Genomic DNA, 48,753 nt, shown 5'->3' with positions numbered 1-48,753 from the left:
AGGCTTTCTTATATTCCCGGAATTGTCAAACTCTGGGAGTCCTCCGGCATAGCCGGAGGTTTACCTAAGGGAAATTATTTGACGGAAGCGCAGGCAAACCTCACTTTACGGGCTGCTGACAGATCGAAAAAATGACTTTTTCCAAAATCAATCGGGGATTCTTCGGGGTGGACTTCATCTGCAGGTCTGCGTCGGAAAGTGTTTCCATGGCAGCCTGAAGTTCGCGCAGACTAAACCCGTGGGCCCTCTGGGCCATTTGAAAAACAGGATAGGGATTCTGCGGATTTTTAACGATGCCGAGATCGGTTTTGGTCTTATCTTTCTTTTTAGACGGTTTAGCGGCTTCATCCGGTTCGGCAGCCGCCGTCATTCTGTCCCACTCGTCCAGCCGGTCTAAGTTATCTTTGTCGTAAAGCTGCATGGCGGGCATGACCGCGTCCCGGAAACGCTGATAGTTCGTTTTCGGCCCTTGCCAGCTTTTGCCGTGGGGGCTTTCCATGAAGTCCCGGATTACCAGGAGTTTTCGGACTTGATTGGATATGGCGGCCAGTATCTGCAGCGGATGAAAATTATCCGACAGCAGCGAGTCGAGAAAAAAAATCGCATCCAATATGTTTCGTTCAGCCACGGAATTCGTCAATTCATAAAGGGGATCTTTCTTGGTGCGATCAAGAATTTGTTTAACATCGTCGCTGCTGATTTCAGTCCGGTCGCCCACGAAGCTGATGAGTTTTTCAAGATTGCTGGTAAACGTCCGCAGATCAAAACCGGTCATTTCAACCAGACAATCGAAGGCTTCTTTTTGGATGGTTTTGCCGGCGCGGGTCAAAAATACCCGCAGCTGATCGTTGAGGACCTCTCTCTGGGCTGTTTTATCAGCGCGGCGGTCTCCCTTGGGGACGGAACAATTGACCACGGTCCCGACTTTAAGAATAGACTTATAGAGGGTGCGCCGCTTGTCAACCATATCGGTGGTAACAACCAGATGGTTTCCCCGGGGAAGCCCTTTTTCAATGGCGCGCTGCAATAAATCGGCATTATCCAGTGCCGGGGGAATCATCAACCGGGTCTCCATACAATTATCTATTATTTTTTCCAGCCAGGCATCGTCTCCGAAAATGCCGGCATCATATTTCAATCGCACTTTACGATTCGCCTTGTCGGCCAAATCCTCATACGTCAAGTTCAATTTACCCATCAGGCTGAGGATATACTTTGAAGCCTTCTTGATATCGTTGCTGTCATAAGCGGTTCTGGCTTTTTCGAAAAAGGCGGCAATGTCAAGACTGGAATAGAATATTTTAGCGTCTTTGAGGGCGACAACCCTGGGGCCTGACAAAAGCGAATATGTGTTTATGCGTTCAATAATGTCGTGGATATTCTCATTGTTGTCGTCCATCGCCTCGTAGTTCAGTCGCTTTTCAGATGAGGTAAAAATCCTATCTAAAAATTCTTCCAAGGCGGTTTTATAGAGAAACTCCTCACCCCAAAAAAGATACACGGGCGCCGGTTCTTTTTTTTCAAGCGTGTTCAGATGCTGCGTTAAATTTTTATAATCAATCTCGGGCATGATACTGAAAGCTGTCGGCAGGATGGGTTAATCCGGTATTTTATTAAAAATAAGATGGTAAACAAAAATGGCCATGCCCACTGAAATCGCGCTGTCGGCCACATTAAAGGCGGGCCAGTGATGTTTTCCCAGATAAAAATCTAAAAAATCAACGACCTTTTCAAAGCGGATCCGGTCAATCAGGTTGCCGACCGCCCCGCCGATGATAAGTGCAAAAGCGCTGGCCAGCAGTGAATGCGTATGGGGGATTTTCCGGTACAGGATAAAAATAAAGCAAATGGCCATGGAGGAAGCGCCCAGAAAAAAAACATGGCGCAGGATTGAAGGCTGGCCTGCCAGGAATCCGAATGCGCCACCCGGATTAAAAATAAACGTGATATCAAAAAAACCGGGAATGACGGGAATTGAATGGTGAAGCGACATACTGTTTAATATGACCGCTTTGCTGAGCTGATCGACTAGGACGACCAGACCGGCAATCGTCACCAGCCTGTTATATTTTCTGCTCCTAAAGGGAATTTTCCAATCCATGGAATCTTAAGTTTATCTGTTGCGCTGTTAAGCTGATGACGATTAAAAGTTACAATTGGGCAATCACGGACTGGCACCTATCGCAAATGGCAGGGCTCTCGGCATTGCCCCCGACCGTTGTGTCATGGACCCAGCAGCGCTCACATTTTTTACCCGTTGCCGGTGCAACCAGCACGGTCAACCCCGCCAGGTTGCTGCTGCGGAAGGTGCCGCCGAAATCCTTTTGTTTTTCCAGGCCGGCCTCGGAAACAATAAAAATGGATCGCAAATCATCCCTGTAGGGTTGCAGCAGACGCAACAACTTATCATCGACATAGAGGGTTACGGATGCATCCAGCGAATGACCGATCCGTTTGGCGGCTCTGGCTTCCTCAAGGGATTTGGTGACTTCCGCGCGGATTTCAAGGATCATCTCCCACTTTTCAGCCAGTTCCTTATGGGTAAATTCCGCATTGACACTGGGAAGTCCGGCCAGATGAACGCTTTCCTCTTTTAGTTTTACGGCCGGCATGTATTGCCAGACTTCCTCGGCGGTAAAGGGCAGCACCGGCGCCATCAACCGGACCATTGCATCCAGAATCAGATGGATTACTGTTTGGGCGCTTTTCCTGGCTGTTGAGTTCGGCACCGACGTATAAAGCCGATCCTTGAGGACATCCAGATAAAAAGCGGAGAGGTCAACACTGCAGTAATTGTGGAGGGCATGGTAAATAACATGAAAATCGAATGTTTCATATGCTTTCAGGTTTTTTGCAACTAATTCCTGCAGTTTATGAAGTACGAATCTGTCGATGTCGGGCATCAGGTCATATTTTACCGGATCCGAGTCCGGGTTGAAATCTTCAAGGTTGCCCAGCAGGAAACGGCAGGTATTTCTGATCCTGCGATAAGCGTCGCTGAGTTGGCTTAAAATTTTATCTGAAATACGGATATCGTCACGGTAATCCGATGCAGACACCCACAGCCGGAGAATTTCAGCGCCATATTTATCAATAACCGCTTTGGGCGCCACCACGTTTCCCAGGGATTTGGACATTTTTTTCCCGTCTGCATCCACCACAAACCCATGGGTCAACACCGACCGGTAAGGCGCCTTGTCCCGGGTGCCCACAGCGGTTAACAGCGAGCTGTGAAACCATCCCCGGTGCTGGTCGCTTCCTTCCAGATAGAGATCGGCCGGCCAGTTTAAATACGGTCGCTGCTCAAGAACGGCGGCGTGGCTGACACCGGAGTCAAACCAGACATCCAGGATATCGTTTTCTTTTATAAAAACGCAGCCGCCGCAGTCCTTGCAGACTGCATCCTTTGGCAAAAATGCGTCCGCATCTTTTTCGAACCAGATATCGGCGCCGTGGGCTTTAAACAGGTCGTAGATGCTGTCGGCGATCTCCGGTGTCATATAGAGCGATTCACACGCTTTACAATAAAACACCGTAATGGGAACGCCCCAGGCCCGCTGGCGGGAAACACACCAGTCCGGCCGGTTTTCGATCATCCCGTAAATCCGCTCGCGGCCCCATTGGGGGATCCAGCGGACCGTGTCGATGGCTTCCAGCGATTTCTGACGCAGCCCCGTCTTGTCCATGGATATGAACCATTGGGGCGTCGCACGAAAAATCACCGGTTCCTTGCAGCGCCAGCAATGCGGATAGGAGTGGGAAATGGTCGTTTCGGCAATCAGCACGTCCCGTTCTTTTAACTTCGCGTTAATGGGTTTGTTGGCATCAAAGACAAATTGACCCGTAAAAAACTCAACTGCGTCGGTAAAGCAGCCCTTATTATCAACCGGTGAATACACATCCAAGCCGTACTGCATGCCGACCTCGTAATCCTCGCGTCCGTGCCCGGGAGCCGTATGGACGCAGCCGGTGCCGGCTTCCAGGGTGACATGCGTTCCCAGGACGATCAATGAATCCCGGTCATAGAGCGGATGGCGGCATTTTTTACGTTCAAGATCCGCTGCCGGTATGGTTCCCAAAACGCTGTATTTCTGGATCCCGAATGACTGCATACAGCTTTCCACCAGATCCCGGGCCAGTATCAACACATCGCCGCTGTCAATGGCGACGGCCGCATATTCCAAGTCCGGGTGCAGGGCAACCCCCATATTGGCCGGGAGCGTCCAGGGCGTAGTCGTCCATATCACCAGGGATACCTTTTTGCCGGCTAAAAATGGATGTTGATCACCCATATCATCCAGCAGGGGAAATTTTACGAAAATAGAAAGAGAAGACTCATCCTGATATTCGATTTCAGCCTCCGCCAGTGCTGTCTGGCAGCTGCAGCACCAGTGGATCGGCTTTTTGCTTCGGAAAAGACTCCCATACAAGGCAAAATTGCAGCATTCCCGCGCGATGGTGGCCTCATATTCATAACTCATTGTTAAATAGGGATTTTCCCATTCCCCCATGACACCGAGTCGTTTAAATTCACTGCGTTGAATATCGATAAATTTCTCGGCATACGTGCGGCAGAGACCGCGAATCTGTGCCAATGAAAGGTCTTTTTTGCGTTCACCGATCTCCTTGTCGACATTATGCTCGATGGGCAGCCCATGGCAGTCCCATCCGGGCACATATACCGCATCATAACCGGACATCTGGCGGGTCCGGACAACAAAATCTTTTAGTATCTTGTTCAAGGCCGTTCCGATATGGATATTGCCGTTGGCATAGGGAGGGCCGTCATGCAGAATATATTTTTTGCGTCCCCCGGAAGCGGCTCTGATTTTCTGATAGAGCTTGTCTTGTTCCCAAGTAAGGATTTGATCCGGTTCCCGCTTGGCCAGATTGGCCTTCATTGGAAACGCCGTTACCGGAAGGTTCAGCGTTTTCTTATAGTCCATTAAATCTCCTCCGACTTTCCTGAATATAATTAAAGTTTTATTTTTTAATATGTAAACACGGAAGTGTCAAGAGAATCATGTATTTCAGAATTTGGGGTTGATACACATGAAAAAATCCATTATGTAACAAAAAGAGTCATCATCGTCCGATCACTCCTTGCCTGAGCGCGGATCTGCAAAACCGAAAAAAGATTGGGGTTCCTAATGATAGATAAGATAGTTGAATTAATCATCGAACAGTCCAAACATACGGATGGCCAGAATGTTGCCGCACGGATACACACGGTTTTAATGGAAGTTCGCCAGGCGGTCGCCAAGGTGATTGCCGAAGAGCAAAAAAAAGAAAGAGAACAAAACAAGCCTGTTCCAAATACATGCGATTAAACCGACGCCCTGTTCCCAAAAATCGACAGATCGTTGTGAAACTTTACGTTAAGCCCTCCAATATGAAAGGAGAAAGGTGATAAAATGAAAAACATCCTGTTGGTAGGGGTATTATTTATCACTCTGACTATTTTCTGTCCGGGCTCAGCTTTTTCGGCAGAAACCAATTCCGAAACATCACCGCAATCGGCTCCCAAAGCGTTCCAATTGTCCCTATGGCATCCTACCCAAATATTCAAATCAGAGACTTCCATAAAGGGGTTTCGTTTTAACTTGCTGTACGGTATGAACCGGAATGTTACCGGTCTGGACATCGGTTTGAGTAACAAGGTTACGGAAAACCTGAAGGGATTGCAGTTCGGTTTTCTCAATTCCGTGGACGGCAATCAGTCCGGATGGCAGGATGGAATCATCAACAATGTAAAAGGCCGGTCCGTCGGATTGCAGACCGGCGTGTACAATGCTGCAGACGAACTCAAGGGGGTGCAGATCGGTTTGCTGAATGCCGTTGATAAAAACGCCAAAGGGTTTCAATTCGGCCTTATCAACCACGCCGGTAGAATTTCCGGCGTTCAAATCGGCCTGCTGTATAATTCAGCCGACTCCTTATATGGCGCACAGATCGGGTTGCTGAATTTTATCTGGACCAGGGAACCCGTCCGATTTTTACCCATTATTAATTTGGGATTCTAATATTAATTGGGTTTTGGTCTTTGGGTTTTTAAATCTATGGCCGCAAAATCAGACCTATTTGTCGTCAACGGTCAAAAGTTTCCCGGCCGCATGAGGATTAAAACACCCGCACAGACACACTTTGCCGATTTCCCGGGAGGCTGTTTCCAGTTCCACTTTACACGCCTTAACTTTTTTACGCATCTCCTTGATCAGGTTTTCTGAAACCCGCATATGACCGCATAAGGACAGTATCCCCTCTGTGGCGTCATCTAAATGGGCATCACCGATCGTTCCCAGGTCAATTTGAAAGGAATCAATCCGGAGCCCCATTTCAGCAGCCATCCCCCGGATACGATCCAAAGGGCCTGTGAGGCTTACCGAAAGGCCCGTGTTCATATCCCAGGCGATTTCAACCGCCTTTTGTGCACTTTCCGAATCTTTGAAAACGATGTGCAGATTGGATCCGTCATTGATATTTTTTTTGATCATGCTTCGTTCGGTTCGAAGCAGCGTGCCGTCCGCCGGGTTTCCGAAATTAACAGGCCCCAGCGGTTCGATCCGTTCCAGGAATTTGAGCAGCTTCTCTCCTGCGCCGGCCTGGTTAATCCCTTTGCTGCTGCGCATCATCAATACATAATCGCTCTCCTTTTCAGGAACTCTCCGGTGGACAGCATGGGTCATGACAGCCTCCTTCCCAATCCAAGGTTCACTTTGGCAACAGGTTCCATTGTCACCCCTCCTGCTTTCAACACATCCTGGGTGCGATCGATGGTTTCAGCCAGTCCGGCGACATTGATGGATACCCAGAGATGTTGTTCCGTGACGACTCGGGTGGCATCCCTTACGATATCCGGCACTTGCTCCGGGTCGAGTTCCACCTCAAAATGACACGTCAGAATGCGTTGGTCTAATAGATGCCCCATGGAGCGATCTCCATCTATGTTCAGGGTCCGGCTGCTGATGTCGAGATTCCATCCCAGCCGTTGCATCTCCGCCCCCATTTGCTGAACAGCCCTGAAAGTAAGCCCGCCCCCGGGCCGGTTGAGTTCCAGGCGCATAACCACCTTGTTTTTCGGAATTTTAGCGGTCACGTCGTTGGTTTTGACATCATAGGGGCTGTCTTTAACCACATCCTTGCGATCCAGATGTTTTGACAGCAGCCTGCCGAAGGACCGTTTATATTTTGCCGTCTCATCCTGGTCCTCTCTAAACGCATCTACCGGGCAGATATCCGGATCGATACAGACGCCGCATTCCACGCACAACTCCCGATCAACGGCGGCCTGGGCTTCTTCCGTCATATGAATGGCGCCCTGGGGACAATACGGAAGACACGCTTCGCAACCCGTACAGGTGTCGTTAACTTTCACAGCAGATGTTCTCCATTCAGTTCTGATTTAGCGGTTGTCAAAAAAACGTTCCGTTATCCCAACGGTTTATTCTACAACCGCTTATACCACAATTCATTGTTTCGAAACTTTATTATGGAAGGCGGTATAAATTAATTCCCCGTTTATCATATTTTCCAATATTTTCAACTGAATAATGATTGCCCCAAGCATTTTAAATACGAATCCCAGGATGAAACTTCGAATTTTGTATCTCTATGAAAATATCCAACAAATGTCCGGGGATGAGATGGTGTATGAATCTTTGGGGGAATTTCAGCGGTGTAAACCCTGGCGATTTTAGCCTGCTGCGGCAACGGATCCGGGAAACTCAGAATGCAAATAATCTTTGTAAAACTTCAATAACATCTGATTGGGTATTCGGATCGATGGTACCCAGCCTTTTGATGAGTCGCGATTTATCTATTGTTCGTATCTGGTCCAGTACTATTTGGCCTTTTTTCCTTTTAAATGTGCATGGGATCCTGGTGGGATAATCATTTCCGGCGGTGTTCATCGGTGCGATGATTACTGTACGGATATGACGGTTCATTTCGTCAGGCGAAATAATTAAACAGGGTCTGATCTTTTTGATTTCGGAACCAATGGTAGGATCGAGATTTATCAGATAAACATCAAAGCGATTGACTACCACTGCCATTCTTCCTCATCCCAGGAATGCGATATATTTTCAACAGCGGCACAAAGTGCATCATCACCTTTATCAACCATGGTTTTGAATGCACGATCCCAATCCTCCCGGGGATTAGGGACAGAGCGAATAATGATCCTGTTTTTTTCCACTTCGAGCTCGACATCGTCCATAATTCCGGTCTGCTCTAGAAGTGGTTTCGGAATACGTATTCCCTGGGAATTTCCGATTTTAACAACACGTGCCCTCATTGGCTGTCTCCTTGTTGTAATTTGTGGGTACATTGTAATTACATCCATCTAAAAAGTCAAGGACACAGATCGTGATGCAACCCTATTACCGCACCAAACCCGCCAACCGCTTCTTTCCCCCATCAGTCAATCCCAGGCTGTCGATTTCCCTCGTCAACTGATCGCCGGAGCCATGCCTGCCCGCATAGCCGTTGAGGCGGGTAACGGCAGTGGAGTCCACAAAATCCCGGGGAAGCGGATATATGCGCGTCATCTCATTAAGCAGGTCCTGATGACGCTTCAGGGTGTACTTCTGGTGGTAATCTTCGGCCATGGTAAAGGAGCGAAGCGGTATAATTTCGGTTTTGACGGTTCGACCGGTTTTCTCTTCAAGGGCGGCCTTAGAAGCCAATGCCTGCACGTGCTGTTCTTTATTATGGTAAAAGACCGCATTCAGGTACTGCCGCGACCATGAACCTCGATTCGGCCTATGGCTTTCCCAGAAAATGTCCAGGAGCCGGGCATACGTAACGCGCCGGGGATCATAGTCAAGTTGTTTAATTTTTAAAGTCGTCCCACCTATCCACTCAAATGGATCTGGCATTTCATTGTCCATACCCTGTCGATAGCATATTAAAATCAGGAAAATAAGGATTGGTTCTTGGTGGAAAAAGTTGTTAAAATGGACCATGATTGATATATTGTTGATCGGCTTGGTAATTTGTTGATATACTGCGATGAATCGGTTGGTTTAAAGAATCACCCCGAAATGTGGCACAGGCAAAAAAGCGATTATCTATTAGACCCTAAAAGAGAATAATAACTTAATCTGAACTGACCTTTTATGGCGCTTTGATGATATGATTATGAACAACGACAGGCTTTATGATCTAACAGATACCAACTCTCCAGTTGAATCCATAGCTGAGATAAAAAATATCCTGCTCCTGATCGCCCCTCCCCCGGACCCGTTGCCAATCGAAAAGATATACGCGGATATTCTCCGTCTCTTCAACGGAAAACTTCCAGGATACCGGGCCAGCAATACAAAATATCATAACCTGGAGCATACCTGTTCAACCGCTCTTGCTACTGCAAGACTCATTCATGGTTTGCACGTCCAGGGACAGGTTTTTTCCCCAAGGATTGTTCAGCTTTGTCTGATCGGGGCGCTTTTTCATGATACGGGCCTGATCCAGACCGAGGAAGAAGTGAAGGGTACCGGGGCTCAGTTTACCATCGGACACGAGGATCGCTCAATTGCCGTCATGGAAAAATATCTCACCCAAAACGGCTATTCGCAGGTGGGCATCCGCGACTGCAGCCATATTATCAAAAGTACTGAACTCTTATTTCCCATAGAAGATATACCTTTCGAATCTGAAGAGGTCAGGACCATGGGCAAGGTTCTTGGAACCGCCGACTTGGTTGCCCAGATGGCAGACAAGAATTACCAGGAAAAATTGCCGCTGCTTTTCCTTGAGTTCCAGGAGGCCGGGACGGAAGGGTTTGAGTCCCCCCTGGAGCTTTTCAGGAAAACAGAGGAGTTCTATCGCTTGGTAGCACGTAAACGGATGGCCGGTGAACTGGGAGGGGTTTCTTCCGCAGCTCTCTATCATTTTAGGGAAAGATGGAAAATAGACAGCAATCTATATGAAGAATCAATCAAGTACAACATAAGACAGATGAAGGAAACAGTCATGGAGTCTCTTCTGCAGCTCCACATCATTTCAGGGGGAGATGGAAAATAGACAAGGATCTTTATGCGTAATAAAACGTGGGGGAGAGGATGCTTTAGTCCCAGGTCCAAGTTTTATATCCCGCACCCAATCAATTACTGGAAAACATATGCTGTACAGGTTGGATCCCGAAAGTTGCAGGGTGATAGGTTTCGATAATTTCCCTTACGTAGTTGCCTGTTTCGGTGTCGCGTTCGTCCAGGTTAATTATTTCCCTTTTTTTATAACTGCCTTCCCCCTCTTTTTCCAAGGTACAGACTAATGGCCTTTTGGAAAAATTCCTGCTGGGAGAACTGACAACCAAGGCCAGGTCGTCAGTGTCAAGCCTTAACAGGGTGCCGACCGGGTATACTCCAAGAATATTGATGAAAACCTTGATGAGGATGGGATCAAAGTCTTTGCCGGCATGATCCAGCATGTAGCCCAGGGCGCGGTCCGGACTTAGCAGAGATTTCCTGTAGGCCCGCGATGATGTTAAAGTATCATATTTATCTGCAATGGAAATAATCTTTCCAAAAAGGGTTAACGGTTTTTTCCAGTCGGCCCGGGGATAGCCGGACAGGTCATATTTCAGATGGTGCTCAAAAAGCGGCACCAGGATTCTGGCTTTGCTGTCGGGGGAGGCCTTGAGTTTTAACAACAGTCTGGCGCTGTTCAATGAATGCTCCTCAATCAATTTTAACTCACTGTCATCCAGCTTATCCTTTTTGTACAGAACTTCGTTGGGAATCTCAAGTTTTCCAAGGTCATGAAAAAGGGCACAAATGCCAAGACTTGCCAGAGTGCGACGTGAGAGGTTGATACGCCTGCCAAGGCACATGGATAGCATGGCAACATTCACCGAATGTGTGAAGGTGTAGTCGTCAAATACCCGGAGTGTGCTGATGGCAGCATAAACTTCGTCATCCTCGATAAGATTTGTCACCATGTCTTGGACGACCCGGACAGTTTTCCCTATACCGACCACACGCTTCTTGTCTTTAATCTTCTGGGCGACTTCATCGAGAGAGGCCTTGGCGTAAGTGTAGTCTTTTCTGGCCCTTTCCCACCGTTCCGCCTTGTCTTTGTAAGAGGTTTCCTGGTCAGCCTGTGGTTTTTCCGATTTCTTGACCAGTTCAACCCATTCTATATTTAGTTCAGCGAGGCGGTCTATGAGCCAGGTGAGAGGTTCCGGCTTTTGCCTGGACTGTTCCAGCAGGCGTAGGAAAGCCAGAATCTCCTCCGCAGAGACCTGCTTGACAGCTTCGAGGAAACGCACGCCTTCCAGTCCGCGGGTATCGAAATATCGTATAATGTTATCAAAAAGACTCTTTGTGTTTCTGCTGTAGGGGAGCTTTTCATCATCAATAAACAGCTGGTCATTGGAGATTTTGAGCGTCAATGATTCATTCTCCATGCAGTTGGATATGGATTCGGAGAATTTCTCAGTTCCTTGTATAACCAGCGTATGGTTATCACTGTGAATTCTTGCATTCTGGGTCAGGCTGTAGAAGTTTATCAGGAATTCTTCAAACTGGGAATGGGATCTGTATTTTGCAGCGTCAGTCATTGGTGTTTTCCATAGAGGGAACACTTATGGTCTTTGTTCTATCAAAAGCTTTCCTGATCACCTTGAATCTGCTTTCTGAAGCTGTCTGGAGAACATTCTTTGTTTCCGGAGTATCGAGCAATTTCAGGGCAATGGCTGCTCCCTCACGGAAAACAGGTTTCCCTGAACCCATAAAACTGTTCCATCTCCGGCTCAGGAGTATTCTGCTCAGGAACGGGACAGCCGTGTTTGAACCGCAGCGGCCAAGCGCCTTATAACAGGCAAGGATGTGAGCGGGATCCTTTTGAGCGAGATTTTCTCGCAAGTAGTTCAGCAGCAAGTTTTCCAGCACACTGGTTTTATGTTTTGCAAAAGCTGCCAGGATACAGGCGCGTATCTCTTTGCTGGGATCATCAATGAGTGAAAACAATTTTTGTGCGTATTTGGGGTCCCTTTCAACCAGCTCATTGATCGCTTTCCTGCGCACCTTGATAGAGGTGTGTCTACACATGTTGAAAAGAATTTCATTGACCCGGTCTCCCTGCAGGCAATTCAGTATGGCCAGAAGCTTGTCCCCCATCTCCGGGCCACGCTGTTCCGCTATTTTTTCAAGAGGCCCAATGTCACGCCGACTCAGGCGCACTATCACTCTCGAAAGCAACTGTTGTATCTTGAGCGAACTTCTCTGCATGATGACCGGCACCAGAAAAGGGATAACCTCCGGGGAAAAATAAAGAAGTGCCTGTTCAAGAGCCTCTAACTGTTTAAGTTTAATCTTTTGCAGATGCAGGAGCTTTTTGCCGATGATTTTAAAAATTTCAGGCCTGGACAAATCATGAAAAAAACGGCCGATGAGGGGGCTCTTCCAATCCTGTTCAGTTGATGTTTCCGGGGGGAGAAGCTGGTACAGCGACTGGAATAATTTGACCAGCAGATCAAACTTTTCCAGCTCAATGGTCTCAACAGCCACTTCCGAGATGAACCCCAGAACCGCGGTAAATTTTTCCTGTTCGGTCTGGTTTCTAAGAATGATCAGCAATAATTCAAAGAGGTCATCTGTAAAATTCCAGCTTTCTTCTTCCTTAACCATTTGCTGAAGTATTTTGTAATCGGTATTGGACAGCTCCAGTTGGACAGCACTGATCGATGGGTCGGCAATACTTTTGGCATAAGTTACCTCGCCGTCCGATTCTGCCGGTTGCTGGGACTGGTCCGTTTTATTTTGATCAGCGATTTCTTCCGGCTGAGGCGCGGGGGGGGGGAGCTGGGAAAAATTCATTAACAGCAAGTCCTGCCAGAAAATATCCACCGCCTTGAAATCTATATATTCAAGTTCTTCATCCATCAGAGCAGTGACGATATCTCCCTCGGTTTCCTCTGCGAACAATTTGTATTTATTAGCTATTTTAAATAAGGAGGCGATTCCCTCGAGGGAGAGGCCCTCTTGAAACTCAATCCATTTGATTCCGTCACGATAAAGCAGGGTGAGGATGTCTTCAGAGGGGGCCTCCTGTGAAACTTTATAGATGATTTCAGACTTGCAAAGAAGACGGTCTTTTTCAACAGTCAGCCGCAGATCTCCATGGCTTGTGAAAAAATGGTTGAATGCAGCAACAAGGTTTTCAAGGGATTTTATAGTGGATTCATGATCCTCAGGATACAGGCCGTAATTCTTCCACGCCAAAATAAAAATGTTGATTACCTGCCTGGCATCCTGCAATTCCTTGCCCGAAAGGGATTTTGGTGCTGGAATTTCGTGCTGTTCTTTTGTATTCACTTTTTCCACTAAGCCAAGAGAACTATTGAATGCTTCAGGGTTACATTTCTTAAGAATAAAATATTGCTGTTGACAAGGGGATTATAGAATGTCCCTCTTTACATTGGTTTGGGCCAAGTTTATATCCCATTGTTAATGCGGTTTAAATACCGAAGGACCTGTTTAGATTCTTGACAAAATTCTACAGCAAATCCATTCGCATCACTCCGAATAATTTTACCGAAAACCCTGATTGCTCTTTTGCGGCCGCCAAGCATAAAATTGAGAGAAACCTCATTCCCAACCGATTGAGGCTTCTTCGATGTTATGAATACACCGCCGGCACTTATATTTTTAATAAAATCCGTAAAGATTTGATCTCCAACAACAAAGGCAGAGGGAATAGATTCCGCTTTCCGCGAATACTGCCTGTAACCGGCTTGTTGGCTTTCAATATAGTTCAAGAGATGTATTTTCTGATCTTCAGACATCTCTTTGATCAGACCTATCAATCTTTCTCCGACGCCGACTTCATTCATTTGGATATTCCTTCTTCATTAACAGGTTTTTTCTTGTTTCTGCGATTCCAGATGATCATATCAATGGAACATTTCTCCAGAAAGTTCCTCGCATCTGGTATACGTCTTTAAAGCTACGGATAAAGCCAGAATTTTTCATCGAGCGGGGCTGCACAGAAATAAAAAAGTTGGTGCCTGGGGTGAGAATTGAACTCACACAGCCACTAAGGACCGAGGGATTTTAAGTCCCTTGCGTCTACCTATTCCGCCACCCAGGCACAACCTTAGCTGATGCGGTGCTTGTATCTGTAATGGTCAAATTTGTCAAGCATCCAAGACGGTTTGATTGTTTAAAACTCGCATTTTTTCGATCCAAAATTTATATTGAAGATTCCCAGCAGCAAGCTGAGAGGTATTGGTTTTGGCCGGGCTTAAAAAATAATCAGGTTAAAGCGCCTCTGTCCTAAATGCATGCATGACCCCGTGGCAGCGGCAGGCCGTGCTCAGCAGAACGGAATCGTTTTCTGAGGCAACCGTCTTCAGTGCCTGAAATAAAACTGCGGGGCTGTACCCGCCGATGCCCGGTGCAAGCTGCAGGCTTTTGACCACCATCGAGCGAAATTCCGGGTGCGCAATGTTTTCCAGAAACCGGTGCAGAATCTGCGGCCGGGGTTTACCGGTATGGGTGCAGATGTCATCCGGTTCCGGGCAATTCCAGGGGCATATAAACGTCGCATTGGTCATATAGGCCTGTCCGTCGGCGCCGCGGATCGGGTTCGGCAGCTTTTCAAAGACTTCGGGCGGCACTGCCACCGGCCGGATGCGATGGGTTTTTTTCAGTTTCAGCCGCATCCATTCATAAGTCACATGCACCGGAATCATGGGGACAATAAAGTCTGGGCTCCTCCCCTCTTTTAAATTTTCAAAAAGATAGTCCACGCCTTCCCGGCAGATAACGGTGAAAGCGGAACTGTCCATCTGCGCACAGGCTTTTCCGGAAGAATTGATCAGGACAATACCGGCCCGGGGGTATTTTTGGCGCAGGGACTCGGCCGCCCTCCGGCCAAGCCGACCGGCACCGAGGATCCAGATTTCTTGAGACCGTTTCATGGTTTTTGTTCTATCGTTTTCATTGACGCTGTCATGAAATCCCCCTGCCCCCCTTTTCCAAAGGGGGAAAATGCCCGACGCCTGCTCCTGTCCCTTTCCGCGTCCCAGCCTCCAAACTTCCTAGCCTCCCAGCTTCATAGCCCGATAGCCTATGATCCTTTCACTTGAACCTTCGAATCCTTGAAACCTGAATCCTGCCTTTTGAATTATATTTTCCGCCGCCGGGTATTGTCAAAGGCTATTTCTTCTGTTAACTTGTTGCCATGCAACCAACTATCCAACCAGCGCCCCGGTTGATTCTGGCATCCGGTTCGCCGCGACGCCGCTATCTGTTGAAACAGGCGGGGCTGTCTTTTTCCGTCATCCCCGGTGATTTTGATGAAAGCAGCATCGCACCGACAGAGCCGGCCCTCTATGTCCGGAAACTAGCGGAAGCAAAAGCCCGCAACATCGCCGTTCAATATCCCCAAAGCTGGGTAATCGGCGCAGACACGATCGTACTTATCGGCAACACCATCCTGGGGAAACCCGCCTCCAAAATGGAAGCCCGGACCATGCTGAAGCACCTCAGCGGCAAGACCCACCAGGTGCTGACCGGATATACGATCCTGTGCATCGCCAAGGAACGCTCTTTTTCGGAAACCGTTCAAACCGATGTCTGTTTCAAAGAACTGACCGATCAAGAGGTCGAATGGTACATTCATACCGAAGAACCTTTTGACAAGGCCGGGGCATATGCCATCCAGGGGCTGGGGACATTTATCGTAAAAAGTATCAACGGATCCTATACCAATGTGGTGGGGCTGCCGGTTTGCGAAGTAATCTCCTGTTTGATACAGGAAGGCGTACTTGGCTTTGAAAACAATAACAGAACACATTCAGCATCAGTATAAAATTGAACGACATCAAACAAAATCTGCAAGAGATAAAAGAGCGTATTCGAAAGGCCGCCAAAAAAAGCAACCGGGACCCTGAATCCATCCGTCTGGTGGCTGTCAGTAAAACCGTACCGGTTGAAACCATCCAAAAAGCGATTGAGGCCGGTGTGACGATTCTGGGTGAGAGCTATATCCAGGAAGCACGCTCTAAAATCAGCGCGGTATCGCTCCCTCCCGCTTCGGCATCCTGGCATTTTATTGGCCATCTCCAGACCAATAAGGCCGGGTATGCGGTTCGGCTGTTTAGTCTCATCCATTCGGTGGACTCTTTGAAATTGGCCCATGCGCTGAATCGGGAAGCCGGAAAGATAAATAAAATCCAAGCCATTCTAATCCAGGTGAATATTGCCAAAGAAACGACCAAGTCGGGTATCGCAGCCCAAGAAGCCCGAAAACTGATGGCTGAAATCGGCTCTCTCCCCAACCTCAAAGTCAAAGGGCTGATGACAATGCCCCCCTGTTTCAACAATCCGGAAAAGGCCCGCCCCTATTTTGATGATCTACGGTCGTTAAGCGAGGCGCTTCAAAAAAATATAAACGCGGATTTAGCGCCAAACATATCCATGGACGAACTCTCCATGGGGATGTCCGGCGATTTCGAAGTGGCCATTGCCGCCGGTGCGACCATGGTACGGATTGGAACCGCCATCTTTGGAGAACGAGATTGAAAATACTGCTCCACACCTGCTGCGGCCCCTGCAGCATCTATCCCTTAAACACCCTTCGCACGGAGGGGTTCACCATTATGGGTTATTTTTACAGACATAATATCCATCCCTATCAGGAGTGTCTGAGACGGGAGGAAACCCTGAAAGCCTATGCCCAAAGGGTCGATCTTCGGGTTATATGCCAGGAAGGCTACGACCTGGAGGGATTCATCCGAAACATGGCCTTCCGGGAAACAGAACGATGCCGCCTGTGCTATCACGAACGCCTCATTGCCACGGCCCGGATCGCCCAAAAGGGCCGGTTTGACTACTTCACCAGCACCCTTTTATACAGTAAATTTCAACAACACGACCTCATCCGGACTGTTGGAGAAGCTGTCGGCAAAGACGTCGGCGTCCCCTTCTATTACTACGATTTTCGCAAAGGCTGGAAAGAAGGCGTTGCCGAATCCAAACGGCTGAACATGTACCGCCAGCAGTATTGTGGGTGCATTTACAGTGAGAAGGAAAGATATTACAGGCCACTAGCTGAATCATCTGCAAACAAAAAAGAGTCTTGCTGATATATCATATAAGGTTCGGATTGAATGTTCAGTAATTTTATCTATTTTATTGTTGTGCTGCTTATCTATACCACGCACCAGCCGCCGGAAAAGGCCGCCTTTGCTTTTTCTGAAACCGTTTTATTTTTTGCCGGATTGTTGGGAATTTTCATTTTCCTGACAAAGCTGCAGTTTCAAAGACTTGAAAAGCGGATTTCAACCGAAAACTTTTCAAATCTGGATCACAGATTCAACACCCTGCTGACGCGCCAGTCCATCATGGCGATCGTCCTGTTTGCCATTGACATCTACGGCTTGAATTTGTCGTCGTTTACTGCCGACATCACCGTTTTCAGAGCTATCCCGACCCTCCAGGCCGTTCTTTTTATCGGGTTGTTTGTGCTCTATATGGCGGTTGTTTGGGCCGGCGCCCATGGGGCCTACCAGAAGTTATACCTCAACACCGTGACCCGCCGGTCCTATATTCTGTCAAACATTTCATTTTCCATTCCCGTACTGCTGCCGTGGCTGCTGCTATCGGGAATCGCCGACCTGATCAACCTGCTCCCCTTTACGATCCCCAAACAGTTTCTCGCAACCCCAACCGGCGAGGTTATCTATTTTTTATTCTTTCTGTGTGCGGTCGCTTTGCTGGGACCGGTCATGATCCAGAAATTCTGGAGATGCACGCCGCTGGAAGCGGGCGCCACCCGGGAGCGAATTGAGAACCTGTGTCGACAAACAGGCATAGGGTATAACAATATTCTATATTGGCCGATTTTCGGCGGCAAAATGATCACCGCCGGCGTGATGGGGCTGGTAACAAAATTCCGTTATATTCTGGTGACACACGGCCTGCTGCGTCTGCTGGAGCCTGAAGAACTTGATGCGGTCATCGCCCATGAAATCGGCCATGTCAAACAAAAGCATCTGTTATTTTATCTGTTTTTTTTTGCGGGCTACATGCTGGTGTCATACGGCACCTTTGACCTGCTGGTATTTGCAATCATCTACGCAGAACCGGTCTACCGGTTTGTCCACGAATACGGCTTTAGCCAGGCTTCAGTAACGGCAGCGCTGTTCAGCATCGTTATCATCCTTAATTTCGTGATCTATTTCAGATATATATTCGGATACTTTATGCGTAATTTTGAACGCCAGGCCGATACCTATGTCTATGCAGTTATCGGAAACGCCCAACCGTTGATCCGCACCCTTGAAAAAATCGCCCTAACCAGCGGACAACCGCCGGACAGACCCAACTGGCACCATTTCAGCATTACCGAACGGATCGCTTATCTGAAAAAATGTGAAAATGACGGAAACTGGATCCGGCGTCACAACCGCAAAATCAAAAAAAGTATCGCCGTCTATCTGGCGGCGGTACTGCTCATGGGCGCATTGGGGTATCATTTGAATTTTGGAAGTGTCGGACAGAAGCTGAACAATCATTTTTTTGAAAAAATCATTCAGCGCGAACTCCAGAAAACACCACATAATCCGAATCTATACCGCATGCTGGGGGATTTATACTACAGTCGCAAAGACTACGAAACGACCATACGGGCATATGAAAACGCACTGGGGCTCCGGCCCGACAATCCGGAAGTATTGAACAATCTCGCGTGGTTGTTCGCCACTTGTGATGATCCGAACTACCGTGACCCGCAAAAAGCGCTGAGACTGGCGCAACAGGCCGCGACCCTATCTCCGGCAGCGCATATTATGGACACGCTGGCTGAAAGTTTTTATGTGAATGGAAAATATGCCGAGGCCGCACAGGCGGCCGAAAGGGCGCTGCAACTCGCCCGAACCAACCGATCTTATTTTGAAGATCAGCTGGAAAAATTTCGTACGGCCGAACGGAAGGCTAAAGGATTTTGACAGACTGAAGGCTGAAGACCGAAGGCTTTTAGGAAAGGGAATATAGACTGGAGGCTGAAGGATTTTAGGAAAGGATATGACAAACTTTTTGAAAGATGAGTTTGAGGGTGACAGTCAAATACACATGCGAAGGGCTTGTTGCACCCCTGTAAAGGGGCTGAATGATTATACATACCAACCGGAGAAACACTGAACATACAAGTTATTGTTTTCCCTTAAGTGGGCAAAAGCCAAGTATAACTTGGTTCATCAGTATTTCTGGATGGTTATAAGGTTAACGAATTTCATTCTCGGAGTTATTCAGCCTTCGGTCTTCAGTCTTCAGCCTTCAGTCGTCAACCTTCAGCCTAACCCCCTGCCTATTTTATACAAACCTTGCGCACCTGCAGCAGGTCGCAGAAACCGCCGAATATTTTATCAATTCCGTCCTGTTTCAGGGTCCGCATGCCGTCTTTGATGGCCTGGCCGCGCAGATCTTCCATTTTCGCTTTTTCCTGGATCAGTTTCTTCATTTCATCGGTGCCCATCAAGAGCTCGTGCAGTCCCATTCGCCCGGCATATCCGGTATTGTGGCACGCGTCACATCCTTCCGTCCGGTTAATAGTAAAATCATCGTTATAGGGGATATTCAGATTCTTTTCGAAATCCTCTTTGCCATACTCCCGGACCAGCTCGTCGTATTCTTCCTTGGAGGGATGGTACGCTTTTTTGCACTTTTTACACAGGGTCCGCACCAGGCGCTGGGCCAGAATGCACAGAATCGCATCGGCAAAATTAAAGGGATCCATGCCCATGTCCAGCAGGCGGGTTATGCTTTCCGGTGCGCTGTTGGTATGCAGGGTTGAAAAAACGAGGTGACCGGTTAGAGAGGCTTCGATGCCGATATGGGTGGTTTCCTTGTCGCGCATTTCACCCACCATGATGACATCGGGGTCGGCCCGCAGAAACGCCCGCATGGCCGCGGCAAAATCAAACCCGATTTTCGGCCGCACCTGCACCTGCCGCAATCCCGCCTGGGTGATTTCAACCGGATCTTCGGCTGTCCAGATCTTGGTCTCGGTCTTGTTGATATACCCCAAAGCGGAATGGAGTGTTGTGGTTTTTCCGGATCCGGTGGGCCCGCAGACAAAAACGATCCCATAGGGTTGTGTAATCACACTGATGAAGTTATCGTAGTTCATTTTGGAAAAGCCCATTTTATCCAGCGGAATCGGTTCGCCGGCAGCAAGGATTCGCATGACGATATCCTCCATGCCGCCCTGGGTCGGAATCGTGGCCACCCGCAGTTCAATGTCCTTTCCGCCGTATTTCTTGAATTTAATCTTACCGTCCTGGGGTTTGCGGCGCTCGGCAATGTCCAGATCGGACATGATTTTAATACGGGATACCACCGCGTTTTTATAACTGAACGGGATGGTCTGATAGACCGAGCAGGCGCCGTCGATCCGGATGCGAACCTGTGTGCTCTGTTTTCCCGGGTAAGGTTCAATATGAATGTCAGAAGCATTGCGTGCGTGGGCATCTATAATAATCTTGTTGACCAGCTGAACAACGGCGCTGTCCTGTTCATCCAGGGAAGATTCCGCATCTTCAATTTCCTCGGCTTCCGACTGAAGCTGAGACAGGATGTCGTCAATTGCCGCCAGTTCTTTTTCGTCGTGGGTAAAAAGTTTGATAAAGTCAAGGATGTCGGATCGCAGGGCCACGAAAAAAGATAAGCCTTTGCCGGGAAAGAGAGATTTAATCACATCAATTTTCTGGAGATCATGGGGATTGTCCACCGCAATGACGACTTTTCCGTCCTCGGTGCGCAACGGCACCCAAATATTTTTGCGTAAAAAAGGAATTTTCAAACTGGCCAGCAGCTCCCCGGGAATCGGCATGGTCTTGTTAAATTCCACAAAGGGAACATTATAAAACTTGCTCAACGATTTGCCGATATCCTGCTTGGCTATTTTATACTCCTTGATTAAAAGAGATTCCACCGACTCTTTTGCCCTCCGGGCATCCCCGATGGCCGAATCCAGTTCCTTTTGGGTCAGGATGTGATTTTCAAGCAGGTAATCAAATTTAGTAGCTTTGGCTTTGGCCATGCGTTTCTGGTTATACAGCGCAATGCCCAGAATTTTGGCCAGCTCCTGGACGGCTTCTTCGTCCAGCTTGGTAAATGAACCGCCGTCAGACCGGTTGATAAGCTGGATGACCCCCAGCAAATACTTTTTGAAGATGATTGGAAACGCCAGCACCTGCTTGGTTTTAAATCCGGTTTTTTTATCCCAGCTCCCGTCGAATTTCAGTTCCGGGTCAATGGATGCCAGTTCCTTGGTGTCATAAACATTTTTGATATTGATCAGTTTCTGTTTATACGCCGAGTTCCCCGCAATACTGCTGGATGCAATCGGAATCCGTATCTCACCAATCTCATCTCCGGACTTAAAACGTGAAACCAGTTCCCTTTTGATCCCGTCGACAACATAAACCGTTATTCTTTCGGACTCAAAGAGGGATGTAATTTCATCTTTCAGATCGATTAAAATTTCATCCAGGTTTTTAGCAGCATAAATATCATTGCAGATCTGCTGCAGTTTTTTTCGATACGCAACCTCGGATTTAAGTTGTCGATCGTCCGTTGAATTTGCTTCTTGCAACATGGTAATCGCCATCTTGTTTACCTCAGTTATGATTGATAAAATTTAGGTATCGGCATTTCCATCTCTATTTTTTCGGGTGTAATTAAAAATTTTTTGGGCACCGCCGCTGACCAGAAGAATTCCCAGAAGATAGAAGCTCACCCGGATGAAAACCATGACGCCTGCAAATTGTTCGATCTTTTCAATCTTGGGCATCACATAGGGGATCCTGAAAAAGACCCCGATTCCGGCAAGAACCAATGCGATGCCCCACACGAGTTGAACAAGAGTTCTGGTTTTCAGCACATGCGCATCCCGACAAGCAATTAAACGTATTAAAGGCCGACGCTATTTGTATATAGCTTTCTATGCTGCTGGTGTCAAATAATTAGCAGATATGAATCGTTCCGGTTTTGAACGAATGTCGTTGCAGATAAAGGACTTTATAAAAACAACGCATTCCCAATTTGTGTCTTTGGGATTAGCGATTATGACTTAAGTATTTAAAATGATTATAATGAATCAAAATTTCCTGTCAAGGAAAAACATTATTTGCTCAGCCCGCCCTTGAAATCAGGCTTTCGTTTTTCAAGAAACGCACGGGTTCCTTCTTTGGAATCCGCGCTGGCCATGCAGAGTGCAAACCCATCCATTTCCATGGTGCAACCGGAAGCAAGGTCGACATTCATGCCGTTGTCAATTGTCTCTTTGGCTGCCCGAAGGGAGACTTTCCCTGTTAATGCGATCATTTTTGCTGTTTTAAGTACTTCATCCATTAAGGATTCTTTCGGACAGATTTTATTCACCATTCCGATTTGAACGGCTTCACCAGCAGAAATCATTTTGCCGGTAAATATCATCTCCTTTGCCATATTTTTACCGATCAGCCTGGGGAGCCGCTGGGTGCCGCCGAACCCGGGCATCAGGCCCAGGGTGATCTCGGGCAGACCAAACATCGCATTTTCCGAAGCATAAATAAAATCACAGGCGAGCGCAACCTCGCTGCCGCCGCCCAGGGCATAGCCATTGACGGCTGCAATCACGGGAATCGGCAGCGCCTGGAGTCTGTTAAACGTATCGTGGCCTTTTTTGGAGAACAGTTTGGCTTCCAGGGAATTAAAGGTTGCCAGTTCGGTTATATCCGCGCCCGCAACAAACGCTTTGTCCCCGGCTCCTGTGAGGATCAGAACTTTTATCGCCTCCTTTTGCGCAATTTCATCCAGTGCGTGGGACAACTCATCCAATAATTCGCCGTTCAGGGCGTTCAGGGCCTTGGGCCGGTTAAATGTGATGGTGGCAATTGCTTCATTCATTTCAAATAGAATATGTTGATATGTCATTTGTGATACCTCCCTTGGGGATTTTGCTTTCATCAAAGGGCCAGTTGTGTCCAACGGATTGTCATCGATTACTTCATTATCATTGCAGTCCGTGTCCGAGGGATAAAACATCGAAATATTTTTGTCAATTTACTTTTTCATTGATCGCGGTCAGGTATATGGCTGCTAAAATCAACACGCCGCCGATCACTTTCATCCAGGTCAGGCCCTCATCAAATATAACATAAGCCAGGAGGGTGCTCCCGATGGGTTCACCCAGCAGGCTGACGGCAATCAGACCGGTGCTGACCCATCTCAGTGCCCAGTTATAACTGGTGTGACCCACCAGCTGCGTAAAAAGCGCCATCGCACCAAAGGCCGCCCAGGTTGAAGTGCTGAACCCGCTGACCGGCAGCTGCATCAGCAGGACAACGAGCCACAGGATAGCAGCAGCGCTGCTATAACAGACGAATATATACGCAAGCAGGGACAGTTTTTGGCGAAGTCTTCTCCCCAGCAGCAAATAGATCGCGGCGCAGACACTGCCCATGAGCGCCAGAAAATCTCCCCACAGGGCGGAATTCCCGGTGACAATATCACCGGCCCCAATGATACCGACCCCCGCCACGCTGATAGCGATGCTGAAAAAAGACGCCCGGTTCATCCGTTCTCCGGTGATCACGGGTGTCATTAATGCGACCCAGATGGGATTGGTATTCACCAGAACGACACTATTGGCCACCGATGTATGATCGAGGGATGAAATCCATGTTGCAAAATGAAGCGCGAGAAAAGTACCGGAGATAATTGACAGGCCGACATCCTTTCTGGAGAGATGACAGATCTCCTCTCTGACTTTCCAAAAGGCCAGGGGCGACAGGATCATGGCCGCCAGTCCGACCCGATAAGCGGCTATCACAAGGGCCGGCGCCTCTGCCAAACGCGCGAAGATCGCACCGGTTGAGACTGCAATGACGCCGCTGATGAGCGCAAAATAGGGGTGGACCCGGGGCCCTGAATTTGCGTTTTTTGGAATCATCCTTACTGTACACCCTAAAATTGTATTTTGTCTGAATCTGGTCTTAAAAATGAAATGAGCCGTCATCAGGATCATCATAACCCGGTATTGGGATATAAAAATCAAAACCAGATGTCAACGTGCATTGTCAGGGATCCGGTCTTTGTAAGATAATATTTTGGTCATGCAAAAAGCGTCTGAATTAGCAATAAAAACGAATATTGAACCCATGCCGGAGGTCGATTCAGGCCAGGCCCCCATTCATACCGCCACCCTGCTCTGGCTGCTGCTGCTGGTCATTTTGTGGGCGGCTAATGCGGTAGGGGTCATGATCCTTTTTTTCTTTTGCGGGGCCGTGGTATTTGAAAATTTCGATATCCATGCGGTAAAACTTGATGCATGGCTTTCGCTGGCTTTTCAATCTCTGGCCATCAGCGTGTTCAGCTTCATGTCCTGGCAATATCTGATTGTTCGGCATAATTCCGCCAGCATATCGGTATTCTTTTTTGCCACACCCCTGTTCGGGATGCTCCTCGGGATCCTGCTGCTGAAGGAGGCCTTCGATCTGGGTTTGATTATCGCCTGTACGTTGGTGGGCTTCGGGATTTACATCGTCAACCGAAAATAAAAACCGGGTTATCCCCTGGCCTTACGGGTGCCTGAAGGGTCGCCATAGGCAGTGGGATTTGTTTCTTTAATGTAGATGCGGATCCCTTTTACGATCGCGTCGATCAGGTGGTCCTGGTATTTGGGATCGGTTAAGCGCTTGCATTCCCTGGAGTTGCTGATAAACGAGGTTTCGATCAAAATAGAGGGCATCTGGGCGCCCAGCAGGACGTAAAACGGCGCCTGTTTCACCCCTTTGTTTTTGATGCTGCTGTAGTTTGTTTTCATGTGGCTGTAAAGGGCTTCCTGGACGTGAACCGCCAGCCGGCTGGATTCATTTACCTTGGCATTGTGCATCAGGTCGTTCAGTATGGTCTGCAGATCACTGATGTTTTTTGTGGAAGTGGCGTTTTCCATTGCGGCCACGCGAATGGCTTCGTCGTCCGTCGCCAGATTTAAAAAATACGTCTCGATGCCATAGGCCCTTCGGTCCCTGACCGAATTGGTATGAATGGATATAAACAGGTCCGCATTTTCGGTATTGGCAATTGCCGTGCGTTCTTCAAGTGTGAGATCGTGATCTCCAGTGCGGGTCATCACCACTTCGCACCCCAGCTCTTTCCTTATTTTTTCAGCCAGTTTTTTAGCGATATCCAGCACCACATGTTTTTCATGAACCCCTCTCAGATATCCGGGTGCACCGTAATCCCGGCCGCCATGGCCCGGATCGATGACGATTCGGCGAACGCCCAGCGCCAGTTGTTTCGCCAGGGCGCTGACGGGAATCTTTTGGTCTTTGACAGCCGTCTGGGCAGGCCCCTTTTCCGCAACGGCGGCAGGTTCACCCTCCCCCCATATGTCCACGACAATCCGGAAAGGGTTTTTAAGGGAAAAGATCTTGTAGGTCTTAAACGATTTGATGTCCACAACGACCCGGACCGTATCCAAAGTATACTGACCGGCGCGGGCATCACTTAAAAGGTTGTCATTGATGGGAACAACCTTAGAAGTATCTTTGCCCAGCTTGCTGTTGTCCAGATCGATATATAACCGCTGGGGCTTTTGGATGCTGGGATCTTCATTGAGAAGCCGGTGGGTATAAGTTGATTCAGTGTCGGCGTCAATGACGATTCGGGTATAATTGGGATTGGACCAGAAGCGCAGGTTTGTCACCGTGGCTTTACCGTCTTCGGATGGGGCGATAATATCCGTGCCGGCATTCGTGGTTTCTTTCAACTTTTCAATGACTGCAGCGATATCATCCTTGGGCGCGGCCGGCGGAACGGATGCCGTCTCGACCGTGTTCCCAAGAACCGGAGTATCTCCTTTCGCGGGGGTCTTGCCAAGATTTTGTTCGGCCAGGACCTTGTATTCGCTGTCGGGAAACTGTTTGATGACGCGCTGGAAGATGTCAACAGCCTCTGCCTTGTCTGAAGACCGGAACGAACGCTTGTATAGCTCCTGATACAACTCCCCGATTCTAAAAAGCACGGCCGCGGCCCGGGGGGCGTTGGGATTTTCCTTGTAGGCAGCCTCAAACGCATCGATGCAACGCAACCAGTTTTCCCGGTATTTCATTTTGGCGGGGTTGCGCCGTAAATTGTCATAACAGGATTCGGCTCCGGCAAACTGTTTTCCGGTTTCAGCTTTTGGCTGCAACGGGGCCGGCTTCGGTCCCGCCCGGTCTATTTCGCGGATCTTCGCTTCCGCTTTGGGCTTGTAGCTGCTTCTGGGGAAGCGTTTGCTGACCCGCTCAAATATGTCCAGGGCTTCTTTGATATCCGACGTTTTAAACGAATACCGATACAGTTCCTGGTAAAGCTCCCCGGTTTTAAATAGTGCTGCGGCCGCCCAGGGACCATTGGCATCCTCCCGGTAAGCGGATTCAAACGCTTCCACACACCCCAGCCAGTTCTCCCGGTACTTCATCTTGACCGGGTTGTGTCGAAGGTTCTTATAGCAGGTTTCAGCTTTGAAAAACTGCTCCCTTGCTGTCAGTGAAGAGGCGGTCGCGGGCTTCAGAAAAAGAATCAGACCAATAAGTACATACAGGGTTATGACAGATTTTCTATTTAGCATTATTCATATCGTTAAACCACAGAAAGTCCGGTTCAGACAACCGTTTTGGCTTTTTCCTGAAGTTCATTCAAGGAAATCATGGCATCCAGCGGTGTCATTTTCGACAGGTCCAGTTTTTGAAGTTTTTCAACGATAACATGTTCCGGTTTGCGAAACAAATCGAGTTGTCGGTTTGTTTTTAGGTTTAGCGATGTTTCGTTGCCGGCAAAAATAGGGGATCCATTTAAATTGTGTTCGCCCTTTTCAATGTTCGCAAGAATTTTCTTGGCGCGCACAATAACCTGTGCCGGTATCCCCGCAAGCCTTGCCACCTGGATGCCGTAGCTGCGATTGGTTCCCCCTTCCACCAGCTTTCGCAGGAAAATTATCTCGTCGTTCCATTCCTTTACGGCAATGTTGAAATTTTTTACCCTTGGCTTCACCTGGGCCAGATCCGTCAATTCGTGATAGTGGGTGGCAAACAGGGTTTTTACCCCGACGCCATGGAGGTCATGCAGGTATTCGGCAACCGCCCAGGCGATGCTTAAACCGTCAAAGGTGCTGGTGCCCCGTCCGATTTCATCCATAATGACAAGGCTTCGGCCCGACCCATTGTTCAGAATATTGGCGGTTTCCTGCATTTCCACCATAAACGTGCTCTGTCCCTGGGAAAGATTATCCAGAGCGCCAACCCGTGTAAAAATTCTGTCCACAATAGACATCGAGGCGGTCAGGGCCGGGACAAACGACCCCATCTGGGACATAATGACCAGCAGGGCGACCTGCCTGAGCACCGTCGACTTGCCGGCCATATTGGGCCCGGTGATGATCAAGATCTGATTTTCGGTGTTGTCCAGCCGGATCGAATTGGGCACAAACCGCTCTGCGCTGATCATTTTTTCCACTACCGGATGACGCCCTTCTTCAATAAAAATGGCGCCGTCGGCATTAAATCGGGGACGGGTGTAATTGTTTTGATCCGCCACTTCCGCCAAACCCATCAAGCAGTCGGTCCGGGCTAAAAATTGTGCGACTATCTGGATTTCTTTATTATTTTTTACAACTTCAGCCCTGATTTCATTGAAGATTTCATATTCCAGGGAAGCCCTGCGTTCTTCGGCGCCCAATACCTTGGCCTCAAATGTTTTCAACTCATCGGTAATATATCGCTCCGCATTAACAAGCGTCTGTTTGCGAACATAATGCAGGGGAACCGACTTGGCCTGGGATTTAGGCACCTCGATATAATAACCGAAGACCTTGTTGTATCGGACTTTTAAGGAATTGATGCCGGTGGACTGCTTTTCTTTAGCCTCAAGTTTGGCCAGAAAGCTTTTGCCGTCACGGCTGATGGTCATCAATTCGTCCAGTTCGCTGTTAAACCCCATTTTGATGATGCCGCCTTCATTGATAACCGGCGGGGCATCTTCCAGGATGGCCTGTTCGATAAGATCCGCCAGTCGATAAAGATCATCCAACTGAACGTCAAATTGAAACAGTTCGGCGGTTAATTCCGCTAAATCACTGGTCAGCAGCGGAAGCAGGTGGAGCGAACGTTGCAGTGCCAGTAAATCCCTTGCGTTACAATGTCCCAGCGTAATTTTGCTTGAAAGCCGTTCCAGATCATAAACCGATCCGAGGGGGTCCTGCAGGGAGCGCCGCACCCTCACATTTTCTTTTATCTCCTGAACGGCATCAAGCCTGCTCTGAATCTCGTCCAGGTTCATCAGGGGATATCGCACCCAGTTTTTCAGCAGACGCCCTCCCATGGCCGTCAATGTCCGGTCGATTTCCGCGATCAGCGTCCCTTTTCTGGTCCCGGATCTGATATTCTTTATCAGTTCCAGATTTTGACAGCTTAATTCATCAACAAACAGATAGTTGTTCAATGAATAGGTTTCAATTCGGGAAATATGTTCAATCTGTTTTTTTTGGGTGTCTCCGATATAATAAACAATTGCGCCGGCAGCCTGAATGCCGGCTTTAATGGACTCACAGCCGAATCCCTCCAGCGATATGGTTCTGAATTGGTCCAATAGCCGCTGGCGGCTCCGACCATATTCAAAGATCGCATCATTTAAAAAAGTGATGGATTTCTCCGAAAAAGCCTTGAGCAAAACCGTGAAAAAAGGATCGGTTTGCGACGATTCCGGCAGCAATACTTCCCGCGGGGATATTCGCAGGGCCTCGTCCACCATGGCGGAGGCATCCCCCGACTCGGTCACCCGGAAAACGCCGGTAGATATATCTATGTAGGAAATACCGACTGTTTGTTCCTCCCGGGTGATTGACAAAACATAATTATTTGTTTTTTCATCTAATAGCTCGTTTTCGACGATCATCCCCGGCGTAACGACCCGGACCACTTCACGCTTGACCAACCCCTTGGAAACCGCCGGATCTTCCACCTGGTCACATATGGCAACCTTGAAGCCGCTTTCCAGTAATCGGGCAATATATCCCTGAACAGACCGGACCGGCACACCGCACATGGGAATCGGTTGATTATCTTTCTTGTTCCGGGAGGTCAACGTGATTTCAAGTGCTTTTGCAGCGACTTGTGCGTCCTCAAAAAACATTTCGTAAAAATCACCCATCCGGTAAAACAGGAGCGTATCGGCGTAATCCTCTTTGATGGAAAGATATTGCTGAATCATGGGTGTGATTTTAGATGGATTCATGGATTGTTAGACAAACCGATCGCAGATGGCGTCTTTTAAGCGGACGGATAAATTCTTTGCATAAGTCAAGTTCATTTACTTTCGCCGGTTTTCCAGTGGAAGAAAACCGGTAGCATGACGGAAAAACGAAATGCCGGAGGAATAACCTATCGAGGCCCTTTAACCGGTTAAGGATTTTCGGGAGTTGAATTCACTTCCGGGGGTTTCGGTCTTGTTCTTATCCTTTCGATCTCTTTATCATGGGAATCAATGGTTGTTTTAAGATTTTTGATGGTTTTGCGAAGTCGAAATCGTTCCGGCAGATTGGACAAATAGGCGACCAGGACTCCCGCCGCGAAAAAGAATAGAAAGAGGATGGCGGTGGGCAATGCCGGCAACGAATAATTTTTTACGATAAAGTTCAGGTTGATGGGCTGGGGCTGCAAAAAGAAATCAAGATTCGAAAAGAAAACAATCAGTATGAAACCGACAAGGACAATCCAAAAAAATGCTTTAATTTTACTCATTTTTTTTCTCCATGTTTTTAGATGGTTGCGTTTATTTTCTCAAAGTATGGCTTTAAATTGTTATAGGTGGACATCAGATGCTCCGGGATGACGCGAACCTCAGCAAAAACAGTAAACGCATTGGTATCTCCGAACCACCGGGGGACGATATGGAAATGCAGATGCGCTTCCACCCCGGCCCCGGCCACTTTTCCCAGATTCAGCCCCACATTGAACCCATCCGGATGCATAACTGTTTTTAAAACAGCAATGGATTGATCCACGGTTTGGAGCAGATCGCCCTTTTCACTTCTGCTGAGCTGTTCAAGACTGGAAAGATGACGGTTCGGGGCCACCAGCATATGCCCGTTAATGTATGGATATTTATTCATCACCACCAGAGTGGTGCTGCCTTTGTAAAGGGTCAGTTCATCCTGTTCGGAGATGGCCTTGCAAAATATGCAACCTTCATCCTTGCGTCCTTGGATATATTCCATCCGCCAGGGAGCCCACATGGTTTCCATAAAGGTACATCCCTATTTAAAAAAATAATTACCAAATATCCTAATCTTTTCAATTGTAAAACTCAACCCTTTTTTAGCCCAGCGGCACGATCTCAATGTCGCCCCACATGCCGATCTGTTCACCGATAATGATAACCAGGCCGTTGACGCTGCGTATGCGTTTTCCGAAATCAATGGCTTTTTGAATGTCTTTGCCGGACTTTACCTGATTGCATACCGATGTGGCGGCTGCATCCGCCAAAGCGCAGTCGCGGGAAATCACACACACCGCATCCGCCCTGCCGAAGCTCAAGGAATGTCCGACTGTTCCGGAAGAGGTACACACCCCCAGGGGTTTATCGTCCGGATAGACTTTTAGACCGATCTTTAAACTCAAAGGCGACTCTCCCGCGTAAATTGCAACGGTCCCCGGATCTTTTGTTTTTAAAAAAATATCTCCCCCGTTTTCAACAATTACTTCACTGGAATAGGATAAAAGGTCCGCGCCCACATGGGCGCCGATGGCGCCGGCCACCGCTGCCATCGGCCCCACCCCTGCCGCTTCCCCGGCTGCCGCCATATCCCTGATGATGAGGGGGGCCGGTCCGGGGATTTGCCAGGGAGTCAGTGTTCTAAGAAACTCCGGATACCTTTGACCGTAGGACTCAATGATGCCGCGATACCGAAGAACGAGTTCGGTTGTGGGTTCTTCAAGCCCGCCAAGGGCTTGAACCAAAAGGTCGGTTTCCTTTACTGCCACCCGGAACGAAACCAAACCCTTTTTGCTGATCAGGTTACGGTAGGTAAGTCTTTGCTGCATATTTATTCCAGCATAGAAAACATAGTTCTCGGGCCAGCTCAGCCTTCAGTTGCTCCGCCTTATCAAGTGCAAAGACTCTAAATCCGAAGCACGAAATCCGAAATCCTAAACAATATTTAATGACCAAAATTCAAATGATCCAAACGATAGGCATTTCTGACAGCGCAAATATGATTTCGTTTTTGTCATTCGTGCATTTGATATTTGAATTTGTTTCGAATTTCGATATTCAGATTTCGAATTTTACCTTTGGTATTTGCGTGAATAATGCTCTCTGAGCTTAGACCAAAGCCGGCCTCACTGGGGTCGGATAGTTACTCGCCCGACATCAGGACACCATCGTACTTATAAAATCCGATACGCCGGCCGCATATCCTCCGGACACAATCGCAGAAAATAGTGATCGGTCATACCGGCCATGAAATCCCTGACAATTTCCGCATGGGTGTGATTTGTCAGGTAGGTGTCGGAAATATCTTCAAGGAATTGGGTAAAAATTACCGACGAGAGGTTGCGATTTTTCAGATCGTTAAGATATCGATCAAAAAGCATTTCAAACAATCGCCGGATAATTTCCAAATGATTTTTTATTTTGGGGTTCAGATAGATGTGTTCTAAGTTAAACGCCTTTAACGCCTGCAGGGCTGTGGACACCTCCCCGCTGAAGGCCGTGTGGTTTTTTTCGAAACTGTTTGTGATGACATCCGTGACCAGGTTGTAAACGATGGTCCCATTCGTATTTCCCAGACGCTGAACACATTCCCGGGGAATATCAGATCGCTGAATCATCCCCAGCCGAATGGCATCTTCCAGATCACGACCGATGTAGCTGATGGTATCCGCCATACGGACCACGCACCCTTCCAGGGTCATGGGAATCAATTTTGTTCCGGGATTATCCTTTTTGTATATAATTTCTTTTTCAAGTAATTCAAAAGTCTTATACTTTACTGGTTCAAGTTTTTGATCATGTATTTCGCCGTCATGGCAAAGGATGCCGTCAAGGGTCTGGAGGCATAAATTCCACCCTCTTCCCTTTCGTTCAACCTTGTCCAGGAATTGAACACTCTGGAGGTTATGATGAAAATTCCCGATGCCGTGCCCATGGCACAATTCCGCTAAAATTCGTTCGCCGTCATGCCCGAAGGGGGTATGGCCGATATCGTGCGCAAGGGCGATGGCCTCGATCAGATCCTCATTTAATCCTAAAAAACGGCCGATGGTTCTGGCAATCTTTGATACCAGTTGAACATGAAGCACCCGGTGGGTGATGTGGTCATTTTGGATCAGATAAAAGACCTGGGTCTTGTCAATATAACGGGTATAGGCCAGGGAATGCAGAATCCGGTCCGCATCCACTGAGAAAGCCTGTCGATACCCTCTTTCCAACTGGTCTTCCGGACGGCGCCGGACCGCCTGAGAGCTGTAAGCCGCATGAGGGGACAACGTCCTTTTTTCCCGCTGATTCAAACTTTCATGAATTTTCTCAAGATCGACGTCCATTGTTAAATTTCTCCATTTTCTATCAGACTCTCCATCAGTTTGTTATAATCGATACCTGCCTTTCGAAACCCTTCCTTGCCGTATTTCATATTGGCTTCAAGGACATAGCAACGGCCATTAAAGCAACAGATATCGATTCCCACATCATCCCAGCCGCACTTTCCGGCACAAGTCAGGGCAAGGTCCAGGGCTTCTTGGGGAACCCCTTCCAGGCTGACGGTTGCGCCGGCGGCTAAATTGCTTCGAAATTCACCGGGTCCGGCAATGCGCCAGTAGCTATGGACAATCCTTTCCCCGATGACGACAATCCGGATATCTCTATCGATGGGAAGATATTCCTGTATATAGGCGACGGTTGTTAACTGATTGTATGCCAGCAGTTCCTGCCTGTTTTGAATCAGATAGACCCCCCTTCCCATTGCCGAACCCCGGGGAATTTTTGCGACAAAAGGAAATTTGAAATAATCCAGAATCTTTGACTTCTGATGGTTGCCGTAAAACACCCGGGTTTTGGGATGGGAAATTTGCAACAGTTCAAAGAGGGCTGTCTGTTTGATCTTGTCCTGAACGCATTTGTAGGTGTGGTAGCTGGGAAACGTTGATTTTCCGGCAGAATTAAACAGATCGGCATAAAAAGTAGTCGGATAATAAATTTTGGCGGCAGCCCGTATCAAGGCCGCTTCTTCCGGGTTGTAATCCGAAAAATTGGGGCGCACCCCCAATGTCAGCACATTCCGGCACCCCTTGAGACGATTTTCAAAGGCGATCACTTGATGTTTCTGACTCATAAGATTCAGATGACAGACGTTCCCCTTATTTGGGTGATACCGTCAGAATTTAACCGTTGAACAGACATGTGATCCTTTCCATGCTGCGCTCGATATGACTCCCTGGCCAGTATACCCGTTGACACCTCCGGCAAAATTTAAAAACATCGTGCGTTTCCCAAATATAATCAGGTACTTTTCCATGCAAATGCGCTTTATCAACAGAGATGATGGCCGAATTGCAGCAAATACATCTGGAAAACGGCTTGATGGATTCAGCGGTCATGCCGACCGCCTGGATCACTTCACCGAGTTGATCCCAATAATGGTCGGTCCGAATCACAACACAGGCATTGTCGGTCCGGCTCTGTCGGCAGGTTTTCCGGCGCGTCAGAAGCAGGCGTTCCGGCTCTAAACCACTGAAATAACCTGCCGGCAAATCCGGTTCAAATAAGGTGTCAAATCCAAGAATACGCAACCATTTTGCAAGCCTTCCCAAAGTCTTCTCGGCTGCAAAACACAACGCCATCGGATCGCCCCCTTCTGTGTTTCGCTAACGAAAACCTGATCATCAGTACCAAGGCAGCGTTCAGTGGCGCTGACCAATGTATTGAAAATACTCCAAAGACGAATCACTAAACCCGTCTTTTTTCAAGGCGATAGCCGCAAATCCCAAACAATATCGAATGATCAAAACAAATCCACCGTCGTTATGGAATGAAAACTTTCTTGATTGTTTTGTGCCTTTGAGCATTCGAATTTAAGCTTTTTTTTCGGATTTCGGATTTAACCTGTTCAGGGCGGCGCTAACACAAATATTGACGGCAACAGGGGGACGTCAGTCCAGTATTTATCGATTTCTAGCTCAAAGCGATTTCCTTCCGTGTCGGAAACCATTATCTTTGCCGGCAATTCAAATTCATTGACATGTTGTTTGCCCTGGAAAACCGTCCGGTATGACAACTGATCCGAAGCCCCGTATATTTCAATCTGTAAAACTGAGCGCTTATCTGTGTCCAGGTAAATTTTCTCAGTAACGCCCCGCCATTTTTTCGACAAGGTCAGAATATATCCACGGCCGGACTCATCCGCCGTTAATTCAGCCGTATGGTGCTCCCGGATGGGCAGGCGGGCCGTTAAAATGGAAATGATGTCATTGGCTGAAATCGGAATTGAAACGAGTCGTTGCAGGGTCGGATTGTTGGACGGTTTTTTATAAAATTCACCGTCTGCGTGGGAAATCAGATAGAGATACTGTCCATCGGTGGACAGGCTCACCATTGGCTGACCGGCCGGATTCATCACAGCGATTCGCAGCTTGTCCGGAAAGGTCCCAACCCAAGCGGCCCGGGTGGACAGGACGCGCCCCTCCTGCCATACCTTAAACCGGCCGGTCCCTTTGAAGGTCCAAAGGGTGTGGTTTTTTGCGCCGAGCGCAGCAACCAATTCCCGGGCTTCCGCCAATTCGGCGGCCTTTTTTGCGTCAACCGGTTTATGATCAACACCCGCACAGGCCGTTAACAATAAGGCTGTCAGAAACATACCCGCCCACACAATGGCTTTCATCTGACTTAGCGCCCCTCGCCGGTGGTCAATTGCCGGATCTTTTTCTCTATTTCGGCCTTATCTTTTTTTCTGAGCAGCAGTGAACGCTGATAATATTCCAGCGCTTTGTCATGTTGATTCGCCTTTAAATAGGCATCACCGAGGTGTTCGAGTATAATGGGATCGTCAGGGACCAAGCTTACTGCCTTTTCAAGATACAGCAGCGCCTCCTTTATCCTCCCTTTTTTGAAATAAACCCATCCCAGGCTGTCCGTGATATAACCGTCGTCGGGCTTGTATTTCAGCGCCTCTTTGATGAGGTGTTCGGCCTCATCCAGGTTTCGGCCGAGATCCGCATAGGTATAGCCCAGATAATTCAGGGCGTTTGCGTTCTGGGGATCAAGCCGGATGACCTGTTTCATCGCGTCAATGCTGGCGTCTTTGCGGTTCCATTTGTCATAAACAACACCCAGGCGAAAATATATTTTGGGGCTGTCCGGGTCTATTTTCAAGGCCTGCTGAAGCGCCTGTTCGGCCCGGGAAAAATCTTCGAGTTCTTCATAAAATGAACCCAGATACATCCAGAGGTCGGGATTATCCGGTTGTTTTTTTAATGCCTCTTTTAAAAAACGGATCCCTTCATCATTCTTTTTCATATCCTGATAAAGGAAAGATATATGAACAACGGCACTCTGATAGAAACGTGAATCCGGTTTTACCCGCAAAAAGTGTTCGAGGGCGATTTCTTTATCTTCTTTTCCGTCGTAGGCGATGCCTGCGGCATATTGCAGATCGGAACTGTCCTCGGCTTCCTTCAGCAATCCTTTGATGACGACGATGGCGGCATCATATTTCTTTTGATCCAGGTAGAGCTGCGCAAAGGTTTTCACGACTTCCGGGTCTGTGCTGCTGCGGGTTCCCAGGCTTCTGAAAAGCACATCCGCCTCTTCAAAATTTCCGACTTGATGGAAATAATACCCCAGCTCCATCGCCGCCCGGACCTGGTCGGGATTTTGCTGAAGAATATCATTGTAAAGCTGGATCACATCGCCGGTTTGGCCGGTTGTTTTGTACAGATCGATCAGTTCGAATTTCGGCCCTTCAAGGTCGGGCCGCAATTCCAACGTTTTTTGAAATTCTTTTTCTGCCGCTTTCGCATCACCCTGGCGCGCGAAGATTTGGCCTATAAAAAAATGTCCGACGTAAGAATCGGGAAAATGTTCCAGCAGGCGCTGATAGATTTCACGGGCCGCAGACAAATTGTTTTCATCCATGTAAATGCCGCCGAGAAATAAATATATATTCTGCAGTTTGGGATTGAGGGTGAGTATTTTCTGATAGGTCTCCTTGGCGGCATCTGTCTGTTTGACGGTCTGCTGTATCCGGCCATAAATAACCAGGGCCTCCACATTGTTGGGGTCAACATAAAGTTCGCCTTCAATAATTTCCAGGGCTTTCTGATGGTCTTTTTTCTGAAGATACAGCACAACCAGTTCTTTTTTTAGAAAAGCCGCCCCGGGATCGATTTCAATGGCCTTGTTGAGAAAGTCAATGGCCTCATCGAGATGTCCCTTTTTCTGTTGTATCTGCGATTCGATGTAATAATAGTAGCGTCCGTCGGATTGGTATATATTGACCGGCGGTTCTTTTTCCGCCCGTAGGATATCTCTTGCAAAAGTACATCCAGATATAAAGAAAATGACCATTCCCACAATGGCCATTTTAAGAAAAACTGTTTTCATTCGGTAATTTCTCTTTCACCGTCTTCGGTGTATGAATGAAAATCCGGCAACTCTTCCTTAAAAAATCCTCTCATTTTCTTGATCACGCTCTTTTCAACCTGGCGAACCCGCTCTCTGGATATGCCGTAGCGATCCCCAATATCCTGCAACGTTACCGGATTATCTGAAAAAATTCGCAAATTAAATATCTCGAGCTCTCTTTTGGATAAGTTCTTCTTAAATTCATCGATCTTAGTATGCAGCAATACCTGCATTTCCTTCTTGGCAACTTTATCCTCAGCCGAATCAGCCTCCGTACTCAGAAATTCGATTCTTTCAGTATCCGAATCTTCTTTTAAGGGAGCATCCAGGGATACATCCCAGGCATCCAGACGCTGATCCATATCCACAATCTCCCGTTCCGAAACACCCAACCGCTCGGAGAGAAGCTTCGGCTTCGGATCAAACCCCTGGTCAATTAAACTCTGTTTTTCCTTTTTCAGTTTGAAAAATAACTTTCGTTGCCCCTGGGTAGTCCCGATTTTAACCAAACGCCAGTTATCCATGATGAATTTCAGGATATAGGCCTTGATCCAGAAAGAAGAATAGTAGGAAAATTTTACATTTTTGTAGGGATCGAATTTCTTAACCGCCTGCATCAGACCGATATTTCCCTCCTGGATCAAATCCAAAAGATTCTGCATCCAAACCCGCTGAAATTCCAGTGCGATTTTTACAACCAGCCTCAAATTTGAAGTGACCAGGATATAGGCTGCATCCAGATCATTTTCCTCACGAACCCTTTTGGCCAGTTCGACTTCATCTTCCCGGGTAAGCAGTTTATATCTCGAAATTTCTTGTAAATATCGCTGGAGAGGATCATACTTGACCAGAGACTTGTCGGAAGCCGGGCTGCCGGATTTCCGGCCATTTTTATCAGAAACAAGAAAATCGGATTTCTCTAACTTATTGTTTTTTTTACTTGTTTTTTTTATTTTTGCATTCATCTTTTATACTGCCGATATGATAATGCCTGCGGTTACGACCGGATGTTTCTTATGGACATCCCCGCCGACATATGTTAAAGAGCCTCCGTATTTATGATGCGCCTGTAGCTCAGTTGGATAGAGCAACGGACTTCTAATCCGTAGGTCGCACGTTCGAGTCGTGCCAGGCGTGCCAAACAAACGAAGGGGTTGAAGGTAATTTTCAACCCCTTATTATATAATCCCCCCGAATTATTCAATACTTATTTGCCCCCTATTCCCAGCAATGCAATCGATCGCGTCTGTTTTAATTTGCCGGGAAACTGTTTTTATTTTAGCTTCATCGTGTTTTATCCTAAATCAAAAACAGTGCTTAAGTCAAGGCTATGGTTTGCGCTCCCGGATAATCGCTACAGCAGCTTGAATTCACGCCCGACCATATTGGGCAATAAAAGCGATCCGCATCAATTTTCATGCAAAATCCAGGTTCATACTTGACATCCTTGCAGCATTATTGTTTTTTAATTTGGATATTTCACCGGTTTCGATACTTATAAGGTGTCTTTTGGATTCTGAGAATAAGCAGGTTCTCGTTCTTGGCGCTGGTGTTGCCGGACTTACGGCGGCTTTGGAAATTGCCCGAAGCCATATTCCGGTTAGACTCATCGAAAAAAAACCTTATCTTGGGGGCCATGCCGTCCATTTTACCTGCAAGGCGACAACCGCCTGCGTGTCCTGCGGCGCCTGCATCATTGAGGATAAGCTTAAAGCTGCTCGATCGCACCCCCTGATACGCATCACCCCCAACAGCCGCCTGGCTGGGGTTTCCGGCTCTCCCCGTTTGATTGCCGATATTGAAAATGGACCTGAGTATATCGCGCCGGAAAAGTGTACCCGCTGCGGTGTGTGCATCCAAAAATGCCCCTATCCGGGCGCCATCCGCCCCGGGTATTCCAGCAGCGACCCCCCTTTTATAACAGAATCCTGTCTGTTCCTGAAAGATCAGTCTTGCACCCTATGCCAGGATATTTGTCCGTCTGCAGCGATAAATCTGCAGCGTCAGGGGTCGCTGCAAAAACTAATATCAGACGCAGTTGTAATTGCCACCGGATTTCAAGCGTTTAACCCGAAAGACAAGCCATACGGCTATGGACGCTTCAGCGATGTGGTCACCAGTCTGGATTTAGAACGTATGCTGAAGCGCCAGGGCGTTGTCAAAAGGCCCTCGGATGGCACGCTTCCCCAAAGAATCGCGTTTATCCAGTGTGTGGGCAGCCGGGATGTAAAGCTGGGGCATCTGTGGTGTTCCCGGGTATGCTGCGCCTCAGGCCTGCGCATGGCGATGCTGATAAAGAAAAGACAGCCCCGGACGCAAATCTCTTTTTTTTATATCGACATCCAGACATTCGGCAGCAATTTCCAGCAATACTATCGGGAATTGCCCCGGCACATGGATCTGATTCGCGCCATCCCCGGCGATATTATGAAAACGGATGACAACCGTCTGCGCTTACTTTTTTTTGACAATCGCTCCCGGCAGCAGTTGGAAGATACCTTTGACCTTGTGGTTTTATCCGTCGGTATCATACCCGGCAAGGACACCGATGCTCTATCCGGACTGTTTCTTCTGAACCCGGCTGAAACCGGTTTTTTCCCTTTGCCGGACTCACCGGAAGATGCGGCCGACAAAGGCATCTTTGTCGCCGGCAGCGCCTGCGGCCCCATGAATATAGCGGAAAGCGCTGCCCATGCAACCCGGGCCGCCTGGAGAACGGTTCGGTTTTTAAACGGTGAGAAGAATGATTAAACCGGTCCTGGTAATTGGAAACGGAACTTGCGCCGTTGCTATATCCGAAACGCTTCTACAGACAGGGATTGACGTCATCCGCGTTTCCCATAACGCCAATCCGGACACGGCCCTGTGGTGTGAGCCTAAACCCCGACCCCACAAAATCCCGGAAGTCTATACCGCTGCAACGGTGGTCGGCTGCTCCGGAACGGTGGGCAAATTCAAGGTCCGACTCCAAAGCAATCAACAACGGATCGACCGGACCGTGTCCGCCATTATCATCGCAGAAGAAAACAGGTTCAAGGCGAATTTTTCCCTGTATGGCCTCGCGCCAGGTCAATCCATCCTGTCGCTGACACAATTCAATCACCTGGTCTCGTCAGCATCCCCGGAAACCGATAAAATAAAAAGCGCAATAAGAATCGTTTTTTTGTCGGGTTTGATTCTGGAAAGTCATCCGATTTTATCGGAAAAAACCATGCGACTCTGTCTCTATCTGCAAAGTGAGCACAATATCCAAACATATGTGCTGGCAGGAAATCTGAAAGTCGCCGGCCCCGGCCTTGAGGACCTCTACTGGCAAAGTAAAAAAGCAGGGACCGTTTATGTTAAGTTCACCTGCGACCCGCCTCAAATCACCCGGACAAACGGCAGCGCCGCATTTGTCTTTACTGATGAAATCACCGGCCATTGCTGCGAACTGACGCCGGACGTCACGGTTGTGGACGAGATGGTTTTTCCATCCGAGCATTTAGCGCATCTGGCTGAAGTGTTGAAAATTGATAGGGGCACGGAAGGATATGTCCAGACCGACAATGTCCGCCGCAACCGCATTTGGACGAACCGAAAAGGGATCCTGGCCGTGGGACCGTCCAGGGGAATCTGCACGGAAACTGATTCCCTGGCGGAGGCGGAAGGCGCCGCCCTGGTGGTGATGCAACTGGCAGCCGCAGCTGTCGATGAATCGAACGATCATGCGGTCATTGATCCGGGCAAATGTATTCATTGCCTGACCTGTTACCGTCTCTGCCCCCATGGGGCCGTTACGATTGATAGGCGGCCGGCAGTCGCCCCTGAAAGTTGTGAAAACTGCGGCCTGTGTGCAGCAGAGTGCCCGCGACGCGCCATTGGCGCAAGCGGATCCGGTCTTCTGAATCCAACCGGCAAGCCGTTGCCTGAGTCCGGCGATGATGCCTTCGAACCCTATTTAATCGCGCTGTGCTGCAGCCGATCCGCCGTTCCGGCAGGGAAATTGTCCCGGCTGTGGGGGCGTCCGCACCCCCGGCAGTTGTCGGTTATCACCGTTCCCTGCGGCGCCGGTATTTCGAATGACCTCATATATCAGCTGTTTCTTCAAGGAGCCGACGGCGTCCTCATTCTCACCTGCCACCAGGGGAACTGTCATTCCGAGCAGGGCCATCAACACGCCTATGATAGAGCGGCCCACATCAAAGAATTTTTTCAGCAAATCGGCTTTGAAGAGGACCGGCTTTTTGTAGACACGATTGCAGCGAATATGGGCGCTGAGTTTTCAGAGAGAGTCGCCTTTTTCGCCGAAACGATTCGCAAGCTGGGGCCCAGCCGTTTGAGAACATGTTAAACCCGAATTTCGAATTCTGACAGAAGTTCATTTTTCTAAAGGGTTGGCTATTAAAATGAGGCGGTTTGATATGGAAGAAACAAAAACAGTCATCAATCTTAACCGGACATCCCATGATCGTTTCAGGTTATGGCCGTTTTCCCAGGAAACCTGCCTGGCCTGTGGTCTCTGCGCCGGTTCCTGCCCGGTGGCCGGCGTTGACGGGTTTGACCCGCGCAAACTGGTTCGCATGGTCAATCTTGGCCAGGCGGATGAACTCGTCGAAGCACGCTGGCCGTGGATTTGCACCATGTGCGCCAAATGCGTTCAGGTCTGCCCCATGGATATCGATATCGCCGAGATGGTTCACTCGATCCGGTCCCTGCGGGACCGCGACAAGGTGCCGGGCATACTTCACAAGGGGTTGACCACTGCGCTGAAGACCGGCAACAATCTCGGCATTCCCACCGAAGATTTTGTTTTCATCCTGGCGGACGTGGCTGAAGAAATTGCCGCAGAGCCAGGTTTTGAGGGTTTTACGGTCCCCATTGATCAACCCGGCAGCAACATATTAACGACGGTCCACAATAAGCTTGTCAACACCCATACCGAAGACCTGAAGCACTGGTGGAAAATTTTTTATGCCGCCGGAGAAAGCTGGACAGTCCCATCCGAGAATTGGGAAGGCTGCAGCTGGGGATACTTTACCGGGGATGACGACGCGCTTAAAATCATGACCGGCCGCATTGCCGAACATATGCGCCATTTAGCGGCAAAAAATCTCCTGTGGTGCGAGTGAGGCCACGCCTATCTCGCGACCAGGTCCGGTCTCGAAAAATGGTATCCGGAGTCGTTGCAGCGCTTCGGAACGTTTACGGTTTTCGACCTGCTGATCAAATATATCACGGAGGGCAGAATCCGGCTGGATCGTTCCCGCTTCAAGGGGGTAGCCACCTATCATGATCCCTGTAACTATACCCGCAATGCTGAAAAAAAATTCGGCCACGGCTATTATGAAGAACCGCGCTGGATAATGGATCATTGTGTCGAGGAATGGGTGGATCTGTATCCCGACAGACACGATCAGTTCTGTTGCGGCGGCGGCGGCGGCGCCTTGACCACCGGGTATAACCCGGAGCGAATCTTCTATGGCAGGAGAAAAATAGAACAGATCCGCGCTTCAGGCGCGAACACGGTTGTGGTGCCCTGTCACAGCTGCCACAGCCAGATCCATTCGCTCAAGGAAGAATACCACCTGCCGCATCTGGAAGTAAAATATCTCTGGGAGCTGGTGGCCGATTGTCTCGTTGTATAAAAGTTCGAAACCAGAGGCATTTCGAAGGGAATTTGTTTCGAGAGAAATTCAGGATGTGTAAGAAATACCAAATATCAATTCCCAATTATCAAACAAATCCCAATGACCGAATTTCCAAAATTACAATCGGAAGGTTTTAATCATTGAATTTTGATGATCTTGTAAAAAGTCGAGAATGCGCCTCTTTCGTCATTCCCGCGAAGGCGGGAATCCAAGAATTTCAGACGGTTCTGGATGCCGGATCAAGTCCGGCATGACAATTGGAGTACTTTTTACGAGTTCATCAATTTTGGATTTTGAAATTTATTTGTAATTTAGTGCTCGGAATTTGTGCTTTTCCAAAAAGGAAAGTCTCACCCGGGCTATCGTCAGAATCATACTGCCCTTAACGGTAGGAAGCGCCTGCTAACGCTTCAACAGCTTGCTGCCGTATAGACCGGTGGGCTTGATCAGCAGAATCAGCAGCATGATGGCAAACGGCGCCATCTGCGCCAGCGGCGCGTAGATAAGGGAGCCGATCGATATGACCTGCCCCACCAGAAAAGCCGAGACCAGGGTTCCTTTGATGCTGCCCAATCCCCCGATGATGACGACCATAAATACAAACGGCAGCACCTCGAGCCCCATGACCGGATCCACCATGATCAGGGGCGCATGCAGCCCCCCTGCCAGACCGGACAAGGTTCCGGCAATAATGAAGGTAACGGTGAAGAGTCTGTAAACGTTAATGCCGAGCCCTTCAACATGATCGATATCCTCAATCCCGGCGCGGATGGCCTTGCCGGTAATGGTCCGGTTCAAAAAAAGCCAGATGCCGCCATAGACCAGCAGGGAAATGGCCACGACGATCAAGCGGTAAACAGGAATCTCAGTACCAAAAATGGTGGTCTGCATTTCTATCGGGATGGGAACCGGCCGGGGAGCCAGTCCCCAGATATACTTGATGACGCCGATACCGGCAAAGAGAATCCCGAAAGAGGCAACCATGGTAAAGGTAATGTCACGCTCGTAAATCCTTAAAAAAACAAATCGCTCCACAATGAAGCTGACGATTCCGGCAACCGCCATTCCAACCAACACGCCGATCCACGCGTTCCCGGTGACGGCACAGACACTATAGGTCAAGTAGGCGCCGACGGAATAATAGAGCAGTTGGTCCAGGCTGATGATGCGCATCAGCCCGAAACAAAGGGACAGACCGATAGCCAGCAGGAAAAAGATGCTACCGATACTCAGCCCGAAAATGACGCCGGAAATCAATAATTGTGTATCCATTATAGACTCTCGTCTCCATTCTTAGATAAACCCGACCCGGTGCGTTTCCGAAAAATGATCTTTGCCAGTAAAGGCTCCAGTGTCCCCCAAATCCCCTTTTCGCCGGCCAGCATGATGATTACCAGCAGCAGACCGATAAAAAGTTCCCAATTGGCGATATATCCGCTGACCAGGTCCTTCATGCCGGTGTATGCGATGGCGCCCACAATGGGGCCGTAAAGTGTGCCGACGCCGCCTAGGATTGTCACCACCACCGGATCAGCGGCTCGGTGCGGGCTAGTAAAATCAGGGCTCACAAAACCGAAATAGACGGCGTATAAGGAGCCTGCCAGCGCAGTTGTCGTGTTGGCAATAATAAACGCCAGCCAGCGGATTTTAAAACTGTCGTATCCCAGAAATTTTAATTTGTCTTCATTGATCTTGGTGGCCAGACAGCAGGCGCCGTAAACCGAATCGTCCAGATACTTATAAAATGCCCAGATTGCCATTGCCAATATAAAAACAAAGATAAAAAAATCGCTGTGTTTGCCGAGATTCAAGACGGGGGTGTTGGACATTCGGGTCAAAAACCACAGCCCGTTGTCGCCATGGGTAATCCCGGCCAGAACTTTTTCAAACAGATAAAACATGATGACTGCCAGGGCCAGATTCACCAGGGCGAAATAATCGCTCCGCAGGCGGACAAATAACGGGCCGATGGCTGCGGAAACAACAATGCCGGCCAGAATTCCCAGCAGGATGCCGATATAAGCGTTGGTGCCGAAGTAAAATAGATAAAAAGCGGTGGCATATGCCCCCACAGCCAGATAGGCCGGCTGACCGAAAGAAATAAACCCGACCCGGCCCAGCAGGAAGTTGCAGCCCATGGTATAAATCGAAAAGATCAGAACCTCGTTCATAAAGGGCAGCGGCAGGAACATCCTCAAGACTCCCAAGAACAAAAACATCAGCAGGATGCCCCACCACCACCTGAATATGTTCATCATCGTAATTTTCCTCTCGCAGCCGTTATCGGGTCGAAACAAAATCAAAGATACAGTTCGCAGACATCGGCTCTAATCTTATCCGCTTCGGTAATTTCTGACACCACCCGCCCTTCTTTAATGGCATATACCTTATGCGCAATTGCGCAAACCAATGGCAGGTTTTGCTCAACGATCACTATGGCCGATTTTTTGCTCAGTTCCCTGAAAACGTTTTGCATATGTGCCACAATGCTGGGGGCCAATCCCTCGGTGGGTTCATCAATTAATAAAATTTTCGGATTGCCCAGCAGCGCCCGGCCCACCATCAGCATCTGGCGCTCACCGCCGCTCAGATATCCGGCCTTTCGATCCATGAGTTCCTTCAGTTTTGGAAAGTATTCGAAGACCGGCTCCCAGTTGTAATCCTTTGTGGCGTAGCTTCCCAACTCCAGATTCTCCCGGACCGTCAAATCCGAAAAAACTTTCTTGTCCTGGGGGATATACTTGATCCCCATTTTAGCGACATCAAAGGACATCTTTCCCACCAGGCTGGCATTGTTGACCGAGATCGTACCGGACGTCGGCTTTATAAATCCGGCGATACTCCGGAGCAGAGTAGTTTTCCCTGCGCCGTTGCGCCCCACGCAGGCCACCACTTGGTTCGGCTTTACTTTCAGACTGATATCGAACAGAACCTTCGACTCACCGTAGGAAACATTCAGGTCTGAGACCACCAGCAGATCGTCGTTAGTCATGGTCGGGACCTCCTTTTGGAACGGCCGAATCTATTTCATCGGCGATGTCCTCGATTTGCCAGTAGCTTCGGCGCACCTCCGGGGATCGCAGGCATTCCTGGCAGTCGCCGTCCGCAATGACGCGGCCTTCATGCATGACGGTAAGTCTTTTCAGAAAATTTTCCACCTGGGAAATTTTGTGTTCCACAATCAGTATCGTCTGCTTGCCTGCCTGCCGGGCAAGCACCTCCAGAACCCCTTTGATTTCAGACTCGCCCAGCCCTGCCAGCGGTTCATCCAACAGCAAAACCGTGGGTTCCGCCAGGACTGCCATGGCGATTTCCAGCCGTCGTTTCTCGCCCAGGCTAAGATGCTTGACCATCCGGTCGGCCGTATCCTGAAGTTCGAAGGTTTCCAGTGTTTCAACGATTTTTTCTTCTTTGCGAAAGCGCTTGCAGGTGGTCAGAAAGAGGTGCGACAGGGTTGGTTTTTTATGTGACCGATAAAAGGATAAAACCAGGTTGTCCACTACTTTCAGGTTGTCGAAAGTCGACGTCAGTTGAAATGTCCGCATCATCCCCATTTCCACCCGTTTCTGCGGCGACAAATGGGTGACGTTTTTCCCTCTGTAGTGGATGGTCCCCTCTTCCGGCGGATAATAGCCGGTCAGAAGATTAAAAAAGGTGGTCTTCCCGGCGCCATTCGACCCGATAATGCCGGCGACCTCATTTTCATGCAACCGATAATTGACACGGTTTACAGCGATCATTTCGCCGAACCGCTTGGTGACGTTTTCAGTTTTGATGATTTCTGCCCCTGAACTCACAGCAAGCCCCTTTTCCGGTTATTGCCCCGGGGGATCATTCCCGCCGGGGCAAAATTCATTTCCTAAATCTCGAACAATTCAGGTGTTTAATAACCGAGTTCTTTCAGAGACGGCATCACGGAATCGCCGCCCTGATAGCCCATGACCTTAAAAAGATCCCATTCCCCTTTTTTCTCATCGGGGCCTTTACCCCTGACCAAAAAGGCAGCATACTTGTAAACCGCTGAATGGTCCTGGCGCCATTGAGCCGGGCCCTTAACCGAGACAAACTGGCCGTTGTTGGCCATCAGAGCTGCAGACACCTTTTTGGGATCAAACGACCCGGCTGCTTCAAACCCTCTGAACATTTCCATGTAGGCAACGTATGCAATGGTTGCATAGGCATCCGGGGGCGCATTGAATTTCGCCTGGTACAGTTCGGTAAATTTTTTGGCGCTTTTGGCAACTTCCTTGTCTTCAAAATCGCTAAGGTCATAATAGAAATAATGCATCGAATAGACGCCCTCTAATGCCTTGGGCGGAATCCCTTTGGCGACCACATTGGTGATGAAAGCGTTGAAAATGGTCATTTCCTTGTTGAGCCCCATCTGATAGCACTGATTTAAAAGGGCTACGGCATCACCGGCAAATTGGGCCGAAATGAAAACATCCGGTTTGGCCGCACGGACTTTCTGCAAAATGGTCGTATAATCGCTGGTTCCCCGGGAGACTTCGTCATATCCGACGATCTCGGCGCCGTTTTCCTTGGCAGCCGCATACACACCGTCGCGGATGTCCCAGCCCCAGCTATCGGCGCGGGCTAAAAAGAAAATACGTTTCTTGCCCAGCACCTTGATCGACGCTGATCCGCCCATGTATCCCACCGTCCAGGGGCTGAATGCCGTTGCAAAGGTGGAATCAGCCAGTTTTCCCTTTTCAAAGGCTTCCTTTGCCATTACGCATACCGGAAAGTACGGCATGGGTTCTTTCTGAACCACGGCATTAATGGCAAAAGAGAGCGGCGCCCAGGTCTGACCGCCCACGCCTTTAACCCCTTGTTCAACCATGTAGCGGTAGCGGCGTACACCCACATCCAGTTTGGCCTCGTCGTCGGCGACTACGCCTTCAACCTTTATCTTGCCCCAGGGCATATTGAGTCCGCCCTTGTTGTTGATAACATCCACTGCCAGCAACGCGCCTTCTTCCTGGGTTTTCGCCACCGCCCCAAACACACCGGTGAGCGGGAGCAGGATGCCGACTTTTATCTTGTCAGGATTGGCAGCAAGTGCGCTGTTGGAAACAAAAGCAAAGCAAAACAAGAAAACGACAATCAAAGCAAAAAACTTTTTCATTTGATCCTCCTATGTAAATATAATTTGTTTGAAGGTTTTTCACGGCTTGCTAACTTTCTTTATCACCTCCTTAAGGGCTTTTTGAGTCACTATTAACAGTAGGGCGCTAATATAAAGGTTGGTTTAAATCACGTGCGGATTTTGTTCTGACAATGGCGCCATATATAGTAGACAACAAAATCGATGTCAAGCTAAAGAAACCTGTTTCCGGATCAAAAATACGTTTTACGTCAGTGAATGGTGTTACGCCAATCCGCCATTCCAGGCATTGACAGACCTCCGGCCGGGTGATATTTCTCACTTAAGATGCGACGATTTTCAAGCTGACTTTGAATAAATGGTTAGACCGGAAAGGAGACACCATGCAGATTAGTCGCGATAGCCTGCTGCCGGGAGCCCAGGCGGCCCGTGGGATAGCGGTCATTATCGACGTGTTCAGAGCTTTTACCTGCGCGCCGCTGATGTTTTCGCTGGGTATCGAAAAAATCATCCTGGTATCTACACCCGCCGAGGGGTTCGCTTTAAAAGATAAAAACCCGGACTTCATTCTGGTGGGCGAGGTCGGGGGGGCTCCCATCAAAGGGTTTGATCTGGGGAATTCACCCACCTATATTCTGAAACAGGACCCGTCATTTTTCAGTGAACGCACGGTGGTGCAGCGAACGTCTTCCGGTGTCCAGGGCGCTTTGGCCGCTTTAAAAGTGGCCGATGAGGTCCTGCTGGGGAGCTACCCCCTTGCAAAAGCAGTCGCTCAGTATATCCGCACAAAGAATGCAAAGCGTGTCAGCATTGTTGCCATGGGCTGGAACCTGGAGGTGCAGGCGCCCGAAGATGAACACTGTGCCCGTTATATCGCCCACTTGCTCGGGAAAGGGGATTACGATCACAATCAGGCCCTGCGCGACATCATTTTTCACGAGACCACCCGGAAGTTTCTCCGGGGAGACAAGGTTTATTACCCGCCTTCAGATCCGATCCTTTGCCTGCAGCGCGATATATATGACTTTGTTTTACGGGCGGAACGCAAGACAGAGCATGTAACCGTCAGGAAATTAAAACTTTGACAAACAATCTTTATTTAATTTGAATAGTATCGTGTCCCATATTTTTGATGCATCATTTAATACAATTCTTGAAATACGGCAGTCCGTCATTCCTGCGAAAGCAGGAATCCAGGCATTATTTTCCTGGACTCCCGCCTGCGCGGGAGTGACATTTTTTTTGTAACTTATTTACAGGACTTGGCACTAATTCCGCATGATCAAAGAACCGATATCAACAGGTCGGGAAAATGTTACCGGCGCTGTGGGTGCCACCGACATCCCTGATGCCGATCCGT

General features: G+C 48.6%; 45 protein-coding genes and 2 tRNA genes. 14 read left to right on the top strand and 33 right to left on the bottom strand.

Features of this window, described 5'->3' with window-relative positions; all coding sequences use genetic code 11:
- Positions 1 to 100: 100 nt before the first annotated feature.
- The 3 genes from P1P89_07735 to ileS are packed head-to-tail and all read right to left on the bottom strand — an operon-like array spanning position 101 to position 4,946.
- Positions 101 to 1,570: a hypothetical protein gene (locus tag P1P89_07735; protein ID MDF1591386.1), complete on the bottom strand. Its 1,470-nt coding sequence runs from the start codon at positions 1,568 to 1,570 to the stop codon at positions 101 to 103.
- Positions 1,571 to 1,597: 27 nt separating this feature from the next.
- Positions 1,598 to 2,101 carry a signal peptidase II gene (lspA, locus tag P1P89_07730; GenBank protein ID MDF1591385.1) on the bottom strand — a complete coding sequence of 168 codons (504 nt, stop codon included), beginning with the start codon at positions 2,099 to 2,101 and terminating at the stop codon, positions 1,598 to 1,600.
- 49 nt (positions 2,102 to 2,150) lie between these two features.
- The gene (gene ileS / locus P1P89_07725) at positions 2,151 to 4,946 is read right to left on the bottom strand and encodes an isoleucine--tRNA ligase (GenBank protein ID MDF1591384.1); all 2,796 of its coding nucleotides are present in this window, start codon (positions 4,944 to 4,946) and stop codon (positions 2,151 to 2,153) included.
- Between the two features lie 204 nt (positions 4,947 to 5,150).
- Here ileS and P1P89_07720 point away from each other — a divergent pair, with 204 nt between their 5' ends.
- A complete protein-coding gene (locus P1P89_07720; protein ID MDF1591383.1) occupies positions 5,151 to 5,330 on the top strand; it encodes a hypothetical protein in 180 nt (59 codons plus the stop codon).
- Between the two features lie 285 nt (positions 5,331 to 5,615).
- Entirely contained in the window at positions 5,616 to 6,023 is a 408-nt protein-coding gene (locus P1P89_07715; GenBank protein MDF1591382.1) for a hypothetical protein, read from the top strand.
- Between the two features lie 54 nt (positions 6,024 to 6,077).
- On the opposite strand, the gene P1P89_07710 is transcribed toward P1P89_07715, so the two are convergent.
- The 5 genes from P1P89_07710 to P1P89_07690 form a co-directional block, all read right to left on the bottom strand.
- On the bottom strand, positions 6,078 to 6,686 hold the full coding sequence (locus tag P1P89_07710; protein ID MDF1591381.1) for a hypothetical protein: 609 nt from the start codon (positions 6,684 to 6,686) through the stop codon (positions 6,078 to 6,080).
- Positions 6,683 to 7,375, bottom strand: a complete 693-nt coding sequence (locus tag P1P89_07705) for a 4Fe-4S binding protein (protein ID MDF1591380.1) — start codon at positions 7,373 to 7,375, stop codon at positions 6,683 to 6,685. Before P1P89_07705 ends, P1P89_07710 begins: the two co-directional genes overlap by 4 nt.
- A 349-nt stretch (positions 7,376 to 7,724) precedes the next feature.
- Positions 7,725 to 8,054 carry a type II toxin-antitoxin system PemK/MazF family toxin gene (locus P1P89_07700; protein MDF1591379.1) on the bottom strand — a complete coding sequence of 110 codons (330 nt, stop codon included), beginning with the start codon at positions 8,052 to 8,054 and terminating at the stop codon, positions 7,725 to 7,727.
- A complete protein-coding gene (locus P1P89_07695; protein MDF1591378.1) occupies positions 8,042 to 8,296 on the bottom strand; it encodes an AbrB/MazE/SpoVT family DNA-binding domain-containing protein in 255 nt (84 codons plus the stop codon). Before P1P89_07695 ends, P1P89_07700 begins: the two co-directional genes overlap by 13 nt.
- Positions 8,297 to 8,381: 85 nt before the next feature.
- The gene (locus P1P89_07690; protein ID MDF1591377.1) at positions 8,382 to 8,879 is read right to left on the bottom strand and encodes a peptide-methionine (S)-S-oxide reductase; all 498 of its coding nucleotides are present in this window, start codon (positions 8,877 to 8,879) and stop codon (positions 8,382 to 8,384) included.
- 262 nt (positions 8,880 to 9,141) lie between these two features.
- On the opposite strand from P1P89_07690, the gene P1P89_07685 reads away from it, so the two are divergent.
- A complete protein-coding gene (locus tag P1P89_07685) occupies positions 9,142 to 10,026 on the top strand; it encodes an HD domain-containing protein (protein MDF1591376.1) in 885 nt (294 codons plus the stop codon).
- A gap of 79 nt (positions 10,027 to 10,105) precedes the next feature.
- Here the strand turns inward: P1P89_07685 and P1P89_07680 are convergent, their stop codons facing one another.
- From P1P89_07680 to P1P89_07660, 5 genes are all read right to left on the bottom strand, one after another.
- The gene (locus P1P89_07680) at positions 10,106 to 11,563 is read right to left on the bottom strand and encodes an HD domain-containing protein (GenBank protein MDF1591375.1); all 1,458 of its coding nucleotides are present in this window, start codon (positions 11,561 to 11,563) and stop codon (positions 10,106 to 10,108) included.
- The gene (locus P1P89_07675) at positions 11,556 to 13,319 is read right to left on the bottom strand and encodes a HEAT repeat domain-containing protein (GenBank protein MDF1591374.1); all 1,764 of its coding nucleotides are present in this window, start codon (positions 13,317 to 13,319) and stop codon (positions 11,556 to 11,558) included. Before P1P89_07675 ends, P1P89_07680 begins: the two co-directional genes overlap by 8 nt.
- 119 nt (positions 13,320 to 13,438) lie before the next feature.
- Positions 13,439 to 13,837, bottom strand: a complete 399-nt coding sequence (locus P1P89_07670; protein MDF1591373.1) for a PilZ domain-containing protein — start codon at positions 13,835 to 13,837, stop codon at positions 13,439 to 13,441.
- A gap of 168 nt (positions 13,838 to 14,005) precedes the next feature.
- Positions 14,006 to 14,094: transfer RNA gene (locus P1P89_07665), tRNA-Leu, on the bottom strand.
- A gap of 169 nt (positions 14,095 to 14,263) precedes the next feature.
- Complete coding sequence (locus tag P1P89_07660; protein MDF1591372.1) at positions 14,264 to 14,926, bottom strand: potassium transporter; 663 nt, start codon at positions 14,924 to 14,926, stop codon at positions 14,264 to 14,266.
- A gap of 263 nt (positions 14,927 to 15,189) precedes the next feature.
- Between P1P89_07660 and P1P89_07655 the strand changes: the two genes are divergently transcribed.
- Genes P1P89_07655 through P1P89_07640 form a run of 4 tightly spaced genes read left to right on the top strand, consistent with a single transcriptional unit; the run spans position 15,190 to position 18,958 of the window.
- Positions 15,190 to 15,819, top strand: coding sequence for a Maf family protein (locus P1P89_07655; protein ID MDF1591371.1), 630 nt, complete (start codon positions 15,190 to 15,192; stop codon positions 15,817 to 15,819).
- 2 nt (positions 15,820 to 15,821) lie between these two features.
- Entirely contained in the window at positions 15,822 to 16,532 is a 711-nt protein-coding gene (locus P1P89_07650; protein ID MDF1591370.1) for a YggS family pyridoxal phosphate-dependent enzyme, read from the top strand.
- Positions 16,529 to 17,095 (top strand): epoxyqueuosine reductase QueH, encoded by a 567-nt coding sequence (locus P1P89_07645; protein ID MDF1591369.1) that lies wholly within the window; start codon positions 16,529 to 16,531, stop codon positions 17,093 to 17,095. Before P1P89_07650 ends, P1P89_07645 begins: the two co-directional genes overlap by 4 nt.
- A 24-nt stretch (positions 17,096 to 17,119) precedes the next feature.
- Positions 17,120 to 18,958, top strand: coding sequence for a M48 family metalloprotease (locus tag P1P89_07640; protein MDF1591368.1), 1,839 nt, complete (start codon positions 17,120 to 17,122; stop codon positions 18,956 to 18,958).
- 359 nt (positions 18,959 to 19,317) lie between these two features.
- On the opposite strand, the gene P1P89_07635 is transcribed toward P1P89_07640, so the two are convergent.
- The 4 genes from P1P89_07635 to P1P89_07620 form a co-directional block, all read right to left on the bottom strand.
- Positions 19,318 to 21,621 carry a GspE/PulE family protein gene (locus P1P89_07635; GenBank protein MDF1591367.1) on the bottom strand — a complete coding sequence of 768 codons (2,304 nt, stop codon included), beginning with the start codon at positions 21,619 to 21,621 and terminating at the stop codon, positions 19,318 to 19,320.
- Positions 21,622 to 21,651: 30 nt separating this feature from the next.
- Complete coding sequence (locus P1P89_07630; protein ID MDF1591366.1) at positions 21,652 to 21,894, bottom strand: hypothetical protein; 243 nt, start codon at positions 21,892 to 21,894, stop codon at positions 21,652 to 21,654.
- Positions 21,895 to 22,136: 242 nt separating this feature from the next.
- A complete protein-coding gene (locus tag P1P89_07625) occupies positions 22,137 to 22,928 on the bottom strand; it encodes an enoyl-CoA hydratase-related protein (GenBank protein ID MDF1591365.1) in 792 nt (263 codons plus the stop codon).
- Between the two features lie 124 nt (positions 22,929 to 23,052).
- Positions 23,053 to 23,946 (bottom strand): DMT family transporter, encoded by an 894-nt coding sequence (locus tag P1P89_07620; protein ID MDF1591364.1) that lies wholly within the window; start codon positions 23,944 to 23,946, stop codon positions 23,053 to 23,055.
- Between the two features lie 208 nt (positions 23,947 to 24,154).
- Here P1P89_07620 and P1P89_07615 point away from each other — a divergent pair, with 208 nt between their 5' ends.
- Complete coding sequence (locus tag P1P89_07615; GenBank protein ID MDF1591363.1) at positions 24,155 to 24,553, top strand: EamA family transporter; 399 nt, start codon at positions 24,155 to 24,157, stop codon at positions 24,551 to 24,553.
- 8 nt (positions 24,554 to 24,561) lie between these two features.
- Here P1P89_07615 and P1P89_07610 read toward each other — a convergent pair whose 3' ends face one another.
- The 11 genes from P1P89_07610 to P1P89_07560 all read right to left on the bottom strand — a co-directional run bounded on the left by P1P89_07610 (position 24,562) and on the right by P1P89_07560 (position 37,621).
- Positions 24,562 to 26,610 (bottom strand): N-acetylmuramoyl-L-alanine amidase, encoded by a 2,049-nt coding sequence (locus P1P89_07610; GenBank protein MDF1591362.1) that lies wholly within the window; start codon positions 26,608 to 26,610, stop codon positions 24,562 to 24,564.
- A 32-nt stretch (positions 26,611 to 26,642) separates the two neighbouring features.
- Positions 26,643 to 29,270 carry a DNA mismatch repair protein MutS gene (gene mutS / locus P1P89_07605; GenBank protein MDF1591361.1) on the bottom strand — a complete coding sequence of 876 codons (2,628 nt, stop codon included), beginning with the start codon at positions 29,268 to 29,270 and terminating at the stop codon, positions 26,643 to 26,645.
- A gap of 167 nt (positions 29,271 to 29,437) precedes the next feature.
- Entirely contained in the window at positions 29,438 to 29,776 is a 339-nt protein-coding gene (locus P1P89_07600; protein ID MDF1591360.1) for a LapA family protein, read from the bottom strand.
- A gap of 17 nt (positions 29,777 to 29,793) precedes the next feature.
- The gene (locus tag P1P89_07595; protein MDF1591359.1) at positions 29,794 to 30,279 is read right to left on the bottom strand and encodes an HIT domain-containing protein; all 486 of its coding nucleotides are present in this window, start codon (positions 30,277 to 30,279) and stop codon (positions 29,794 to 29,796) included.
- A 73-nt stretch (positions 30,280 to 30,352) separates the two neighbouring features.
- Positions 30,353 to 31,078, bottom strand: coding sequence for a UPF0280 family protein (locus P1P89_07590; GenBank protein ID MDF1591358.1), 726 nt, complete (start codon positions 31,076 to 31,078; stop codon positions 30,353 to 30,355).
- A gap of 345 nt (positions 31,079 to 31,423) precedes the next feature.
- On the bottom strand, positions 31,424 to 32,581 hold the full coding sequence (locus P1P89_07585) for an HD domain-containing protein (protein ID MDF1591357.1): 1,158 nt from the start codon (positions 32,579 to 32,581) through the stop codon (positions 31,424 to 31,426).
- Between the two features lie 2 nt (positions 32,582 to 32,583).
- Entirely contained in the window at positions 32,584 to 33,369 is a 786-nt protein-coding gene (locus tag P1P89_07580; GenBank protein MDF1591356.1) for a RimK family alpha-L-glutamate ligase, read from the bottom strand.
- A gap of 49 nt (positions 33,370 to 33,418) precedes the next feature.
- Positions 33,419 to 33,877 (bottom strand): Mut7-C RNAse domain-containing protein, encoded by a 459-nt coding sequence (locus P1P89_07575; protein MDF1591355.1) that lies wholly within the window; start codon positions 33,875 to 33,877, stop codon positions 33,419 to 33,421.
- Positions 33,878 to 34,143: 266 nt separating this feature from the next.
- Positions 34,144 to 34,914 (bottom strand): DUF4292 domain-containing protein, encoded by a 771-nt coding sequence (locus P1P89_07570; GenBank protein ID MDF1591354.1) that lies wholly within the window; start codon positions 34,912 to 34,914, stop codon positions 34,144 to 34,146.
- A gap of 5 nt (positions 34,915 to 34,919) precedes the next feature.
- Complete coding sequence (locus tag P1P89_07565; GenBank protein ID MDF1591353.1) at positions 34,920 to 36,635, bottom strand: tetratricopeptide repeat protein; 1,716 nt, start codon at positions 36,633 to 36,635, stop codon at positions 34,920 to 34,922.
- On the bottom strand, positions 36,632 to 37,621 hold the full coding sequence (locus tag P1P89_07560; protein ID MDF1591352.1) for an RNA polymerase factor sigma-32: 990 nt from the start codon (positions 37,619 to 37,621) through the stop codon (positions 36,632 to 36,634). The genes P1P89_07565 and P1P89_07560 overlap by 4 nt, the downstream gene beginning before the upstream one ends.
- A 98-nt stretch (positions 37,622 to 37,719) precedes the next feature.
- Here P1P89_07560 and P1P89_07555 point away from each other — a divergent pair.
- From P1P89_07555 to P1P89_07535, 5 genes are all read left to right on the top strand, one after another.
- A tRNA-Arg gene (locus P1P89_07555) sits at positions 37,720 to 37,796 on the top strand.
- Between the two features lie 369 nt (positions 37,797 to 38,165).
- On the top strand, positions 38,166 to 39,407 hold the full coding sequence (locus P1P89_07550; protein MDF1591351.1) for an FAD-dependent oxidoreductase: 1,242 nt from the start codon (positions 38,166 to 38,168) through the stop codon (positions 39,405 to 39,407).
- Positions 39,400 to 40,989, top strand: a complete 1,590-nt coding sequence (locus P1P89_07545) for a hydrogenase iron-sulfur subunit (protein MDF1591350.1) — start codon at positions 39,400 to 39,402, stop codon at positions 40,987 to 40,989. The genes P1P89_07550 and P1P89_07545 overlap by 8 nt, the downstream gene beginning before the upstream one ends.
- Positions 40,990 to 41,059: 70 nt before the next feature.
- Positions 41,060 to 41,767, top strand: a complete 708-nt coding sequence (locus P1P89_07540; GenBank protein ID MDF1591349.1) for a 4Fe-4S dicluster domain-containing protein — start codon at positions 41,060 to 41,062, stop codon at positions 41,765 to 41,767.
- 54 nt (positions 41,768 to 41,821) lie between these two features.
- The gene (locus P1P89_07535) at positions 41,822 to 42,283 is read left to right on the top strand and encodes a heterodisulfide reductase-related iron-sulfur binding cluster (GenBank protein ID MDF1591348.1); all 462 of its coding nucleotides are present in this window, start codon (positions 41,822 to 41,824) and stop codon (positions 42,281 to 42,283) included.
- A gap of 405 nt (positions 42,284 to 42,688) precedes the next feature.
- Here the strand turns inward: P1P89_07535 and P1P89_07530 are convergent, their stop codons facing one another.
- From P1P89_07530 to P1P89_07510, 5 genes are all read right to left on the bottom strand, one after another.
- The gene (locus P1P89_07530) at positions 42,689 to 43,558 is read right to left on the bottom strand and encodes a branched-chain amino acid ABC transporter permease (GenBank protein ID MDF1591347.1); all 870 of its coding nucleotides are present in this window, start codon (positions 43,556 to 43,558) and stop codon (positions 42,689 to 42,691) included.
- Complete coding sequence (locus P1P89_07525; GenBank protein ID MDF1591346.1) at positions 43,558 to 44,544, bottom strand: branched-chain amino acid ABC transporter permease; 987 nt, start codon at positions 44,542 to 44,544, stop codon at positions 43,558 to 43,560. The genes P1P89_07530 and P1P89_07525 overlap by 1 nt, the downstream gene beginning before the upstream one ends.
- Positions 44,545 to 44,585: 41 nt before the next feature.
- Positions 44,586 to 45,278: an ABC transporter ATP-binding protein gene (locus tag P1P89_07520; protein ID MDF1591345.1), complete on the bottom strand. Its 693-nt coding sequence runs from the start codon at positions 45,276 to 45,278 to the stop codon at positions 44,586 to 44,588.
- Entirely contained in the window at positions 45,271 to 46,083 is an 813-nt protein-coding gene (locus P1P89_07515) for an ATP-binding cassette domain-containing protein (GenBank protein ID MDF1591344.1), read from the bottom strand. The genes P1P89_07520 and P1P89_07515 overlap by 8 nt, the downstream gene beginning before the upstream one ends.
- A gap of 86 nt (positions 46,084 to 46,169) precedes the next feature.
- Positions 46,170 to 47,414, bottom strand: coding sequence for an ABC transporter substrate-binding protein (locus P1P89_07510; protein MDF1591343.1), 1,245 nt, complete (start codon positions 47,412 to 47,414; stop codon positions 46,170 to 46,172).
- A gap of 362 nt (positions 47,415 to 47,776) precedes the next feature.
- Between P1P89_07510 and P1P89_07505 the strand changes: the two genes are divergently transcribed.
- Positions 47,777 to 48,478 (top strand): 2-phosphosulfolactate phosphatase, encoded by a 702-nt coding sequence (locus P1P89_07505; protein MDF1591342.1) that lies wholly within the window; start codon positions 47,777 to 47,779, stop codon positions 48,476 to 48,478.
- Positions 48,479 to 48,753: the final 275 nt, after the last annotated feature.

It is taken from the genome of Desulfobacterales bacterium, assembly GCA_029211065.1.
GTDB lineage: Bacteria > Desulfobacterota > Desulfobacteria > Desulfobacterales > JARGFK01 > JARGFK01.
The sequence above is the reverse complement of the archived record's forward strand: the minus strand, read 5'-3'. Positions and strand labels throughout refer to the sequence as shown.

What these genes read in the sequence shown, in the direction of transcription:
- P1P89_07735 (MDF1591386.1), bottom strand. Translation starts at nt 1,570, where the DNA reads ATGCCCGAGATTGATTATAAAAATTTAACGCAGCATCTGAACACGCTT.
- lspA (MDF1591385.1), bottom strand. Translation starts at nt 2,101, where the DNA reads ATGGATTGGAAAATTCCCTTTAGGAGCAGAAAATATAACAGGCTGGTG.
- ileS (MDF1591384.1), bottom strand. Translation starts at nt 4,946, where the DNA reads ATGGACTATAAGAAAACGCTGAACCTTCCGGTAACGGCGTTTCCAATG.
- P1P89_07720 (MDF1591383.1), top strand. Translation starts at nt 5,151, where the DNA reads ATGATAGATAAGATAGTTGAATTAATCATCGAACAGTCCAAACATACG.
- P1P89_07715 (MDF1591382.1), top strand. Translation starts at nt 5,616, where the DNA reads ATGAACCGGAATGTTACCGGTCTGGACATCGGTTTGAGTAACAAGGTT.
- P1P89_07710 (MDF1591381.1), bottom strand. Translation starts at nt 6,686, where the DNA reads ATGACCCATGCTGTCCACCGGAGAGTTCCTGAAAAGGAGAGCGATTAT.
- P1P89_07700 (MDF1591379.1), bottom strand. Translation starts at nt 8,054, where the DNA reads ATGGCAGTGGTAGTCAATCGCTTTGATGTTTATCTGATAAATCTCGAT.
- P1P89_07695 (MDF1591378.1), bottom strand. Translation starts at nt 8,296, where the DNA reads ATGAGGGCACGTGTTGTTAAAATCGGAAATTCCCAGGGAATACGTATT.
- P1P89_07690 (MDF1591377.1), bottom strand. Translation starts at nt 8,879, where the DNA reads ATGCCAGATCCATTTGAGTGGATAGGTGGGACGACTTTAAAAATTAAA.
- P1P89_07685 (MDF1591376.1), top strand. Translation starts at nt 9,142, where the DNA reads ATGAACAACGACAGGCTTTATGATCTAACAGATACCAACTCTCCAGTT.
- P1P89_07680 (MDF1591375.1), bottom strand. Translation starts at nt 11,563, where the DNA reads ATGACTGACGCTGCAAAATACAGATCCCATTCCCAGTTTGAAGAATTC.
- P1P89_07670 (MDF1591373.1), bottom strand. Translation starts at nt 13,837, where the DNA reads ATGAATGAAGTCGGCGTCGGAGAAAGATTGATAGGTCTGATCAAAGAG.
- P1P89_07660 (MDF1591372.1), bottom strand. Translation starts at nt 14,926, where the DNA reads ATGAAACGGTCTCAAGAAATCTGGATCCTCGGTGCCGGTCGGCTTGGC.
- P1P89_07655 (MDF1591371.1), top strand. Translation starts at nt 15,190, where the DNA reads ATGCAACCAACTATCCAACCAGCGCCCCGGTTGATTCTGGCATCCGGT.
- P1P89_07640 (MDF1591368.1), top strand. Translation starts at nt 17,120, where the DNA reads ATGTTCAGTAATTTTATCTATTTTATTGTTGTGCTGCTTATCTATACC.
- P1P89_07635 (MDF1591367.1), bottom strand. Translation starts at nt 21,621, where the DNA reads ATGGCGATTACCATGTTGCAAGAAGCAAATTCAACGGACGATCGACAA.
- P1P89_07625 (MDF1591365.1), bottom strand. Translation starts at nt 22,928, where the DNA reads ATGACATATCAACATATTCTATTTGAAATGAATGAAGCAATTGCCACC.
- P1P89_07620 (MDF1591364.1), bottom strand. Translation starts at nt 23,946, where the DNA reads ATGATTCCAAAAAACGCAAATTCAGGGCCCCGGGTCCACCCCTATTTT.
- P1P89_07615 (MDF1591363.1), top strand. Translation starts at nt 24,155, where the DNA reads ATGCCGGAGGTCGATTCAGGCCAGGCCCCCATTCATACCGCCACCCTG.
- P1P89_07610 (MDF1591362.1), bottom strand. Translation starts at nt 26,610, where the DNA reads ATGCTAAATAGAAAATCTGTCATAACCCTGTATGTACTTATTGGTCTG.
- mutS (MDF1591361.1), bottom strand. Translation starts at nt 29,270, where the DNA reads ATGAATCCATCTAAAATCACACCCATGATTCAGCAATATCTTTCCATC.
- P1P89_07600 (MDF1591360.1), bottom strand. Translation starts at nt 29,776, where the DNA reads ATGAGTAAAATTAAAGCATTTTTTTGGATTGTCCTTGTCGGTTTCATA.
- P1P89_07595 (MDF1591359.1), bottom strand. Translation starts at nt 30,279, where the DNA reads ATGGAAACCATGTGGGCTCCCTGGCGGATGGAATATATCCAAGGACGC.
- P1P89_07590 (MDF1591358.1), bottom strand. Translation starts at nt 31,078, where the DNA reads ATGCAGCAAAGACTTACCTACCGTAACCTGATCAGCAAAAAGGGTTTG.
- P1P89_07585 (MDF1591357.1), bottom strand. Translation starts at nt 32,581, where the DNA reads ATGGACGTCGATCTTGAGAAAATTCATGAAAGTTTGAATCAGCGGGAA.
- P1P89_07580 (MDF1591356.1), bottom strand. Translation starts at nt 33,369, where the DNA reads ATGAGTCAGAAACATCAAGTGATCGCCTTTGAAAATCGTCTCAAGGGG.
- P1P89_07575 (MDF1591355.1), bottom strand. Translation starts at nt 33,877, where the DNA reads ATGGCGTTGTGTTTTGCAGCCGAGAAGACTTTGGGAAGGCTTGCAAAA.
- P1P89_07570 (MDF1591354.1), bottom strand. Translation starts at nt 34,914, where the DNA reads ATGAAAGCCATTGTGTGGGCGGGTATGTTTCTGACAGCCTTATTGTTA.
- P1P89_07565 (MDF1591353.1), bottom strand. Translation starts at nt 36,635, where the DNA reads ATGAAAACAGTTTTTCTTAAAATGGCCATTGTGGGAATGGTCATTTTC.
- P1P89_07560 (MDF1591352.1), bottom strand. Translation starts at nt 37,621, where the DNA reads ATGAATGCAAAAATAAAAAAAACAAGTAAAAAAAACAATAAGTTAGAG.
- P1P89_07545 (MDF1591350.1), top strand. Translation starts at nt 39,400, where the DNA reads ATGATTAAACCGGTCCTGGTAATTGGAAACGGAACTTGCGCCGTTGCT.
- P1P89_07540 (MDF1591349.1), top strand. Translation starts at nt 41,060, where the DNA reads ATGGAAGAAACAAAAACAGTCATCAATCTTAACCGGACATCCCATGAT.
- P1P89_07530 (MDF1591347.1), bottom strand. Translation starts at nt 43,558, where the DNA reads ATGGATACACAATTATTGATTTCCGGCGTCATTTTCGGGCTGAGTATC.
- P1P89_07525 (MDF1591346.1), bottom strand. Translation starts at nt 44,544, where the DNA reads ATGATGAACATATTCAGGTGGTGGTGGGGCATCCTGCTGATGTTTTTG.
- P1P89_07520 (MDF1591345.1), bottom strand. Translation starts at nt 45,278, where the DNA reads ATGACTAACGACGATCTGCTGGTGGTCTCAGACCTGAATGTTTCCTAC.
- P1P89_07510 (MDF1591343.1), bottom strand. Translation starts at nt 47,414, where the DNA reads ATGAAAAAGTTTTTTGCTTTGATTGTCGTTTTCTTGTTTTGCTTTGCT.
- P1P89_07505 (MDF1591342.1), top strand. Translation starts at nt 47,777, where the DNA reads ATGCAGATTAGTCGCGATAGCCTGCTGCCGGGAGCCCAGGCGGCCCGT.